Annotated in this window: 52 protein-coding genes and 8 tRNA genes (1 of these 60 only partly in view); 20 read left to right on the top strand and 40 right to left on the bottom strand. The window is 61.5% G+C overall.

Annotated features, from left to right (window positions below):
* Positions 1–329 precede the first annotated feature (329 nt).
* The 3 genes from HX803_RS25170 (at position 330) to HX803_RS25180 (ending at position 2540) form a co-directional block, all read left to right on the top strand.
* Entirely contained in the window at positions 330–1418 is a 1089-nt protein-coding gene (locus tag HX803_RS25170) for an asparaginase (RefSeq protein WP_178924400.1), read from the top strand.
* Between the two features lie 176 nt (positions 1419–1594).
* Entirely contained in the window at positions 1595–1846 is a 252-nt protein-coding gene (locus HX803_RS25175) for a DUF1654 domain-containing protein (RefSeq protein ID WP_178924402.1), read from the top strand.
* 4 nt (positions 1847–1850) lie between these two features.
* On the top strand, positions 1851–2540 hold the full coding sequence (locus HX803_RS25180; RefSeq protein ID WP_178924404.1) for an endonuclease: 690 nt from the start codon (positions 1851–1853) through the stop codon (positions 2538–2540).
* Positions 2541–2571: 31 nt separating this feature from the next.
* Here HX803_RS25180 and HX803_RS25185 read toward each other — a convergent pair whose 3' ends face one another.
* Complete coding sequence (locus tag HX803_RS25185) at positions 2572–2937, bottom strand: SPOR domain-containing protein (protein WP_178924497.1); 366 nt, start codon at positions 2935–2937, stop codon at positions 2572–2574.
* 262 nt (positions 2938–3199) lie between these two features.
* On the opposite strand from HX803_RS25185, the gene csrA reads away from it, so the two are divergent.
* On the top strand, positions 3200–3394 hold the full coding sequence (gene csrA / locus HX803_RS25190) for a carbon storage regulator CsrA (RefSeq protein WP_003192511.1): 195 nt from the start codon (positions 3200–3202) through the stop codon (positions 3392–3394).
* A 567-nt stretch (positions 3395–3961) separates the two neighbouring features.
* Positions 3962–4246, top strand: coding sequence for a hypothetical protein (locus HX803_RS25195; RefSeq protein WP_178924406.1), 285 nt, complete (start codon positions 3962–3964; stop codon positions 4244–4246).
* 11 nt (positions 4247–4257) lie between these two features.
* Here the strand turns inward: HX803_RS25195 and HX803_RS25200 are convergent, their stop codons facing one another.
* Positions 4258–4935: an HAD family hydrolase gene (locus HX803_RS25200; protein WP_178924408.1), complete on the bottom strand. Its 678-nt coding sequence runs from the start codon at positions 4933–4935 to the stop codon at positions 4258–4260.
* A gap of 217 nt (positions 4936–5152) precedes the next feature.
* Between HX803_RS25200 and HX803_RS25205 the strand changes: the two genes are divergently transcribed.
* The 4 genes from HX803_RS25205 (at position 5153) to HX803_RS25220 (ending at position 8406) form a co-directional block, all read left to right on the top strand.
* Positions 5153–5923: an alpha/beta fold hydrolase gene (locus HX803_RS25205; RefSeq protein WP_178924410.1), complete on the top strand. Its 771-nt coding sequence runs from the start codon at positions 5153–5155 to the stop codon at positions 5921–5923.
* Positions 5924–6034: 111 nt separating this feature from the next.
* Positions 6035–6295, top strand: a complete 261-nt coding sequence (locus HX803_RS25210) for a DUF2790 domain-containing protein (RefSeq protein WP_178924412.1) — start codon at positions 6035–6037, stop codon at positions 6293–6295.
* Positions 6296–6337: 42 nt separating this feature from the next.
* Positions 6338–7009 (top strand): heavy metal response regulator transcription factor, encoded by a 672-nt coding sequence (locus tag HX803_RS25215; RefSeq protein ID WP_016970977.1) that lies wholly within the window; start codon positions 6338–6340, stop codon positions 7007–7009.
* A complete protein-coding gene (locus tag HX803_RS25220; protein WP_178924414.1) occupies positions 7006–8406 on the top strand; it encodes a heavy metal sensor histidine kinase in 1401 nt (466 codons plus the stop codon). The genes HX803_RS25215 and HX803_RS25220 overlap by 4 nt, the downstream gene beginning before the upstream one ends.
* 14 nt (positions 8407–8420) lie before the next feature.
* Here the strand turns inward: HX803_RS25220 and pcp are convergent, their stop codons facing one another.
* Genes pcp through HX803_RS25235 form a run of 3 tightly spaced genes read right to left on the bottom strand, consistent with a single transcriptional unit; the run spans position 8421 to position 10734 of the window.
* Positions 8421–9062, bottom strand: a complete 642-nt coding sequence (gene pcp / locus HX803_RS25225) for a pyroglutamyl-peptidase I (RefSeq protein WP_178924416.1) — start codon at positions 9060–9062, stop codon at positions 8421–8423.
* Between the two features lie 8 nt (positions 9063–9070).
* On the bottom strand, positions 9071–10021 hold the full coding sequence (locus HX803_RS25230; protein WP_178924418.1) for a DUF979 domain-containing protein: 951 nt from the start codon (positions 10019–10021) through the stop codon (positions 9071–9073).
* A complete protein-coding gene (locus tag HX803_RS25235; RefSeq protein ID WP_178924420.1) occupies positions 10018–10734 on the bottom strand; it encodes a DUF969 domain-containing protein in 717 nt (238 codons plus the stop codon). Before HX803_RS25235 ends, HX803_RS25230 begins: the two co-directional genes overlap by 4 nt.
* Before the next feature lie 331 nt (positions 10735–11065).
* Here HX803_RS25235 and HX803_RS25240 point away from each other — a divergent pair, with 331 nt between their 5' ends.
* Entirely contained in the window at positions 11066–11611 is a 546-nt protein-coding gene (locus HX803_RS25240) for a DUF4410 domain-containing protein (RefSeq protein ID WP_178924422.1), read from the top strand.
* Positions 11612–11668: 57 nt separating this feature from the next.
* Here the strand turns inward: HX803_RS25240 and HX803_RS25245 are convergent, their stop codons facing one another.
* Complete coding sequence (locus tag HX803_RS25245) at positions 11669–12871, bottom strand: ROK family transcriptional regulator (protein WP_178924424.1); 1203 nt, start codon at positions 12869–12871, stop codon at positions 11669–11671.
* A gap of 209 nt (positions 12872–13080) precedes the next feature.
* Between HX803_RS25245 and HX803_RS25250 the strand changes: the two genes are divergently transcribed.
* Genes HX803_RS25250 through HX803_RS25260 form a run of 3 tightly spaced genes read left to right on the top strand, consistent with a single transcriptional unit; the run spans position 13081 to position 16537 of the window.
* Positions 13081–14484: an APC family permease gene (locus tag HX803_RS25250; protein WP_178924426.1), complete on the top strand. Its 1404-nt coding sequence runs from the start codon at positions 13081–13083 to the stop codon at positions 14482–14484.
* 8 nt (positions 14485–14492) lie between these two features.
* Positions 14493–15503, top strand: coding sequence for an ROK family protein (locus HX803_RS25255; protein ID WP_178924428.1), 1011 nt, complete (start codon positions 14493–14495; stop codon positions 15501–15503).
* 2 nt (positions 15504–15505) lie between these two features.
* Positions 15506–16537 (top strand): SIS domain-containing protein, encoded by a 1032-nt coding sequence (locus HX803_RS25260; RefSeq protein ID WP_178924430.1) that lies wholly within the window; start codon positions 15506–15508, stop codon positions 16535–16537.
* 9 nt (positions 16538–16546) lie between these two features.
* On the opposite strand, the gene HX803_RS25265 is transcribed toward HX803_RS25260, so the two are convergent.
* The 3 genes from HX803_RS25265 to HX803_RS25275 form a co-directional block, all read right to left on the bottom strand.
* Positions 16547–17170, bottom strand: coding sequence for a DUF3969 family protein (locus HX803_RS25265; RefSeq protein ID WP_178924432.1), 624 nt, complete (start codon positions 17168–17170; stop codon positions 16547–16549).
* An 82-nt stretch (positions 17171–17252) separates the two neighbouring features.
* Positions 17253–17882: a flagellar biosynthesis protein gene (locus HX803_RS25270; protein WP_178924434.1), complete on the bottom strand. Its 630-nt coding sequence runs from the start codon at positions 17880–17882 to the stop codon at positions 17253–17255.
* Between the two features lie 469 nt (positions 17883–18351).
* Positions 18352–18428, bottom strand: a tRNA-Val gene (locus HX803_RS25275).
* 184 nt (positions 18429–18612) lie between these two features.
* Between HX803_RS25275 and HX803_RS25280 the strand changes: the two genes are divergently transcribed.
* Positions 18613–19896 (top strand): FAD-binding oxidoreductase, encoded by a 1284-nt coding sequence (locus tag HX803_RS25280; RefSeq protein ID WP_176998731.1) that lies wholly within the window; start codon positions 18613–18615, stop codon positions 19894–19896.
* Between the two features lie 185 nt (positions 19897–20081).
* Here the strand turns inward: HX803_RS25280 and HX803_RS25285 are convergent.
* The 19 genes from HX803_RS25285 to leuC form a co-directional block, all read right to left on the bottom strand.
* Positions 20082–20158 (bottom strand) — tRNA-Asp (locus HX803_RS25285).
* A 105-nt stretch (positions 20159–20263) separates the two neighbouring features.
* Positions 20264–20340 (bottom strand) — tRNA-Asp (locus HX803_RS25290).
* A gap of 55 nt (positions 20341–20395) precedes the next feature.
* A tRNA-Val gene (locus HX803_RS25295) sits at positions 20396–20471 on the bottom strand.
* 107 nt (positions 20472–20578) lie between these two features.
* Positions 20579–21343, bottom strand: coding sequence for an SDR family oxidoreductase (locus HX803_RS25300; protein ID WP_178924499.1), 765 nt, complete (start codon positions 21341–21343; stop codon positions 20579–20581).
* An 11-nt stretch (positions 21344–21354) separates the two neighbouring features.
* A complete protein-coding gene (locus HX803_RS25305) occupies positions 21355–22566 on the bottom strand; it encodes an O-succinylhomoserine sulfhydrylase (RefSeq protein WP_178924436.1) in 1212 nt (403 codons plus the stop codon).
* A gap of 65 nt (positions 22567–22631) precedes the next feature.
* Positions 22632–24137: an amidophosphoribosyltransferase gene (gene purF, locus HX803_RS25310; RefSeq protein ID WP_058426877.1), complete on the bottom strand. Its 1506-nt coding sequence runs from the start codon at positions 24135–24137 to the stop codon at positions 22632–22634.
* Positions 24138–24178: 41 nt separating this feature from the next.
* On the bottom strand, positions 24179–24736 hold the full coding sequence (locus HX803_RS25315; protein WP_003212681.1) for a CvpA family protein: 558 nt from the start codon (positions 24734–24736) through the stop codon (positions 24179–24181).
* Positions 24737–24993: 257 nt separating this feature from the next.
* Entirely contained in the window at positions 24994–25656 is a 663-nt protein-coding gene (locus HX803_RS25320) for an SPOR domain-containing protein (RefSeq protein WP_178924438.1), read from the bottom strand.
* Positions 25640–26947 carry a bifunctional tetrahydrofolate synthase/dihydrofolate synthase gene (gene folC / locus HX803_RS25325; protein ID WP_178924440.1) on the bottom strand — a complete coding sequence of 436 codons (1308 nt, stop codon included), beginning with the start codon at positions 26945–26947 and terminating at the stop codon, positions 25640–25642. Before folC ends, HX803_RS25320 begins: the two co-directional genes overlap by 17 nt.
* Entirely contained in the window at positions 26944–27864 is a 921-nt protein-coding gene (gene accD / locus HX803_RS25330; protein WP_025856447.1) for an acetyl-CoA carboxylase, carboxyltransferase subunit beta, read from the bottom strand. Before accD ends, folC begins: the two co-directional genes overlap by 4 nt.
* Positions 27865–28108: 244 nt before the next feature.
* The gene (locus tag HX803_RS25335) at positions 28109–28741 is read right to left on the bottom strand and encodes a phosphoribosylanthranilate isomerase (protein ID WP_178924442.1); all 633 of its coding nucleotides are present in this window, start codon (positions 28739–28741) and stop codon (positions 28109–28111) included.
* Positions 28742–28805: 64 nt separating this feature from the next.
* Positions 28806–29630 (bottom strand): tRNA pseudouridine(38-40) synthase TruA, encoded by an 825-nt coding sequence (gene truA, locus HX803_RS25340; protein ID WP_178924501.1) that lies wholly within the window; start codon positions 29628–29630, stop codon positions 28806–28808.
* A gap of 232 nt (positions 29631–29862) precedes the next feature.
* Complete coding sequence (locus tag HX803_RS25345) at positions 29863–32454, bottom strand: FimV family protein (protein WP_178924444.1); 2592 nt, start codon at positions 32452–32454, stop codon at positions 29863–29865.
* 162 nt (positions 32455–32616) lie between these two features.
* Positions 32617–33627: an aspartate-semialdehyde dehydrogenase gene (locus HX803_RS25350; protein WP_178924445.1), complete on the bottom strand. Its 1011-nt coding sequence runs from the start codon at positions 33625–33627 to the stop codon at positions 32617–32619.
* Between the two features lie 254 nt (positions 33628–33881).
* Positions 33882–34994, bottom strand: coding sequence for an aspartate-semialdehyde dehydrogenase (asd, locus tag HX803_RS25355; protein ID WP_178924447.1), 1113 nt, complete (start codon positions 34992–34994; stop codon positions 33882–33884).
* 64 nt (positions 34995–35058) lie between these two features.
* Entirely contained in the window at positions 35059–36141 is a 1083-nt protein-coding gene (leuB, locus tag HX803_RS25360; protein ID WP_178924449.1) for a 3-isopropylmalate dehydrogenase, read from the bottom strand.
* A gap of 53 nt (positions 36142–36194) precedes the next feature.
* Positions 36195–36959: a class I SAM-dependent methyltransferase gene (locus HX803_RS25365; protein WP_178924451.1), complete on the bottom strand. Its 765-nt coding sequence runs from the start codon at positions 36957–36959 to the stop codon at positions 36195–36197.
* A gap of 131 nt (positions 36960–37090) precedes the next feature.
* Positions 37091–37735, bottom strand: a complete 645-nt coding sequence (gene leuD / locus HX803_RS25370; RefSeq protein ID WP_178924453.1) for a 3-isopropylmalate dehydratase small subunit — start codon at positions 37733–37735, stop codon at positions 37091–37093.
* 10 nt (positions 37736–37745) lie between these two features.
* Entirely contained in the window at positions 37746–39164 is a 1419-nt protein-coding gene (leuC, locus tag HX803_RS25375; RefSeq protein WP_178924455.1) for a 3-isopropylmalate dehydratase large subunit, read from the bottom strand.
* Positions 39165–39303: 139 nt separating this feature from the next.
* Between leuC and HX803_RS25380 the strand changes: the two genes are divergently transcribed.
* Both HX803_RS25380 and HX803_RS25385 read left to right on the top strand, forming a co-directional pair.
* Positions 39304–40194, top strand: a complete 891-nt coding sequence (locus HX803_RS25380; RefSeq protein WP_178924457.1) for a LysR family transcriptional regulator — start codon at positions 39304–39306, stop codon at positions 40192–40194.
* A 66-nt stretch (positions 40195–40260) separates the two neighbouring features.
* Complete coding sequence (locus HX803_RS25385) at positions 40261–43539, top strand: EAL domain-containing protein (protein ID WP_178924459.1); 3279 nt, start codon at positions 40261–40263, stop codon at positions 43537–43539.
* 3 nt (positions 43540–43542) lie between these two features.
* On the opposite strand, the gene HX803_RS25390 is transcribed toward HX803_RS25385, so the two are convergent.
* The 5 genes from HX803_RS25390 to HX803_RS25410 all read right to left on the bottom strand — a co-directional run bounded on the left by HX803_RS25390 (position 43543) and on the right by HX803_RS25410 (position 47823).
* Positions 43543–44814 carry a hypothetical protein gene (locus HX803_RS25390; RefSeq protein WP_178924461.1) on the bottom strand — a complete coding sequence of 424 codons (1272 nt, stop codon included), beginning with the start codon at positions 44812–44814 and terminating at the stop codon, positions 43543–43545.
* A 120-nt stretch (positions 44815–44934) separates the two neighbouring features.
* Positions 44935–45897 (bottom strand): tRNA-dihydrouridine synthase, encoded by a 963-nt coding sequence (locus HX803_RS25395; protein WP_178924463.1) that lies wholly within the window; start codon positions 45895–45897, stop codon positions 44935–44937.
* 66 nt (positions 45898–45963) lie between these two features.
* Positions 45964–46395, bottom strand: coding sequence for a thioesterase family protein (locus HX803_RS25400; protein ID WP_178924465.1), 432 nt, complete (start codon positions 46393–46395; stop codon positions 45964–45966).
* Between the two features lie 39 nt (positions 46396–46434).
* Entirely contained in the window at positions 46435–47268 is an 834-nt protein-coding gene (locus HX803_RS25405; RefSeq protein ID WP_178924467.1) for an alpha/beta hydrolase, read from the bottom strand.
* Positions 47269–47283: 15 nt separating this feature from the next.
* The gene (locus tag HX803_RS25410; RefSeq protein WP_178924469.1) at positions 47284–47823 is read right to left on the bottom strand and encodes a TetR/AcrR family transcriptional regulator; all 540 of its coding nucleotides are present in this window, start codon (positions 47821–47823) and stop codon (positions 47284–47286) included.
* A gap of 160 nt (positions 47824–47983) precedes the next feature.
* Between HX803_RS25410 and HX803_RS25415 the strand changes: the two genes are divergently transcribed.
* Positions 47984–48544, top strand: coding sequence for a hypothetical protein (locus tag HX803_RS25415; protein ID WP_178924471.1), 561 nt, complete (start codon positions 47984–47986; stop codon positions 48542–48544).
* Between the two features lie 90 nt (positions 48545–48634).
* Here the strand turns inward: HX803_RS25415 and HX803_RS25420 are convergent.
* From HX803_RS25420 to uvrB, 6 genes are all read right to left on the bottom strand, one after another.
* Positions 48635–48710 (bottom strand) — tRNA-Glu (locus tag HX803_RS25420).
* Positions 48711–48789: 79 nt separating this feature from the next.
* Positions 48790–48865: transfer RNA gene (locus HX803_RS25425), tRNA-Ala, on the bottom strand.
* 50 nt (positions 48866–48915) lie between these two features.
* A tRNA-Glu gene (locus HX803_RS25430) sits at positions 48916–48991 on the bottom strand.
* A gap of 78 nt (positions 48992–49069) precedes the next feature.
* Positions 49070–49145 (bottom strand) — tRNA-Ala (locus tag HX803_RS25435).
* A 147-nt stretch (positions 49146–49292) separates the two neighbouring features.
* On the bottom strand, positions 49293–50774 hold the full coding sequence (gltX, locus tag HX803_RS25440) for a glutamate--tRNA ligase (RefSeq protein ID WP_058427800.1): 1482 nt from the start codon (positions 50772–50774) through the stop codon (positions 49293–49295).
* Between the two features lie 199 nt (positions 50775–50973).
* On the bottom strand, positions 50974–52989 hold the full coding sequence (uvrB, locus tag HX803_RS25445; protein ID WP_176998708.1) for an excinuclease ABC subunit UvrB: 2016 nt from the start codon (positions 52987–52989) through the stop codon (positions 50974–50976).
* 343 nt (positions 52990–53332) lie between these two features.
* Here uvrB and HX803_RS25450 point away from each other — a divergent pair, with 343 nt between their 5' ends.
* Positions 53333–54529 (top strand): amino acid aminotransferase, encoded by a 1197-nt coding sequence (locus HX803_RS25450; protein ID WP_178924473.1) that lies wholly within the window; start codon positions 53333–53335, stop codon positions 54527–54529.
* Positions 54530–54628: 99 nt separating this feature from the next.
* On the top strand, positions 54629–54838 hold the full coding sequence (locus HX803_RS25455) for a hypothetical protein (RefSeq protein WP_178924475.1): 210 nt from the start codon (positions 54629–54631) through the stop codon (positions 54836–54838).
* Between the two features lie 106 nt (positions 54839–54944).
* Here the strand turns inward: HX803_RS25455 and HX803_RS25460 are convergent, their stop codons facing one another.
* Complete coding sequence (locus HX803_RS25460) at positions 54945–55817, bottom strand: LysR family transcriptional regulator (RefSeq protein ID WP_178924477.1); 873 nt, start codon at positions 55815–55817, stop codon at positions 54945–54947.
* 103 nt (positions 55818–55920) lie between these two features.
* Here HX803_RS25460 and HX803_RS25465 point away from each other — a divergent pair, with 103 nt between their 5' ends.
* On the top strand, positions 55921–56421 hold the beginning of the coding sequence (locus tag HX803_RS25465) for an aldehyde dehydrogenase family protein (RefSeq protein WP_178924479.1). 882 nt of this gene lie beyond the right edge of the window; 501 of the gene's 1383 nt are visible here — the first part of the coding sequence; the start codon lies at positions 55921–55923; its stop codon lies off the right edge, out of view.

Here is a 56421-nt window from a genome sequence, read left to right on the forward strand (position 1 = left end):
CCCCATGGTTGATCCTGTTAAACCTTCAACTGCTTGGGTCGTTCTCTAAAACGACAGGCGGCGCCGCCAGCCCCTGACGCTGACCGAGCACGTTTTCGGACAACCGAACGCCAGCACCGCCCAACGTTCGGAAAGCCGGACACCCACTCAAACTGAAAATCCGAAAATCAAAAATAAACTGATTAAAATCAATAAGTTAATTTATAACCACCGACACAATCGGCCTGGTACAAATCCTGCTCTTTCCCTGCACCTCGAGGCATTCAGAACTGCCCGGGTGTTCTAGATGAACCTGCACCAGCACTCATCAAAAACCAGAGAGAAAAATAATGAAATCTGCACTGAAGAACTTTGTTCCGGGCGCGTTAGCCCTCCTGCTGCTGTTCCCCCTTGCCGCCCAGGCAAAGGAAGCTGAAACCAAGGCCAAACTTTCCAACGTGGTCATCCTTGCCACCGGCGGCACCATTGCCGGCGCTGGCGCCAGCGCGGCCAACAGTGCCACCTACCAGGCGGCCAAGGTTGGTATCGAACAATTGATCGCCGGTGTTCCTGAGCTTAGCCAGATCGCCAACGTTCGCGGCGAGCAAGTGATGCAAATTGCATCTGAAAGCATCAACAACGAAAACCTGCTGCAACTGGGTCGCCGCGTGGCCGAACTGGCCGACAGCAAGGACGTGGATGGCATCGTGATCACCCACGGCACCGACACCCTGGAAGAAACCGCCTACTTCCTGAACCTGGTCGAAAGGACTGACAAGCCAATCGTCGTGGTCGGCTCGATGCGCCCAGGCACCGCCATGTCGGCCGACGGCATGCTCAACCTGTATAACGCCGTGGCCGTCGCCGGCAGCAAAGACGCGCGTGGCAAAGGCGTGCTGGTCACCATGAACGACGAGATCCAGTCGGGTCGTGACGTCAGCAAGATGATCAACATCAAGACCGAAGCCTTCAAGAGCCCATGGGGCCCACTGGGCATGGTGGTCGAAGGCAAATCCTACTGGTTCCGCCTGCCTGCCAAGCGCCACACCATGGATTCCGAGTTCGACATCAAGACCATCAAGAGCCTGCCCGATGTTGAAATCGCCTACGGCTACGGCAACGTGAGCGACACCGCCGTCAAGGCCCTGGCCCAGGCTGGCGCCAAAGCCATCATCCATGCCGGCACCGGCAATGGCTCGGTGTCGTCCAAGGTCGTACCGGCCCTGCAGGAACTGCGCAAGCAAGGCGTGCAGATCATCCGTTCTTCCCACGTGAATGCCGGCGGCTTCGTTCTGCGCAATGCCGAACAGCCTGACGACAAGTACGACTGGGTTGCCGCCCATGACCTGAACCCTCAGAAAGCACGGATCCTGGCCATGGTTGCCCTGACCAAGACTCAGGACAGCAAAGAGCTGCAACGGATGTTCTGGGAATATTGATTCCTGACAACCTCTCGGCACGGGCGGTTGATCCGCCCATGCCACCTCCCCCCCTACACCCCGCCTGCATGAATTCGCCCAAACAGCCGTCAGATCTAACTCCTGAAGTTTAAGCAGTTGCGAAATTGCCCACAGTTAAATACTGTATGCACGTACAGCTTATTAAGGAATTCTCCGTGGCAACGTCCTCTTCCGCACTGCCGACTCCACCTGATGCCTACGAGCGCCTGGCCATTCGGGTGCAAAAGATCATCAACTCGACCCACGCACAGAAAGCCAAGGCCGCCCTGATCTTTCGTCTACCGGATGAGCCGGAGGAGGAATGGGAACGGCTGCTGGAAGAAATCGCGGAGAACGACAACGTCACCCTCGCCTACCGGGATGACGGCGGCGTGCAGATTTTCTGGGTTGTGCCGAAGGAAGATTGATTCAATGAGTGTCCGTTTTACCGCTGTGGTTTGCTTGTTGTTTGCCGTCACCGCCCACGCCCAGGCGCCCCGAACCTTCAGCGAGGCCAAGAAGGTCGCCTGGAAACTCTACGCCCCACAATCCACTGAGTTTTACTGCGGCTGCAAATACAAGGGTAATCGGGTAGACCTGAAAGCCTGTGGTTACGTCCCGCGCAAAAACGCCAACCGCGCCGCTCGTATCGAGTGGGAACACATCGTCCCGGCCTGGCAGATCGGCCATCAACGCCAGTGCTGGCAAGCTGGAGGACGCAAGAACTGCACACGACACGATGATGTGTTCAAGCGCGCCGAGGCCGACCTGCACAATCTGGTTCCCAGTATCGGCGAGGTAAATGGCGACCGTAACAACTTCAGTTTTGGCTGGTTGCCGGTGCAAAGCGGGCAGTACGGCTCCTGCCTGACTCAGGTGGATTTCAAGGCCAAGAAGGTGATGCCGCGCCCTTCCATCCGAGGCATGATCGCCCGCACCTATTTCTATATGAGCAAACAGTACGGTTTGCGCCTGTCAAAACAGGACCGCCAACTCTATGAAGCCTGGAACAAGACCTACCCGGTGCAACCCTGGGAGCGCCAGCGCAACCAGACTGTCGCCTGCGTGATGGGGCGCGGCAACGAATTTGTCGGCCCGGTGAACCTCAAGGCCTGCGGCTGAAAGGGGGCGGGTAACCCGCCCAGCCTTCCGCTTACTGCGCGGTCTTGTGTTCGATGACCTGCGACTCGGTATCGTTTTTCTTGGCGCGGGCCAGCTTCTCGGTCAACAGCGCCTGCTTGGCTTCGGCTTCGGACTTGCTGGCGAACGGCCCCAGCAACACCTGGTCCTTGCCGTCTTCCTTCACGATATAAAAATTGAAACCATGTTCCAGCAGCCAGGCGGTCAGGTCGGTAAGCGCCTGCAGCTTGTGATCCGGCGGGCCCACCCATACATCCCATTCCTGGGCAGCAATCGCGCCGGTCTGTGGCTGGCTTTCAGTCACGGCAGGCTTGGCCTTGGGGGCGTCGACGCTTTTGCCTTCACCGCAACCGGCCAAGGCCAACACCGCAATTGCCATCGCTACTTTACGCACTGCCCTGCTCCTTTAAGGATAAAGAGGCAACTTTATCATTCACTGTCTATTCTGGCCGTCATAAACGTTGGCTTAAACAATGCGAATGATGTACCGCAGACCTGTATGATGCCGCCATGGGAATTAATGTCGCCTCTATGCGTCTTAAAAGAGGCAGTCACAGGGAAGCGCTTAGCAGTAAGCTACACACATCCGACACCTGCCCTGTCTGAAACATGTGTCCTTAAAAGTAATCAAGGAGAAGTCCATGCTTATACTCACCCGCAAAGTTGGTGAAAGCATAAACATCGGTGATGACATCACGATCACCATCCTGGGCGTCAGCGGCCAGCAAGTACGAATCGGCATCAACGCTCCCAAGGATGTTGCCGTGCATCGCGAGGAGATCTACCAGCGCATCCAGGCTGGCCTGACTGCTCCGGATAAAAACCAGACGCCTTGATGCCCCCTCAGTAGCCAGCCCTTTCGTTCACTGTAACGGCTGGCGAAAACCCCTTTTGGACTGTTTACGGCGCTATCGCGTGATCAGTGCCTCCTCCCCCTGACTTCTCCGCAAGATGAAACTGTTTTAACACCCGGAACTTGTTGCGCCATTTGTAGCCGAAACCTGACCCACTCCCTGCCATCCGAGTGCACCCGGGAGCATATCGATGAGGCGAAGCACTGCGCAGCCCTTTGCATCCAGGTCCTGGGCGATCACGCTGCTGATAGGACTGGCCTTCGTGGGGCTGGAATATGGCTTGAGGTGTAAAGTTCAGACGGCTGACGCACGCCAGGCCCACTCCTGGCTGGACCTGACGTTATTCCTTTGTGCCTACCTGTTCATGTTCTGCCTGAAGCCAATCCAGAGGGCCGTCCAGCGCAAACTGTGCCAGCGTGCGCTCCACGCCTCACGCCCTAAAACCGCACGCTGACAGGCCCTGCATCGCGATTGGATCGCGGGGTATTTACAGCCTCACGGCAAGTTCTATGCTTGGGTTTGCACGGTCCGTAAAAGGCGCAAAAACAGATGGATACCCTGAGTAAATCCGAAATCGAATCCGCACTGGCAGCGCGCCTGCCCAGTTACAAGATCGCCTGCACGCTGCACGCCGACGGCACGCTGTCGGCCATTCTCAGTGGTCCCGAAACAGATCATTTCGCAATCACCGGCATCGTCCGCGCGCACTATCGTGGTGCCGAAGCCATTGCCCGGCTCGCCAATGAAATCCTCAGGGAGATGGTGCTGTCGCGCCAGGGCATGAAGAGCAGCCGGCTACAAACATCGCCTCTCGACAGCAACGAGGGCCGCTAGCAGCCGGAGCCTCAGCCCACACGGTTCGATATCGACAATAACCCGCCATCGTCGCGCCGTACCTGCAACTGCCCATACCCATCGATCGAAAGGTGCGACGTGTGCATTGGTTTCAGGTGCGTCGACGTCACCACGACCACATCTGCCCCCGCAGCCTCCCCCGCCCGAATACCGACCGTTGCGTCTTCGAACACCAGGCAATCCTGCACCGGCACGCCCAAACGCTGCGCGCCCAGCACATAACACGCCGGATCCGGCTTGCCCACTGCCACATCCTCGGCGGTCACCAGCACCGACGGCGGGCTGATACCGGCCGCTAGCAGGCGTCGCAACGCGAGTTCCCTTGGCGCAGAGGTCACCAACGCCCATTGATCGCCAGGCAAGCCCTTCAGGAACTCGACAGCACCAGGAATCGCCACGACCCCCTCGACATCCTTGATTTCAGCCTCGGTAATCCACTGCGCCTCAACCTCTGGATCAACGCCCGGCAACGCCTGGCGAGTAATGGTATCGATGGCCCTTGCCCCATGAATGGTTGCCAGGAACGCCGCCACATCCAGGCCATGACGCGCCGCCCAAATGCTCCACACGCGCTCGGCTGCCGCGATGGAATTGAGCAAGGTGCCGTCCATGTCGAACAGAAAGGCGCGGTAACGTCGGGCAAAAATGGCAGGGGCGGAGATGGACACTGCTGGACTTCCTCTTGGGCAGGGACACGTAAAAGGCCCGATGCAATCTACGGATCACACCCGCGCTTGTAAACGACGACGGCGCAAACCGGGCCGATTGGATTACAGCTTTGTAATGAAGCTGTCAGTCTAGGCAGCACCCTCACTTCATACAGTGGAGTCGTCAGTCAGCCACACCGGTTGACGCCACTTCCCACTGATGAAAAAGGGTCCACCCATGAAGCCTGCAAGCAAACTTTGCCTGATCGCCGCCAGCCTGTTGATGCTGGGTACCGGCACCGCCATGGCCGGCACCGTCGCGCCGGTCAAAGCCAACAACGTGGTACTGGTGCATGGCTCCTGGGCCGATGGGTCGAGCTGGTCAGAAGTGATCACTCGCCTGCAAGCCGCCGGCCTGCACGTCACCGCGGTGCAAAACCCGCTGACCTCGGTCGCCGATGACGTTGCCGCGACCAATCGCGTACTCGATCAACAGGACGGCCCTACCGTACTGGTCGGCCATTCCTACGCCGGCACCGTGGTCAGCGACGCTGGCGCGAACCCGAAAGTCAGCTCGCTGGTGTACGTCGCCGCCCGCGCGCCGGACGCCAACGAAGACTTCGTCGCCCTCTCGGCCAAATACCCGACCATGCCAGTACGTGCCGGCGTGGAAGACCACGATGGCTACCTTACCCTGAACCAGGACGCGTTCCTCAAGTACTTCGCCGCCGACGTGCCACGGGCCAAGGCCCTTGAGCTGTACGCCGTGCAGCAACCCATCACCAAGACCTTGTTCAGCGGCCGCACGGTGAACGCCGCCTGGCACACCAAGCCGTCCTGGTACGCGGTGTCGGCCAATGACCAGACCATCAACCCGGACCTGGAGCGCTTCCTCGCCAAGCGCATGAACGCCACCACCATCGAGCTGCCGTCGAGCCACCTGTCGCTGGTCTCCCACGCCAAGGAAATCACCGACCTGATCCTCGAAGCGTCCGGCCGCCAGCCTTAAGCCCTTCATTACGAACTTGTCATCATCCTGTTGGCTGGCTGTTTGCGTCACCTGGTTACCGTGAACTCACTGCCAGGACCTGGCAGCCAGCCCTTAAAGAGAGATACCGCCATGAAACTGTTTATCCTCAGCTTTGCCGCTTTGCTCGCCACCGGTTCAGTGTTTGCTGCCGACACCGCCTCCGCCACCAACGTGATCCACGACAAGGTCGGCTTCTTTGTCCACCTGGATGTCGACAAAGTGCTGTCGAGCACCGACACCTACGGCCAATGCGGCATCGTCCCCGCCCGCCTCGACTACCTGGACCACCAGGGTCGCGAACACGTGCTGGACTACCAGGTGCAAGGCATCGGTTGCGCCAGTGACAATTGATCGGGCTACACTTGCGCAACGCGACGAACCAAGGCACTACCCATGAATATTCTCGTAGTCGAAGACGAACCCAAGGCCGGCAATTACCTGCTCAATGGCCTGCAGGAACTGGGCTACTCCGTGAGCCTCGCCCGTGATGGCGTGGACGGGTTGCACCAGGCGCTGGAAACGCCGTTCGACGTGATTGTACTGGACGTGATGATGCCAAAAATGGACGGCTGGGAAGTGTTGCGTCGCTTGCGCAAGGAAGCGGATACGCCCGTGTTGTTTCTGACCGCTCGCGATGATATCGCCGACCGCATCAAGGGCTTGGAACTGGGTGCCGACGATTACCTGATCAAACCGTTTTCCTTCGCCGAACTGGTCGCACGCCTGCGTACCCTGACCCGTCGTGGCCCCAGCCGCGAAGAGGAACAGCTGCAGATCGCCGACCTGCAAATCGACGTGCTCAAGCGCCGCGTTACCCGCGCCGGCACGCGCATCACCCTGACCAACAAAGAGTTCGCCCTGCTGCATCTGTTCGCCACGCACCAGGACCAGGTGCTGTCGCGCTCGATGATCGCCTCGCGGGTGTGGGACATGAATTTCGACAGCGACACCAATGTGGTGGACGTGGCCGTGCGGCGCCTGCGCCTGAAAATCGACGACCCGTTCCAGCTCAAGTTAATCCACAGCGTGCGGGGCATTGGCTACCGCTTCGATACCCAGCCATGAGCCGCACTCGCCATTACTCCCTGACCCTGCGCCTGGCGTTGATCTTCGCCTTGCTCGCCTTTGCGCTCCTGGCCACCCTGGGCGTGGCGTTGTATCGCGAGCTGGAACGCGAGTTGATCAAACGTGACGACGCCGCGCTGATCTATCGCGCAGACCAGTTGCGCAACCTGCTCAACGACAGCAACACGCTGGACCTGATCAAGACCAAGCCGGAGCTGTTCCAGAACATGCTGGGCAACAGCGAGTCAGTGCTGAGTATCGCGGCACCGGGCCAGACACCGTTGCTGCTGGTCAACCCGGGCAACATCGAAATGCCTACCGTGACCCCGGTGCCACGGGGCCATGAGCTGGGCTTTTCCGACGTGCACCATTTGCCCGGCGTGAATGGCGTGCCCTTCGCAACCGTGGCCGCCTCCATCGACTCCGGCGACCTGGGCAGCCTGCAGGTCACCACCGGGCGCTTGATGACCGAACGCACGGCCATGCTCGCCAGCTATCGCCTGAGCGTATTTGTGTTGGCGACCATCGCCGCGATCATCCTCGCCCTGGTGGGTTACCTGCTGGTCCACCGCGGTCTCGTGCCTCTGCGGCGCCTGGCCAAGCACGCCCAAGGCATCGGCGTGGGCAACCTGGCCGAACGCCTCGATAGCCACGGTGCGCCCAAAGAACTGCTGCCGATGATCGACTCCTTCAACACCATGCTGGAGCGACTGGCCAAGGGCTTTGTGCAACTGGGCCAAGTGTCCACCGACATGGCCCACGAGCTGCGCACCCCCATCAACAACCTGTTGGGGGAAACCCAGGTGGCGCTGCAACAGCACCGCAGCATCGAGAGCTACCAGCAACTGCTGGCCTCCAACGTCGAAGAACTCGAACGCCTGGCGCGGATGCTCGACAACATGCTGTTCCTGGCCCGCACCGACCCCGCCAGCGCCTTGCGCCAGCGCCAGGAGCTGAGCGCAGCCGACGAAGTGGAGCGCATGGCCGATTACTTCGAAGGGCCGGCGAGCGATGTGGACATCAGCATTCTCGCGCAAGGTGACGGCGTGATCTGGGCCGAGCCGATGTTGCTGCGCCGCGCCCTGGCCAACCTGTGTGCCAACGCCATCAAATACGGCGCACCGAGTTCCGAGCTGGTGATCGCGGCAGTGCCGAACGCCGAAGGCATCAACCTGAGCGTCAGCAACAGAGGTGAAACCATTGCAGCGGAACATTTGCCCAGGCTGTTTGAACGCTTCTACCGGGTGGATGAGTCGCGGGAACGTTCGGCTCAGTCCAACGGGCTGGGGTTGTCGATCGTGGCGACCATCATGCAGTTGCATAACGGGCGGTACAGTGTGAGCAGTGAGGCGGGAGTGACGCGGTTCGAATTGTTCTTTCCGCGTCGGGAGGCGTGAGCGTCACGGGCCGGTCAACTGACCTGCCCGCCCGCTTCACTGATATCCACTGTTGTTTGCCAGGCCGCCAAGACTGCCACCCGCAAGCCTTCAACCACCGTTTCCAGCGCCATCGAAGGCTGCCCCACTCCCTTCACCTGCCCCGGCAGGTTCGGCACATGAATAAAGCCACTGCGCACGCCGGACTCAACCAACGCGTGCTGCAATCGATAGAACACCAGGTTGCACACAAAGGTCCCTGCCGTTTGCGAGACTGATGCCGCAATGCCCGCCTCTCTTACAGCCCTGACCATGGCCTTGGTCGGCAACGTGGAGAAATAGGCAGCCGGCCCATCAGGCACCACGGTCGTATCAATCGGCTGCGCCCCCAGGTTATCCGGGATTCGCGCATCGTTAAGGTTGATTGCCACTCGCTCGATTGAAATATCGCTACGCCCAGGCCCCAGACCTGTCGCAATCACCATCGACGGTCGCAACTGGTCGATCAACTGAACCAGGCAATCTCCCGCCGTGGCAAAAGCGCATGGCAGTCGACGCGCAACAATTTGCACATCGCTACCGACTTGCATGCCATCCAGCTGGCGAACCGCCTCCCAGGAAGGGTTTACCACGTCTTGATCAAAGGGCTCGAAGCCCGTCAGCAAAACAGTGTGCATCGTTAGCCTCACATCAACAGGTAGAGCAGGACAATATTGACCACCAGCATCATCAAGGCAGTCGGCAGCTGCGCCTTGATCACGGCATTCTTGTCGGGCAACTCGAGCAACGCTGCCGGCACGATGTTGAAGTTGGCCGCCATCGGCGTCATCAGCGTACCGCAGTAGCCGGAGAACATGCCGATCGCCGCCATCACGGCCGGGTTACCGCCGTAAATTCCTACCAGCACGGGAACGCCCACACCACCGGTCATCACCGGGAACGCGGCAAAGCCGTTGCCCATAATCACGGTGAACAAGGCCATGCCCAGCACATAGACCATCACCGCCACTAGCTTGAAATCCAGGTTGATGTAAGTGGTGGTGACATGGGCGACCGCCGTGCCGACCCCGGCTTCGTTGAACAACAGCCCGAGCATGGCCAGCATCTGCGGCAGCACCATGGCCCAGCCCAAGGCTTCGGTCAGGCGTCGTGACTCGCGCAGGGCCTGCACCGGCGTGTCACGGGTCAGCCAGCACGCCAGGCCAAGGGCGATCAGGCAGCCAATGCCGAGGGAGACGAACGTGGTGTTCTTCGGGTCCAGCAACGCCACGCCGCCGATTTGGGTGTTCTTAAGCAGTACCGAACCAATCACCGTGGTCAACGGGATCGCCAGCGCCGGGATAAACAGTTTGTGGCCCAGGCGACCGGCACTGGCGCGGGCAGCCTTGTCGTGCAATTGGCCATGGGCCCCGCGCCCTACACCACCCAACCCTGCGATCAGCGCCATGACCACCACGCCCATCCCAATGACCACCGGCGGCAGGCGCTCGCCCACCAAAAACGGGATGGCGAAGAGTAACCAGAACAACGCAGTGGACCAGCGTTTGGGGTGGGTTCGATCCAGCAGGATCATGCCCGCCGTGATCAGCAGCAACACACCGGCCAGCCAGTACAGGTATTGAATGGAGATGATCATTGCGCAGCCTCCGCCGAGGTGGCTGCCGGCGTCATGTCGCGGGTGAGCCTTCGGTCAAATCGATGCAGGCGGATCGCGTGGATGATGAAGGCGCAGATCGCCGTCGGGATGCCCCACACCGCGATGTGCAGGGGCTCCACATCAATCCCCGAGCCCAGCAGGAAGGTGTGCATCAGTGCAATCGCACCAAAGGCGACGAAGATGTCCTCGCCAAAAAACAGGCCGACGTTGTCGGTCGCCGCGCACATGGCCAGCACTTTGTGGCGCAGTTTATCCGGCAGCTTGCCATAGCGTTTTTCCGCCGCGCCTTCCGCCATCGGCGCCAGCAACGGGCGCACCATTTGCGGATGCCCGCCCAGGCTGGTCAGGCCCATGGCCGCGGTGGATTCGCGCACAAACAGGTAGATGATCAGCAGACGCCCGACCGTCGCACGCTCGAACCGCGCGATCCAGTTCTGTGCGTGCAGGCGCAGGCCATGGCGCTCCAGCAGGCCAATGACCGCCAGGGGCAATAACAGGATCAGTTGCAGGGCGCGGGTCTGAAGGAAACCTTCACCCATGCTGGCGAGAATTTTCTCCAGCGGAAACTGCGCTGCCAGCCCGGTGGCGATAGCGGCTGCGGTGACCACCAGCAGCGGATTGAAGCGCAAGACAAAGCCAACCACGATGACGAGTACGCCGATCAACGGCCATAGGTTCACAACAGTTTGCATGACGGTGAGGTCCTTGAATGCGCGCTGCGGCGCCGTGATAGCAGGTTGTGAACCAAGGGTTCACAGCATGAAGGTGGCGTGCAGCCCGGCGCGGTTTTTTATTGTTGACCTTGAAGGTCGAGCGTCAGTGGCGGCAACTTTGCTGCTTGGGGACGGGGGTGTCCAACAAGAAAAATTGTTGCTGCAAACCAATAATTCTTGTGGGCGATTGCAGGGCCGGAAGTAACAAGATGTGGACAAACAACCGGGGGGTCGAGCATCGTAGCGCCGCCCGATTCTCGGGTGCGGCGCCGACACCGGCGCCCCAACCAGCTGTGGATATGGAAATTCAATGAAAGCCCCAAAGGTCTTGATCGCTCTCTCGTGTGCTGTAGCCCTGTCCATGCTGGGTGGTTGCGCCGCCAAGGTAAAAAGTGGCGGTAGCGGCGCGCTGGCCATCCCCGAATCGGCCAAGCAGAACCTCGTGGTCAGCATCAAAGGCGAAAACCAGGTGGAGCAGAACCCGGACTGGAACCTGCTCAAGCGTGATTGGAACAACGCGCTTGCGGTTGAAGCGCGCCAGGCCGGCTTCAACCTCACGGAAAGCCCGTCGGTGGCCACCGGTGCCGAAGATGGCGTAGGCATCAGCATCAATGTGAGCAAGTTCCGCTACATCGAACCGGGTTCGCGCTACGTCGCCGGCGCCCTGGTGGGCAATGCCTGGGTATTCTCGCGTGCCGACTTCTCTGACCTGAAATCCGGTGCGCCCATCGGCTCACGCACCTACGACACCTCGTCGTCCGCCTGGGAAGGGATTGCCTCGGCGATGACCCAGAAACAAGTGCAGGCCATTGCCAAGCAATTGATCAGCGACATCAAGAGCGCCAAAGCCAAGTAATTCGCCTGCAAGAAAGCCTCGCTGATGGCCTGAAGGTCATCAGCGAGCCCTCCTCATTCACTCCGGCTTGAGCAACGCCTCATAATCCGGGCTGATCTCGGCCAGGATCATCAAGGCCGCCGCCCCCAACGCCACCGCATCCTGCCCCGCCGCGCCCATCTGAATACGCGGGTACTGGCGGCCCGAACGGCTGCTGATCGAACGGCTCAAGGGCTCAAGTCGGGTGATCAAGCGCGCCAGAATGGCGTCGGGCAGAAAGCCGCTGATCAGGATGGTTTGCGGGTCGAGCACCGACTCAAGAATGTTGATCGCCTGGCGCAACGCCGGTACCGCCTCATCCAGCCAACCCTCTACGCGCGCGTTGAGCACCTGATCGTTGGCGTCCCAGGTACCGAGGTCATGATCGGCGGGATATCCCAGGTGCTCCAGCAACGCAGCGATGGAAATGTAGCGCTCCAGGCACCCCTGGTTGCCGCAGAAACACGCTTTGCCGCCCGGAATGACGGTCATGTGACCGATCTCACCGGCATTGTGCCAATGGCCGGAATACAAACGGTTACCCAAATACAGGCCGGCGCCCAGGCCGCTGCCGATAAACAAGTGCACAAAATTGTTCAGGTCGCTGGCGATACCGTACAGGCGCTCGCCCATGGTTGCGGCGGTGGCGTCGTTTTCGATCAGCACCGGCAGGGCGATCTCTTGCTGCAAGCGCAACGGGATAGCGGGATCGTCCCAGCCAGACATCGCCGTCGGCCCCACGGCCGTCATGCCCTCGACGCTGAAAGGCCCGGGCAACGCAATGCCCACACCGAGAAAGCGGCCCCCAGGCCTTTGCTGCCGAAAGCCTTTGACGTGCTCAAGGATCAGCGGCAACGCCTGCTCGAAAGTGGGATAGCTGACCGTCAGGGTGACTTGAGCCACCGTCTCACCGAGCAGGTTTAGCAATACCCCGATGATGCAGTGCTGCTCGATATGAAAGCCAATGGAATAGCCGCCCTCAGGGTTCAACGACAGCGGCACCGGCGGCTGGCCTCGCCCGCCCTTCTCGGCCGCGTGGGCCAGCAGCACGCCCTCTTCCTGCAACTCGGTGACGATGTTGGAAATCGTCTGCGCGGTGAGCGAGGTCAGCCGCGTGAGGTCGGCACGGGTCAGACGTCCGCTCTGGCGAATGGCTTCGAGAATCACCCGGCGATTATGCAAACGGGCGTGTTCGGCGTTGGTGCCGGTGGTGACGGTGCGTGTGTTCGGGAGGTTTTTCATGGGCCGATAATCCGTGCAGGCGATTAATTAAATCAAGTTGAATTAATACTCCTGCTGTGGTTTTCTAGGCGCCTCGGTCTCTCGCACCCACTGCGAATGCCGGTTACGCCCCATAAAAACAATGACGGGTCGACAGCACCCTCGATGGCAAGCAGGCCCTTTTGCAATCTGCCCTCACGCGTCTGTCACTCGAACAAGAGGTCGTCCCCATGAGCACGCTGACACCCGTCGATCCGGATTTGCCCAACGGCAAACGCAAAATCGGCCTATTCCCCGCCATCACCCTGAACATGAGCCAGATGTGCGGCGTGGGGCCCTTCATTACCATCCCGGCCATGATCGTGATCATGGGTGGCCCCCAGGCCTACCTCGGCTGGATCCTCGGCGCGCTGCTGGCGCTGTGTGACGGGCTGGTCTGGGCCGAACTCGGTGCGTCGCTGCCGGGTGCAGGCGGCACTTACGTCTACCTTCGCGAAGCCTTTGGCAAACGCACCGGCAAGCTGCTGCCATTCCTGTTCGTGTGGACGGCGATGCTGTTTATCCCGCTGATCATGTCCACCGGCATCATCGGCTTCGTGCAATACCTCACCTGGTTCTGGCCCGACATGAGCCCGACGGCCGGCAACCTGATCGGCCTGGCCGTCATCTGGCTGATCATCGTCATGCTTTGGCGCAAGATCGAATCCGTCGCCAAATTGAGCATTGTGCTGTGGGTGATCATGCTAATCAGCATCGGCGCGCTGATCGCCGCCGCGCTGTCCAACTTCCACGCCGACCTGGCGTTCACCTTCCCGGAAGGCGCGTTTAACCTGGCCGACAGCGGTTTCTGGTTCGGCATGGCGGGTGGCCTGACCATCGGCATCTATGACTACCTGGGCTATAACACCTCGGCTTACCTGGCTGGCGAAGTCGAGCAGCCGGGCCGTGTGATTCCCAAGTCGATCATCCTGTCGATCGTCGGCATCCTGACGATCTACCTGGTGATGCAAGTCGGCGTGCTGGGTGTGGTGGACTGGCACCGCATGCTCGATCCGGAATCGGCCGCGTACAAATCCGTCGCCTCCGTGGTGCTCAGCGAAACCTGGGGCAGCACCGCTGCGGGCATTGTTACCGTGCTGATCCTGATCACCGCCGTTGCCTCGGTGTTCGCCGGCTTGCTCGGCGGCTCCCGCGTGCCCTTCGAAGCGGCCAAGGACAACGTATTCTTCAGCGCTTTCAGCAAGACCCACCCCAAGCATGAGTTCCCCACCTGGGGCATCTTGAGCATGGGCCTGCTGACCTCCGTGGGTTTCATGATCGGCCGGCTGACTGATTTGAACACCCTGATCCAACTGCTGACGGCGGTGATGATTCTGGTGCAGTCGGTGGCGCAGATCGTCTCGTTGCTGGTGCTGCGCAAGACCAAGCCGCACCTGGCACGGCCTTACAAAATGTGGCTCTACCCAGTGCCAGCGCTGATTGCGTTGCTGGGCTGGGTCTATATCTATATGGCGTCCAACCACAATGCGCCCGGCGCCTACCCTATCCAGTGGTCGCTGGTGTGGGTGCTGGCCGGCAGCGTGGCCTATCTGTTCTGGGCACGGGTCCAGCGGTTGTGGCCTTTCAATAAGTGATCAATGCAATGCACCAGACAATGGAATCAACGGGCGCTACGGCGCCCCGGCAAGGCTTGCTGCTGGCGATCGACGTGGGGGGCACCAAGACGCAGGTGGCCTGCTACGACACCGCTCGCCAGCGCATGAATACGCGGATCCTCGCCACCCACGCCGACGGTTTGTCTGGCGTGCCGGCCCTGCAGCGCATCCTCGACGCAGCGCGCGACTGCGTGGCGGAATTCGACAGCGCCCAAGTGCTGAGCGTGGCTGCGGTGTTCCCCGGCGTGGTTCGCGGCCCGACCTTGCTGATGGCCCCCAACACACCAGGCTTCGAGGGGCTCGACTTACAGGCATTGATCGCCCGGGCCTTCGGCAACGTCTGCGTCACCTTGGACAACGATGTGAAAGCCGGCGCCCTAGCGGAAGTACGCTGGGGCTCGTTGGCCGGTGTCGACAACGCGATCTACCTGAACCTGGGCACTGGGCTTTCTGCCGCCGCCATCGCTAATGGCAAGCTGGTACGCGGGCACAACGGCGCGGCGATGGAAATCGGGTACCTGCTTTCGCCCTTTATCGACCCGGCGCACCCTGAGCAGTGGGCTACGTTCCAGAACGGCAACGCACCTCTGGAAGAACTGTTTTCCGGCAACGCGCTGAGCCGCTTGGCCGATGAAATGCTCGGGCACGGGCACCAGCCCCTGGATTTGTTTGCCAGCGCCAACCCCGAGGTGCGCAGAGCCCTTGAGCTGCGCATCGCCGCATGTGCCGTACAGGTCGCCAACCTGGCGGTAGCGCTGGACGTGGAGCGCATCGCGATTGGCGGCGGCCTGTATCGCCAGGCGTCCCTGTTGGCACCGATGATCGAACAACTGATCCACCGCGTGGTGCCCTTCCCACCCGCGCTCACCACCGCGTTTTTCACCCACGATGCGCCGCTCTGGGGCGCCTTCAGCATGGCCATGGACGCCGCCGGGTTGAACGCCCTCGCCCACCAGTTGATCGCCGCTGGCGAGTCCATTGACGCCCTTGGAGATTGATCATGTCGTTCATGTTGAGTGAAACCCTGTCCATCCCCGCGATCCTGCAGCGCATGCTCGACGAGGACAGCGCCGTGCGTGCACTGAGCCAGCAATGGGCGCAGGCGCTGCCCGAACTGATGATCACCGTTGCACGCGGCAGCTCGGACCATGCAGCCGCCTATTTCAGCTATGCCCTGATGAGCCAGGTGGGCGTGCCGAGCCTGTCGATTCCGTTGTCGCTGGTCAGCCTGCAACAGCCGCCACTGCGCCTGAAAAACGCGTGGGTCGCGGCCTTTTCCCAATCCGGCAAAAGCCCGGACCTGATCGACAGTGTGCACTACCTGCAGCAACGCGGTGCGCGCTCGGTGGCGCTGGTCAACACACCGGCCTCGCCGCTGGCGGCGGTGAGCGATCATGAAGTGCTGTTGCCGGCCGGCCTGGAACAGAGCGTGGCCGCCACCAAGAGCTATGTGGCGATGTTGATGGCGGGCGCTCAATCCGTGGCCTACCTGACCGACGCGCTGGCCATCGACAACGGATTGACCAGTGCCCTGCACCTGCTGCCGGAGCAAATGCGCCAGGCGACTAGCGAAGACTGGTCGGCGCTGCACAAGGTATTGGCGAGCGCCGACAAGATGATCGTGATAGGCCGAGGGGCAGCCTTGCCCATCGCACAAGAAGCCGCGCTCAAGTTGAAGGAAACCTCCGGCATTCAGGCCGAGGCGTTTTCCAGTGCCGAAGTGCGTCATGGCCCGATGGAGATCATCGAGGAAGGCTACCCCGTGCTGGTCTTCGCCCCCTCGGGTCCGGAGCAGCCGGGCAGCCTGGCGTTTGCCGAAGAAATGCGCGCCCGTGGCGCCCAGGTGTTGGTGGTGGCCCCGCGCGGTACCACCTGCGAAGGCTTGTTGCCCAGCGTACCGACGGCGCATCCATTGCTGGAGCCGTTCACGATGATTCAGGGGTTTTATCTGAGTGCTGCGCAGTTAGCGGTGGCGCGCGGGCGTAATCCCGATCAGCCGAGGTTTTTGAAGAAGGTGACCCAGACTCGCTGATGCCAGCCGTTAGCGGAACTCTGCGTGCCAGTCGTAGGGCCTGGGCGCCTCGGAGCGGCCCAGTAGCGCGACAAACTGATCGATGCTGCGAAGCACGTTCTCGTTGAACTTCGACGGGATCAGGCTGAGCACATCCTCCAACTCGCACGCTTCCATCACCAGGTTGCAGAGGTCCGGGGAAATCCCTCGGTCCATCAACAGCTCATAGGTCCTGGGGGTAAAAAGCAGTTGTTCGGCTTCCTCCAGGCTCATCACGCCCCGCTGCACGGAGGTCAGCAGGCCAATCGCCAAGGCGGACAAAAACCGCACCACTTCCTCGGCGCCAAAGACCTCCGAAACCAGTGAAAACGGGGCCAGCGCATTGGCGTTGTCACCTGCCAGGTAGTGGGTATCAAAGGTCATGGAGTCCACAATCCCCTGCAGTTTTTCAGGGTCAGCAGCACGGCCGAAATGGTACTCCAGGTATTTGGCGCCTTCAGGCGTCTCATGCCGTTCAACTCGGTAGCACAGGCACAGGTCTGCGCTGAGCACCTTGTCCAGCCACACGGACCTGCGCTCACCCAGAATGCGGAAAAACGCGCCGCTGGGGCCGCTGGTGATGATGACGCGTTCACCGGTGTTGTGATCAATCATGTCAGCAAGGGCCTCCAGCAGGTTTATGTGGCAGATACAAAAATGGGCCAACCTTTCGGTTGGCCCATTTTTTTATCCAGGATCAGAGCTGCTTGAGGGTTTCGCGCGACACTTCCTGCAAACCGGCCTCGGTGATCTTCTTCCAGTCGTTTTCAGTGACTGCCTGCATGCTTTCGTTTTTACGGGTGACCACATTCAGCTCAGTGGCGCCCGGTGTTTCGATGCGCAGGTGAGACTTGTTGCTGACGTCGACGTAGAAGAACCCCGGGGTGAACCACGACCAGAACTCAACGATGTGCACCTTCACGGCCGTTGCATCGGCGGTGCCCGGCTCGGTCACCACTTGGTAGCCAGCCTGCTTGTAGGCAGCGGCGACCGACTCATTCACCAACTGGGACACCGTGCGCCCCGACGGGAGCAGCACATCGCCCAGGCCTTTGCCATAGCTGTTGCGCTTGCGCGCAATGGCGCGCTCGGTGATCGACTTGTCCGTCACTTCATCGTTTTTCAGGGAGGGGACATCGGGGCTGCGAGGGGAGATCTGGAAGACACGATCATCGACGGTGCTGATCAGCACCTTCTTGCCATTGCTGGCGGCAGCCGCCTGCGTGGCACTCAGCGGTGCAACATTGACATCCACTTCCGAGCGGCTAGTGGCACAACCTGCCAACATCACCAGTGCTGCAACCCCAAACGCAATCCGAACGCTCATAACCACCACTCCCTATCGCCATCATTGGCTCGACCGGATATCGGTCGGGGGCAATTGTACATAGATGATGGCACTTAGGCATTACTGATCAGATGTGAAAATACAGGGTTTCCATCGCCTCGCAGGCACAGTGCCAGCTCAATAGTGACGAATTCTGTTACAGACCTATACTCAATTCAGGCCTTGCGCGTTCCCGCGCATCGCTGACGGCACTGTTGCCGACAAAGAGGGTAGCCGCTATGTACGCCGGACAAATGGGAATGGCGACAACGAATGGTGAAATACGCTGCCAGATGGTTGTACAAATCATCTGCCTGCTGTCGGTGGCTACGCTCTTCTGCTGACTCTCCTGTAGCAACCGATATTGGCGATTCGGGCCAAGGCAGGTGCTCGCCCAAATTTCAGGCAACAAAAAAGGGCCCACCTTTCGGTGAGCCCTTCTAGACCGCCCAGCAGAGCGGATTTTGTTTGGTAGGCGCGATTGGACTCGAACCAACGACCCCCACCATGTCAAGGTGGTGCTCTAACCAACTGAGCTACGTGCCTGCTGTGAGGCGGCATTCTACGGAATTCCGAAGGGGTGTCAACATCTTTTTTGCAGCTAACCCTATGAATATGCGAATTTTTTATTTGCGTGGGGTACACCTGTGGTTTTCGGGTGGCTGGCAGGCAATTTTCAACTCAGGTAGGATCTGGGCACTCGTAAAAAATATAAAACAGAGGTTCCAGGATGGCGAACACCCCCTACCCCCAGTCGTATTACGCCGCGTCCGCCAATGCGGTCCCACCTCGCCCAATGCTGCAAGGGGACGTCGAAACCGATGTGTGCGTGATCGGCGCCGGCTACACCGGCCTCTCCAGTGCGTTGTTCCTGCTGGAGAACGGTTTTCGCGTCACGGTACTGGAAGCCGCCAAGGTGGGGTTTGGCGCTTCGGGCCGCAATGGCGGGCAGATCGTCAACAGCTACAGCCGCGATATCGACGTGATCGAGCGCAGCGTGGGCCCGAAGCAGGCGCAACTGCTGGGGCAGATGGCGTTTGAAGGCGGCAAGATCATTCGCGAGCGCGTCGCCAAGTATCAGATCCAGTGCGACTTGAAGGACGGCGGCGTGTTCGCCGCCCTCAACAGCAAGCACATGGGCCACCTGGAGTCACAGAAGCGCCTGTGGGAACGCTACGGGCATACGCAGCTGGAACTGCTGGACGAACGCCGTATCCGCGAAGTGGTGGCGTGCGACAACTATGTCGGCGGCCTGCTGGACATGAGCGGCGGCCACATCCACCCGCTCAACCTGGCACTCGGCGAAGCGGCGGCCGTTGAATCCCTGGGCGGCACCATCTACGAGCAATCGGCAGCCGTGCGCATCGAGCGCGGCGCGAACCCTGTGGTGCACACCGCAGAAGGCAAGGTCAGGGCGAAGTTCATCATTGTCGCGGGTAACGCCTACCTCGGGAACCTGGTGCCGGAGCTGGCGGCCAAGTCCATGCCCTGCGGCACGCAAGTCATCACCACCGCCCCACTGGGTGACGAGCTGGCTAAAACGCTGCTGCCCCAGGATTACTGCGTCGAGGACTGCAACTACCTGCTCGACTACTACCGCCTCACCCGCGACAAGCGCCTGATCTTCGGCGGCGGCGTGGTGTATGGCGCGCGTGACCCGGCCAACATCGAAGCGATCATTCGTCCGAAGATGCTCAAAGCGTTCCCGCAGCTCAAGGACGTGAAGATCGACTATGCCTGGACCGGCAATTTCCTGCTGACCCTGTCGCGCCTGCCGCAAGTGGGTCGCCTGGGCGACAACATCTACTATTCGCAGGGCTGCAGCGGCCATGGCGTGACGTACACGCACTTGGCAGGCAAGGTGCTGGCCGAAGCGCTCAGAGGCCAGGCAGAGCGTTTTGATGCGTTTGCCGACCTGCCGCACTACCCGTTCCCGGGCGGCCAGCTGTTGCGCACACCGTTTGCCGCCATGGGTGCCTGGTATTACGGCCTACGCGACAAATTGGGATTCTGACTCAGCTTGCGGGCGATGGCGATTTCACGGATGCCATCGCCCGCGAGCGGGCTCCTACAGATCGTATTTATCAAATCGCAGAAACAAAAAACCCCGGTCTTTCGACCAGGGTCTTTGCTATCGGATCAAAGTAGCCAGTGGCTTTCTTTGTGCTTCAAGGCGTTCAGTGGGCCTCGAGGCAGATATGGCGCAGCGGACGGGACTCGAACCCGCGACCCCCGGCGTGACAGGCCGGTATTCTAACCGACTGAACTACCGCTGCGTATCGCTTGACTGATTGAGCGAAACCCCTCAACCGTCTTTAAACATCTGATCGACCAGCCTTGGCTGTTCAATCTCAAGCCCGACGTATCGAACCTGGAAAATATGGCGCAGCGGACGGGACTCGAACCCGCGACCCCCGGCGTGACAGGCCGGTATTCTAACCGACTGAACTACCGCTGCGCGTCGGTGCAACCTTTAACGTTGCGTCTTGCCCTAAAGCAAAACTCTCAAGAAGTGGTGGGTGATGACGGGATCGAACCGCCGACCCTCTGCTTGTAAGGCAGATGCTCTCCCAGCTGAGCTAATCACCCTTTGCTTCGTTGAGGCCGCGAAATTTACGCAGGTAACGGACCTAAGTCAATACCCTGCTTGAAGTTTTTCTGAAAAAGACAAAATTGCTTCAAGACGGCCATCCGCCCTACTCGCTGTAAATCATCTTCTTGCTCATGCCACCGTCCACGACAAACTCTTGTCCGGTGACAAAACCGGCCTGGCGCGACAGCAACCACGCCACCATCGCGGCCACATCCTCCACCGTGCCCACCCGGCCTGCCGGATGCTGGGCATGATCAGCATCGCTCAACGGCTCGGCACGCCGTGCAGCCGGGTCACGCGCGTCAATCCAGCCCGGGCTGACCGCATTGACCCGCACTTCCGGCCCCAGGCTCATGGCCAGTGCGTGAGTCAGGGCCAGCAAGCCGCCCTTGCTCGCCGCATAGGCTTCGGTGTCCGGCTCCGATTGACGGGCACGGGTCGAGGCCAGGTTGACGATCGCCCCGCCGTGAGCGCGCAGGTACGGCGCACAGTGCTTGGCCAGCAGCATCGGCCCGCTCAGGTTTACCGCCAGCACCCGGTTCCAGTAAGCCAGGTCGAGGCTTTCCAGGGTGATGTTGTGCGGGTCGGCTACGGCAGCGTTGCACACCAACGCGTCCAGGCGCCCGAACTGGCCGAGCACCTCGGCAACGCCCTGGGCCACCTGTTTCTCGTCAGCCACGTCCATAGTGATAAACCAGGCGTTGTCGCCCAGCACCTTGGACACCTTGGCACCGCGCTCGCGGTCCAGGTCGGTCAACACCACCTGCCAGCCTTCGCTGATCAGCCAGGCCGCGATACCGAGGCCGATGCCCCGCGCGGCGCCTGTCACCAACGCTACACGGCCGTTACTGGCCGTCGCCGCTTCCATGGACCACTCGATCACAAGGCCGCCAGCCCGCGAGCCAGGTCCGCTTGCAGGTCGGCCACATCTTCCAGGCCGACCGCGATGCGGATCAGGCTGTCGCGGATACCGGCCGCTTCACGCTCCGCCGGCGCCAGACGCCCGTGGGACGTGGTGCTCGGATGGGTGATGGTGGTCTTGCTGTCACCCAGGTTGGCGGTGATGGAGATCAGCCGCGTGGCGTCGATAAAGCGCCAGGCGCCCTCTTTGCCGCCTTTCACTTCAAAACTCACCACCGCGCCGAAACCACGCTGCTGGCGCTGGGCCAACTCGTGCTGCGGGTGACTCTTGAGGCCGGCGTAATGCACCTTCTCGATACCGTCCTGCTGCTCCAGCCACTCGGCCAGCGCCTGGGCGTTGGCGCAATGGGCCTTCATCCGCAGGTTGAGGGTTTCCAGGCCTTTGAGGAAGATCCAGGCGTTGAACGGGCTCAAGGTCGGGCCAGCGGTGCGCAGGAAGCCGACGACTTCCTTCATCTGCTCGCTGCGACCGGCCACCACACCGCCCATGCAACGACCCTGGCCGTCGATGAACTTGGTGGCCGAGTGCACGACGATGTCCGCGCCCAGCTTCAACGGTTGTTGCAGCGCCGGCGTGCAGAAGCAGTTGTCGACCACCAGCATCGCGCCCTTGGCGTGAGCCACTTCGGACAACGCGGCGATATCCACCAGCTCAGCCAGCGGGTTGGACGGCGACTCGACGAACAGCAGCTTGGTATTGGCCTTGATCGCCTTATCCCAGCCAGACAAGTCCGCCAGGGGCACGTAGTCCACTTCAATGCCGAAGCGCTTGAAATACTTTTCGAACAGGCTGATGGTCGAGCCGAACACGCTGCGCGACACCAACACATGGTCGCCCGCGCTGCAAAGGCTCATCACCACCGCCAGGATCGCTGCCATGCCGGTTGCCGTCGCCACCGCCTGCTCGGCCCCTTCCAGCGCCGCGATACGCTCTTCGAACGCACGCACGGTCGGGTTGGTGTAGCGCGAATACACGTTGCCCGGCACCTCACCGGCAAACCGCGCAGCCGCATCGGCCGCGGTGCGGAACACATAGCTGGAGGTGAAGAACATCGGATCACCGTGCTCACCTTCCGGGGTGCGGTGCTGGCCAGCGCGCACAGCCAGGGTATCGAAAGCTACGCCATCGAGGTCGCTGTCCAACCGACCGGCATCCCATTCCTGACTCATGCTGCCACTCCTTACTCAATTCTTTATTTAAGATACAAAACCGGCCCCTCAGGGCCGGTGTTTACTCAGTTGTTGTACAGATCGATGATCGCGCTGACCGCCTGGGTCTTGATCTTCGACGAGTCATTACGCGCCTGCTCGATCTTGTTCAGGTAGGCCTCGTCGACGTCACCGGTCACGTACTTGCCATCGAACACGGCGCAGTCGAACTGCTCGATCTTGATCTTGCCACCACCGACCGCTTCGATCAGGTCCGGCAGGTCCTGGTAGATCAGCCAGTCGGCGCCGATCAGGTCGGCCACGTCCTGGGTCGAACGGTTGTGAGCGATCAGCTCGTGGGCGCTCGGCATGTCGATGCCGTACACGTTCGGGTAACGCACAGCAGGCGCCGCGGAACAGAAGTACACGTTCTTCGCACCGGCTTCGCGGGCCATCTGGATGATCTGCTTGCACGTGGTGCCGCGCACGATGGAGTCGTCCACCAGCATCACGTTCTTGCCGCGGAATTCCAACTCGATGGCGTTGAGCTTCTGACGCACCGACTTCTTGCGCGCTGCCTGGCCGGGCATGATGAAGGTCCGGCCGATGTAGCGGTTCTTCACGAAGCCTTCGCGGAACTTGACGCCCAAGTGGTTGGCCAGCTCCAGCGCAGCGGTACGGCTGGTGTCCGGAATCGGGATCACCACGTCGATGTCGTGCTCAGGACGCTCGCGCAGGATCTTCTCGGCCAGCTTCTCGCCCATACGCAGGCGCGCTTTGTAGACCGAAACGCCGTCAATGATCGAATCCGGACGCGCCAGGTAGACGTGTTCGAAAATGCATGGGGTGAGTTTCGGCGCCACGGCGCACTGACGGGTGTGCAGCTTGCCGTCTTCGGTGATGTACACCGCTTCGCCCGGCGCGAGGTCGCGGATCAGGGTGAAGCCGAGCACGTCCAGGGACACGCTTTCGGAGGCGATCATGTACTCGACGCCTTCGTCGGTGTGACGCTGGCCGAACACGATCGGGCGGATGCCGTGGGGGTCACGGAAACCAACGATGCCATAACCGGTGACCATGGCCACGACGGCGTAGCCACCGACGCAACGGTTGTGCACGTCGGTCACGGCGGCAAACACGTCTTCTTCGGTCGGCTGCAGCTTGCCGCGCTGGGCCAGCTCGTGGGCGAACACGTTGAGCAGCACTTCCGAATCGGAACTGGTGTTGACGTGGCGCAGGTCAGATTCGTAGATCTCCTTGGCCAACTGTTCAACGTTGGTCAGGTTACCGTTGTGCGCCAGGGTGATGCCGTAAGGCGAGTTGACGTAAAACGGTTGAGCTTCGGCCGAAGTCGAGCTACCGGCAGTCGGATAACGCACATGGCCAATGCCCATGTGCCCGACCAGGCGCTGCATGTGACGCTGATGGAACACGTCACGAACCAGGCCATTGTCCTTGCGCAGGAATAACCGGCCGTCGTGGCTGGTCACAATACCGGCAGCGTCCTGGCCGCGGTGCTGGAGGACGGTTAGCGCGTCATACAGCGCCTGATTGACGTTCGACTTACCGACGATACCGACGATGCCACACATGCGACGCAACCCCTACTTAATGAATCTTGACTGAACACAACTTACTGAGGCGTTTTGGCCGGTAAGAGGTGCTCCTTGAACGGAAGGTCAGCGGGTACGCTGATTCCGCTGGCCAGCCACTGACTGCTCCACCCCAATATGAGGTTCTTGGACCAATCTGCAACCAATAGAAATTTTGGCACGAGTACCGACTCCTGCCACCACGAATCCTGCTGTACTGGCCCCAGGCTCAACAGCCCGACCGCCACAACCACCAGCAAGCCGCCACGTGCGGCGCCGAAGGCCATGCCGAGAAATCGATCGGTCCCGGAGAGGCCGGTGACACGTATCAACTCGCCAATAAGATAATTGACCATTGCCCCCACCAGCAGCGTGGCGATGAACATGATGGCGCAGCCCGCGATGACGCGAGCCGAAGGTGTCTCGATGTATCCGGCCAGGTAGACCGACAGTGAACCGCCGAACATCCAGGCTACGACTCCTGCGATGATCCAGGTCAGCAACGACAGTGCTTCTTTTACGAAGCCGCGGCTTAGACTGATCAAAGCGGAGATGGCGACGATGGCAACGATCGCCCAATCAACCCAGGTAAATGGCACAGTGCAGCCTACGGACAGATGAGGCGGCGCATTTTAGCAGAGCGCTGGGCTGTCGGTAAGCTGTGATTACGGCTGCTTTGCAAATCAATAGGTTGGGGTTAGAAAACCCGATTTCAACCACACCCCAAAACCCATGTGGGAGCTGACTTGCCTGCGATAGGGCCGGCACATTCAACATTACTGTTGATTGACCCACCCTCATCGCAGGCAAGCCAGCTCCCACATTTGGCTTGCATTCCAATCAGAGACTGGCGGTATTAACCGCGCTCAGGCTGGAAACGGGTCACGAAACCCTTGAGGTTCTGCTGGCGATCCAGCAGGTCCCGCAGCCGGTCCGCCTCGGCACGCTCGATCAGCGGTCCGATAAACACGCGGTTCTTGCCATCGGCGCTGCGGATATAGGCGTTATAACCCTGGCTGCGCAGTTTTTTCTGCAAGGCATCAGCACCTTCACGGTTGCCCAGGCTGGCCACTTGGATGGACCAGCTGATCGGCAAACCATTCGGGTCGATGCGGCTCTGACCCACATCCGGCTTACCCGGCGCAGCCGGTTGCGGCGCTACCGGTTTGGGCGCAGGTGCTGGGGCAGCGGGCTTCGCGGCTGCCACCGGCGCAGCAGGCGCTGGCTTGACCACTGGCACACTCGGCTGCACAGGCGCTGAAGGCGGCTGCTGGGCAGCCACTTCCGCATCGCTCGGCACCGGCTCTTCCTCCGGCAATGCCTGGGGCTCGGGCACCACCACCGGCTCAACCTGTACCTGGGGCACTGCAGGCGCCTGGGGCGCAGCCGGGGCCTCTACGACAACCTGGCGCTGCTCGTCCTGGCGGGAAAACAGCATCGGCAAAAAAATCACCGCCAACGCCACCAGAACCAGGGCTCCGACCATTCGCTGCTTGTATGCGCTATCCAGTAATGCCATGTGCAGCTTCCTCCGTGGAGCGCCGGGCCAACCACTCAAGCGCCTCGGCAACACAATAAAATGATCCGAACAACAGAATCTCATCGTCAGGTGTGGCAACGGCGCACTGCGCCTCAAGGGCATCAGTCACGCTTGCATACGACGCCACCGGCGCACCAAGGTTCTGCAAGGCCGCTTCAAGCTCGGCGGCCGGGCGGCTACGCGGCGTATCCAGCGGCGCTACAGCCCAGGCCTGGACATTGCCCAGCAAGGGCGCAACCACGCCCTCCAGGTCCTTGTCGGCCAGCAAGCCAAACACGGCAAGGCGGCGACCGGCCGGCGGCGTGCGGGACAAACGCTGCGCCAAGTACTCGGCCGCATGGGGATTGTGTCCCACGTCCAGCAACAGGTTCAGGCGCTTACCCTGCCATTCGAACTCACGACGATCCAGACGCCCCACCACGCGAGTCGCCAGCAAGGTAGCGGCGATCTGCTCGGCACTCCAAGGCAGGTCCAGCAGCAGATAGGCCTGCAGGGCCAGTGCGGCATTTTCCATCGGCAGGTTCAGCAACGGCAGGTCGCGCAACTCGACAACTTGGCCGCGTCCATCACGCCCACGCCATTGCCAGTGCTGCTCACCGATCTCCAGGCTGAATTCGCGGCCACGCAGGAAGAACGGGCAATCCAGCTCACGCACCTTGTCGAGCAAGGTGTGCGGCGGGTCAAGATCACCACACAGCGCCGGCTTGCCCTGGCGGAAGATCCCGGCCTTTTCAAAGGCGACGGACTCGCGGGTATTGCCCAGATAATCGGCGTGGTCCACACCAATGCTGGTGATCAACGCCAGGTCGGCGTCCACCACATTGACCGTGTCCAGGCGCCCGCCCAGGCCAACTTCCAGCACGACCACATCCAGCTGGGCACGCTCGAACAGCCAGAACGCCGCCAGGGTGCCCATTTCGAAGTAAGTCAGGGAAATCTCGCCACGCCCGGCATCGAGTGCGGCGAAGGCTTCGCAGAGTTGCTCATCAGTGGCTTCGACGCCATTGAGCTGCACCCGCTCGTTATAACGCAGCAGGTGCGGGGAATTGTACACGCCCACTTTCAGCCCTTGGGCTTGCAGCAGCGCGGCGACAAAGGCGCAGGTAGAGCCTTTGCCGTTGGTACCGGTCACCGTGATCACGCGCGGTGCCGGGCGGCCCAACCCGAGGCGGGCCGCTACCTGTTGCGAGCGCTCCAGGCCCATGTCGATGGCGGACGGATGCAACTGCTCAAGGTAGGCGAGCCATTCGCCCAGGGTACGTTGGGTCATAGGTTTGCTGGCACCGGTGGCACGACGATCGGTTCGACTTTAGGCGCAACGTACACAGGGGTAGGCAGGCCCATCATCTGTGCCAGCAGATTACCCAGGCGTGGGCGCAGCTCGCCACGCGGGATGATCAGGTCGATGGCGCCGTGCTCCAGCAGGAACTCGCTGCGCTGGAAGCCTTCCGGCAGTTTTTCACGCACGGTCTGCTCAATCACGCGAGGGCCGGCAAAGCCGATCAGGGCCTTTGGTTCGCCAACGATCACGTCACCCAGCATCGCCAGGCTGGCGGAAACGCCGCCGTAGACCGGGTCGGTGAGCACGGAGATGAACGGAATGCCTTCTTCACGCAGACGCGCCAGTACCGCAGAGGTCTTGGCCATTTGCATCAGGGAAATCAGGGCTTCCTGCATGCGCGCACCACCGGAGGCGGCGAAGCAGATCATCGGGCAACGGTTTTCCAGGGCGTAGTTGGCAGCGCGCACAAAGCGCTCACCGACGATGGCACCCATGGAGCCGCCCATGAACGAGAACTCGAACGCCGACACCACGACAGGCATGCCCAGCAGCTTGCCGCTGACGGAAATCAACGCGTCTTTCTCGCCGGTCTGCTTTTGCGCAGCGGTCAGGCGGTCCTTGTACTTCTTGCCGTCGCGGAACTTGAGACGGTCGACCGGCTCCAGGTCAGCACCCAGCTCGTTGCGACCTTCTGCATCAAGGAAGATGTCGATGCGGGCGCGGGCGCCGATACGCATGTGGTGGTTGCACTTGGGGCAAACGTCCAGGGTCTTTTCCAGCTCCGGGCGGTACAGCACCGCGTCGCAGGATGGGCACTTGTGCCACAGACCTTCAGGAACCGAGCTTTTCTTCACCTCGGAACGCATGATCGAAGGGATCAGTTTGTCTACTAACCAGTTGCTCATGCTTTCTTTCTCCAGTACCGGTGGCTTGAACACAGCCCCGCGTATGCCCTTGAGCTAAATTCATATGTGGCGATGACGCATGCAGGACGGGGTCAGGTGTTCGACCGGCCATTTCCTGCACACTTCCTCAGCCTTCCAGACAACCTGCCCGTGCAAGGTTGCCACTTCATTTCCGGGCCTCCCGCAGGCGGCGCCGGGCTGTTTTACACAGTGGTAGTTATGGACGGCGGCAGACTGCCAGCCGTCACATCCCGCCACTGCTGTTGCGCACGGCTTGCATGAATGCGCGAATCTTGGCGTGATCCTTGATGCCCTTGCCCTGCTCCACCCCACCGCTGACATCCACGGCATACGGGCGCACCTGCTCAATCGCAGCCCCGACATTCGCGGGGTTGAGCCCGCCCGCCAGGATGATCGGCTTGCTCAGGCCCTCGGGAATCAGCGACCAATCGAACGCCTCCCCCGTCCCCCCGGGTACGCCTTCGACATAGGTGTCCAACAAAATCCCGCGAGCGCCGGTGTAGGCCGCGCATGCCGCCGCGATATCGTCGCCGGCCTTGACGCGCAACGCCTTGATGTAAGGGCGCTGGTAGCTTTCGCACTCATCAGGGCTTTCGTCACCGTGAAACTGCAGCATGTCCAGCGGCACGGCATCCAGGGTTTCGTTGAGTTCACAGCGGCTGGCGTTGACGAACAAGCCCACGGTGGTCACGAACGGCGGCAGCGCGGCGATGATCGCCCGTGCCTGCAAGACATTCACCGCACGCGGGCTCTTGGCGTAAAACACGAAACCGATGGCATCCGCCCCCGCTTCGACTGCCGCCAGCGCGTCTTCTATGCGGGTAATCCCGCAAATCTTGCTGCGAACGGCGGACATGTCGTGAAAACCTCAGGCATCGGACCGATAAAGTCCCGGATGGTAACAAAAGCTTTTCCGGGCGTCAGCCGCCAAGTTCGCTGAAACCGGTGAGGAAGTGTGGCCCGATGAAACGTTCCGGCAATTCGAACTCGTCGCGATACTCCACATCCACCAGGTACAGGCCGAAAGGGTGAGCCGTCACGCCGCCGGTACGGCGGATCCGGCTTTCCAGCACCTCCTTGGCCCATTCCACCGGGCGCTCGCCCGTGCCGATGGTCATCAACACACCGGCAATGTTGCGCACCATGTGATGCAGGAACGCCCCGGCGCGGATATCCAGCACGATCATCTTGCCGTGACGGGTCACCCGCAGGTGGTGGACTTCCTTGATCGGCGACTTGGCCTGGCACTGGCCGGCGCGGAACGCACTGAAGTCATGCACGCCGACCAGATACTGCGCGGCCTCGGCCATGCGGTCTGCGTCCAGCGGGCGGTGGTTCCAGGTGATTTCTTCGTTGAGGTGCGCCGGGCGGATCTGATCGTTGTAGATCACGTAGCGGTAGCGCCGGGCGATGGCCTTGAAGCGCGCATGAAAGTGCGCAGGCATGACCTTGGCCCAACTGACGCTGACATCATGGGGCAAGTTGATATTGGCGCCCATGACCCACGCCTTCATCGAGCGCTCGGCTTGGGTATCGAAGTGCACCACCTGGCCACAGGCGTGCACACCCGCGTCCGTACGCCCGGCGCACATCAACGACACCGGCGAGTCGGCGACCTTCGACAAGGCGTTTTCCAGGGTTTCCTGCACCGTCGGTACACCCGAGGCCTGGCGCTGCCAGCCGCGATAGCGCGAGCCTTTGTATTCCACGCCCAGGGCGATGCGGTAAAAGCCTGCGGCCGCCATTTCGGCAGCCGGGTTATCTATATTTGCCAAGAACTGAGAGCCTGATGAGTTGCGCAAAGGTGGCCATTATAAAGGCCGAAATAGCGAGATGGGCGCTTTTGTTAAGGACTGGCGCCGAGCCAAATGTGGGAGCGGGCTTGCTCGCGAATGCGCAGTGTCAGTCACTGCAAATGGTGACTGAACCATCGTATTCGCGAGCAAGCCCGCTCCCACATTAGAGTTTCGTCGCCCGTCAGATACGGCCGAGCATTTCCTTGGCCTCGCCGCGCTGAACCTCGTCACCTTCGGTCAGCACTTCGCTGAGAATGTCCCGCGCACCGTCGGCATCCCCCATGTCGATATAGGCCTGGGCCAGGTCCAGCTTGGTCGCGACTTCATCGGTGCCGGAGAGGAAATCGAATTCCGGCTCATCGCCTCCCAGCGCCGCGTCTTCAGCAGTAAAGGACGGCTCGATGGGCGGATGCTCCAGACTCTGGGACAGACGATCCAACTCAGCGTTGACGTCATCCAGCTCCGACGCAAATGCATCGGGCTTGGCAGCGCCAGGCGCCTCTGGCTCATCGGCCAGGGACAGGTCGAAGTCTTCCGGCAGGTCGAAATCGTCCAGCGCAGCCGGCGTGAGGGTCGGCGGTTCAACGGCTGGCACGTCCTTCATCTGGTCTTCAAGGCCCGAGAGGAAGTCGTCATCGGACTGCGCAGAGCCCGGCGCGTCCAGTTGCAGGTCCAGGTCAAAGTCCGACAGATCGTCCGGGCTGGCCTTGGCATCGGTCTGCTGTTGCAGCACCGACTCAAAGCTCAACTCATCATCCGGGATGACCACAGCCGGGGAAGCCGCTTCCAGGTCGTCCAGGCTCAGGTCGAAATCGGTGTCGAACGCATCAGCCTCGGGAGCAGGCGTCGGCGCCGGTGCGGCCGGTTTGTCTTCCAGCAGGTCCTTGACGTACTGGGCGTCCAGCGCGGCGGCGGCAACCGCGGCGCTGACACCGGCCGCCAACACGGCCATGGCCGGGAAGCGCGACTTGAGCTGTTCAACCTGGGCATGGTTTTCACCATTGGCCACCAGTTGACGCTCCTGAGTCACGAAACCGTCCTTATCGTTTTGCAGGCCGTAGACTTCCATCAGCTTCAAACGCAGGTCGCTGCGCTTGGGCTCGTGCTTGATCGCCTGCTCCAGCACATCGGCGGCCTGGTTCAGGTGGCCGCGATCGATATGGGACTGGGCCTGCGCCAGGGCGTCGCTGGAATTCATCGGGGCCACTGCAACGGCCAATGGCGCGAGCACGGAGGCAACGGTTGGTGTGATTACCGGCTCCTCAACCACCGGGGCGGGGGTTGGGGCCGCTGCCAGCTTTACATTGGGAGCTGGCACCTCCAGGCCTTCGAAGCTGTCTGGTGGCAGGTCATGATCGAGGTTGGAGGTGAACTCCGGCTCTTCCGCCAGCGCCCGCGCCATGCGCAGGTGTTTTTCCTCTTCGCGGCGAGCGTTGCGATGGCGCGCCCACAGCAGCAGGAGCAGCAACACCACCAGGCCCGCCGCACCGCCGACCACGCCGAGCACGATCGGGTTGGTCAGCAGGTCGTTGAATTTGTCTTCGGCCGAGGCAGGCGCGGCTTGCGGCTTGATCGGCTCAGGGGCTGGCGCAGTGGCTTCCGGGGTCGCAGGCGCAGGCGTGGCAGGTGCCGCGGCGGCCGGAGCGTTGGCCAACTGCGCCGACATCGCTGCCGTCGCAGGGGCAGCAGCCGGGTCGCCTTTTTCGGCCTGCAAGCGCGCCAGCTGATCGTTTTTCAGCTGGATCAGCTTTTGCAGCTTGTCCAACTGGCTTTGCAGATCGGCCGCACGGCTTTTCAGTTCTTCATTGTCGCGACGGGTGGTGTCCAGTTGTTCCTGAGTCATCGCCAGCTTGTCGCTCAGGGCGCGGTTGTCACCCGCCTTGCCCTTCGCGCCTTTTTTGGCGGACTCGGCCGAGACCAGGCTCAGGTTGTCCTGGGTGTTGGTGCTTGAGGGTGCACTGCCCGCCTGGGTCCGCTTGGTGGCGTCCAGTTGTTGCTTGCCGGCCACCGGGTTCGTCGCCGCGCGACGGCCCTGGCGCCAGGCATTGTTCTGCGCAGTCACCTCGGCAATGGCCTTCGATTGCGGCAGGCTGGTGGCTTGCACACGATCCGGCAGGCGCAGGACCTGGCCGGTTTTCAAACGGTTGATATTGCCATCGATGAAGGCATCCGGGTTGAGCGCCTGGATCGCCAGCATCGTTTGCTGCACCGACGCGCCATTACGGTTCTTCTCGGCGATTTCCCACAGGGTGTCGCGCGAAGTCGTGGTGTGCTGGGCCGGTTTGCTGAAGGCAGGCGCGGTATTCGCCGGCGCGCTCAAACGCACTGTCGGCGCAGGAGCCGCTGCCGTCGGTGCAGGTGTTGCCTGATCGAACTTGGACGGGTCGAGCAGCACGCTGTAGTCGCGCATCAGGCGGCCATTGGGCCATTGCACCTGCAGCAGGAAGCGTATGTAGGAATCGGGCAACGGCTTGCTGGAGGTGACACGCACCACGCTGCGCCCGTTAGGGTTGATGACCGGGGTAAACGTCAGGTCATTGAGGAATGCCTGGCGATCGACGCCCGCATCTACAAACGCCTGGGACGACGCCAGGCTCGGGGTGATCTCGGACGCGGTGAGGCCACCGACATCGAGCAGTTCGATTTCCACCGACAACGGCTGGTTCAACTTCGACTTGAGGGTCATTTCCCCCAGCTGCAGCGCCTGCGCCATACCGGAGGACAGCGCCGAGGCGGCCGCTATTGCTAACACCAGTTTGCGAACTTGAACCATAGCCTCATCCTTTGTCTGAACACTCCCCGGCCCGCGAGAAGGTTGGTAACCGCTGCCATAAGGCATGGCGAGCCGATAGGTCACCGACGCGCATCTTTTGCTGCTTGGGGCCAAGCATAGCGCCTGGCTAGAATCAATCTACAAATTGCCGCCAAGTATCTTTTACGCAAGGCCTTTTATCAACAACTGCGCCAGCTGCACCGCATTCAGGGCGGCGCCTTTGCGTACGTTATCTGACGTCAGCCACAGATTTAGTTCCGCGGGGTCATCCACACCTGCGCGAACCCGGCCCACGTAGACCACGTCCTGGCCCACCGCATCGCCCACGGCCGTTGGGTAATCGCCCTCCTCGACCAGCTCGATACCCGGTGCAGCCTCAAGCACGCGGTTGACGACCGCCAGATCGACCGGCGCCCCCAGTTGCAATGACACAGTCAGGCTATCGCCAAAAAACACCGGGGCTTGAACGCAGGTTGCGGAAATCTTCAGCAACGGCATGTCCAGTACTGCGCGCAGCTCGTGTACGAGGCGTTTCTCCAGGGCTGTATGACCTTGGGCGTCTGGCTTGCCGACCTGGGCCAGCAGGTTGAAGGCCATTTGCCGATCAAAGAACTGCGGCTCCAGCGGTCGCACGTTCAACAGCTCGGCGGTCTGCCGGGCCAACTCACTGACGGCTTCGCGGCCCTGGGCCGACACCGCCAGGTTGGCGGTGACGCTGACGCGCTGGATATCGAGCAACCCGCGCAACGGCGCCAGCACCACTGCCAGATTGGTGGCCGATGGGCTTGGACTACCGAGCTGAAATGGTTTGCTCAGCCCGCTCAACACGTGCGCATTGGCCTCCGGTACAACCTGAGGCGCTTGTTCTGCAGGCAAGGCACCGGACAGATCGATCACCGAGCAACCCGCCGCCGTAGCACGCGGGGCGAAGCTCAAGGTTACAGCCGGGCCCGCGGCAAAGAACGCCAACTGCACCTTGCTGAAATCGAACTCGTCGACTTCCTTGACCCGCACGTTCTTGCCGCGAAACGGCACGGACGCACCGGCCGAGTTGCTGCCGGCCAGCAAATGCAGGGCACCCACCGGGAAGTCCAGTTCTTCGAGGATCTGCACCAGGGTTTCACCGACAGTGCCGGTGGCGCCGATCACGGCGATATCAAAGGTCTGGGTCATGGGGGCTGCCTCGGGCATTGCGGGGGGAGCGGCACTTTACCGGGTGGCTGGGGGTGAGGCAATTGAACCGGCTTATGCGGTGGAGCTGATGGCCCTATCGCAGGCAAGCCAGCTCCCACATTTGACCGTGTTCACAAATCAAAATGCGGGAGCTGCGGTGCGACGATTCGACTTGCCTGCAATGGCGACCTCAAGAACAACAAAAAACCCGCGCCTGTCACCAGAACGCGGGTTTTTCTTATTGCCTTACGCGATCAACGCTCCAGCAAGATCCGCAGCATGCGGCGCAGCGGTTCGGCCGCGCCCCACAGCAGTTGGTCGCCAACGGTGAACGCGCCCAGGTACTGGGTGCCCATGTTCAGCTTGCGCAGGCGGCCCACCGGTACGTTCAGGGTGCCGGTGACCTTGGTCGGGCTCAGCTCCTGCATGCTGATGTCGCGGTTGTTCGGCACCAGCTTGACCCATGGGTTGTGCTGGCTGATCAACGCTTCGATATCGGCGATCGGCACGTCTTTGTTCAGCTTGATGGTCAGTGCCTGGCTGTGGCAGCGCATCGCGCCGATACGCACGCAGATGCCGTCCACCGGGATCGGGCTCTTGAAGCGACCGAGGATCTTGTTGGTCTCGGCCTGGGCCTTCCACTCTTCGCGGCTCTGGCCGTTCGGCAGCTCTTTGTCGATCCACGGGATCAGGCTGCCGGCCAATGGCACGCCGAAGTTCTCGGTCGGGTAGGCATCGCTGCGCATGGCTTCGGCCACGCGGCGGTCGATGTCGAGGATCGCGCTGGCCGGGTCGGCCAGTTGATCGGCCACGGCCGCGTGGGTCGCGCCCATCTGCTTGATCAGCTCACGCATGTTCTGCGCGCCGGCACCGGAGGCCGCCTGATAGGTCATGGCACTCATCCACTCGACCAGGCCGGCTTCGAACAAGCCACCCAGGCCCATCAGCATCAGGCTGACGGTGCAGTTGCCGCCGACGTAGTTCTTGGTGCCCGCATCCAACTGCTGGTCGATGACCTTGCGGTTCACCGGGTCGAGGATGATCACCGCGTCGTCCTGCATGCGCAGGCTCGACGCGGCGTCGATCCAGTAACCCTGCCAGCCGGCTTCGCGCAGCTTGGGGAAGACTTCGCTGGTGTAGTCGCCACCCTGGCAGGTCAGAATCACGTCGAGGGTTTTCAGCTCTTCAATGCTGTAGGCGTCCTTGAGCGGGGCAATATCCTTGCCCACAGACGGCCCTTGGCCACCCACATTCGAAGTGGTGAAAAACACCGGCTCAATAAGATCGAAATCCTGCTCTTCCAGCATCCGCTGCATGAGCACGGAACCGACCATACCGCGCCAACCGATCAGACCTACACGTTTCATCGCAACTACACCTTGTTAAAAAGTGGGCCGCCTGCAGCAAACTTCTGCAAGGGGGCCCGAGAGATTACAGATTCCGCAGCGCGGCGACTACTGCGTCGCCCATTTCTTGCGTTCCAACTTTGGTGCAACCCTGCGACCAGATGTCGCCGGTGCGCAAACCCTGGTCCAGCACCAGGCTCACGGCCTTCTCGATGGCGTCGGCCGCTTCACTCAGGTTGAAGCTGTAACGCAGCATCATCGACACCGACAGAATGGTCGCCAGTGGGTTGGCAATGCCTTGGCCTGCGATGTCTGGCGCCGAACCGTGGCAAGGCTCGTACATGCCCTTGTTGTTGGTGTCCAGGGACGCCGACGGCAGCATGCCGATGGAGCCGGTGAGCATCGAGGCCTGGTCGGACAGGATGTCGCCGAACAGGTTGTCGGTGACGATCACGTCGAACTGCTTGGGTGCGCGCACCAGTTGCATGGCAGCGTTGTCGACGTACATGTGGCTCAGTTCGACATCCGGGTAGTCCTTGGCCACTTCTTCGACGATTTCACGCCACAGCTGGCTGGAGGCCAACACGTTGGCCTTGTCCACCGAGCAGACCTTCTTGCCACGCACACGGGCCATGTCGAAGCCGACACGGGCGATACGGCGGATTTCGCTTTCGCTGTACGGCAGGGTGTCGTAGGCCTGGCGTTCGCCATTCTCCAACTCACGCACGCCACGTGGCGAGCCAAAGTAGATACCGCCGGTCAGTTCACGCACGATCAGGATGTCCAGGCCCGCGACCACGTCCGGCTTGAGGCTCGACGCATCAGCCAATTGCGGGTAGAGGATCGCCGGGCGCAGGTTGCCGAACAGGCCCAGTTGCGCACGGATCTTCAACAGGCCGCGCTCAGGGCGGATGTCACGTTCGATCTTGTCCCATTTCGGGCCACCCACGGCGCCGAGCAGTACGGCGTCCGCCGCACGGGCGCGGTCCAGGGTTTCATCGGCCAGCGGTACGCCGTGCTTGTCGATGGCGGCGCCGCCGATCACGTCGTGGCTCAGCTCGAAGCCCAGGCTGTACTTGGTGTTGGCCAATTCCAGGACCTTGACCGCTTCGGCCATGATTTCCGGACCAATACCGTCGCCAGGGAGAATCAGAATCTGCTTGCTCATGGGTTCCTCATTTCATCAAGCGGCCTGCCCGCGGGCAGGTCGGGAAAAATCGATCAGCGCTCGGCAAACACCACCAGCACGTCGGTGCTGAAGGTGCCGTCGGCTTGAATGTCGTAGTAGTCACGCACTTCCTGACCCATCGCCTGTTGCAGCTCAAGGATGGCTGCGCGCAGCACCTCTGGCGTGCGCATGCGCTCGACCCACGAGGTGTATTCCAGGCGCAAGCGTTGGCGGCTGCTGTTGCGCACATGCAGGCCGGACTCACTGAGCTGCTGCATCCACTCGGCGGCGCTGTAGTCACGCACGTGGCTGGTGTCGCGCAGCACTTCGACGGTTTGCAGGTAAGTGTCCAACAGCGGGCTGCCCGGTGACAAGACGTCGACAAAGGCCGCCACGCCGCCCGGCTTCAGCACCCGGCGCACTTCGCGCAGGGCCAGGCCGAGGTCGCTCCAGTGGTGGGCCGAATAACGGCTGAACACGAAGTCGAACTCGCCATCGGCGAACGGCAAGCGTTCGGCGGCGCCGTGCACGGTGCGGATGTTGCCCAGGTTACGGTCTTTCGCAGCGGCGGCGACCACGTCGAGCATCTGCTGGGACAGGTCGTAGGCCACCACTTCGTTGACCAGCGGCGCAACGTGGAAGCTGACATGACCGGCACCGCAGCCCAAATCCAGCAGTCGCGCACTGCCCTGCCCGGCCAACTCGGCCTGCAGCAGCGCAAATTCGGTGCCTTGGGCGTGCACGGCACTGCTCAGGTAGGCGGAGGCTTGCTCGCCGAATTGTTTTTGCACGACTTGGGTGTGGGCGGTGGTGGTCATGGTGGTTTTTCCTTGGGTTTTGGGGTGGTTGTACGGGCGCTATCGCCGGCAAGCCAGCTCCTACAGTTGGAATGCATTCCAATGTGGGAGCCAGGCTTGCCCGCGATGGGGCCTGCACGGTCTACCGCCAATCAAGCATCGCGAAACAACCAAGGCTGGCTCGCCCGGTGCTTGGCTTCAAACGCGGCAATCGCGTCGCCGTCCTGCAAGGTCAGGCCGATGTCGTCCAGGCCATTGAGCAGGCAGTGCTTGCGGAAAGCGTCCACTTCAAAGTGATACACCTTGCCATCCGGACGGGTCACGGTCTGCGCGGCCAGGTCGACGGTGAGCTGGTAGCCCTCCTCGGCCTCCACTTGCTTGAACAGCTCATCCACTTCGGCATTGCTCAAGATGATCGGCAGCAAGCCGTTCTTGAAGCTGTTGTTGAAGAAGATGTCGGCATAGCTCGGCGCGATGATGCTGCGAAAGCCATATTCTTCCAGGGCCCATGGCGCGTGTTCACGGCTGGAACCACAACCGAAGTTCTCGCGGGCCAGCAGCACACTGGCGCCTTGGTAGCGTTCGGCGTTGAGCACGAAGTCCTTGTTCAGCGGGCGCTTGGAGTTGTCCTGGTAGGCGTAACCCACGTCCAGGTAGCGCCACTCGTCGAACAGGTTGGGGCCGAAACCGGTGCGCTTGATCGACTTCAAGAACTGCTTGGGGATGATCTGGTCGGTGTCGACGTTGGCACGATCCAAAGGGGCGACAAGGCCGGTGTGTTGGGTAAAAGCACGCATCGGGTATTCCTCAGATCAATTCGCGAACGTCGATGAAACGACCGTTGACGGCAGCGGCAGCCGCCATGGCCGGGCTGACCAGGTGAGTACGCCCACCGGCGCCCTGGCGCCCTTCGAAGTTACGGTTGGAGGTGGAGGCGCAATGCTCGCCCGACTCCAAGCGGTCCGGGTTCATCGCCAGGCACATCGAGCAGCCTGGCTCGCGCCATTCAAAACCGGCTTCGAGGAAGATCTTGTCCAGGCCTTCGGCTTCGGCTTGCGCTTTCACCAGGCCCGAACCCGGCACCACGATGGCTTGCTTGATGGTCGAGGCCACTTTACGGCCTTTGGCGATGACGGCTGCGGCGCGCAGGTCTTCGATCCGCGAGTTGGTGCAGGAACCGATGAACACGCGATCCAACTGGATATCGGTGATCGCCTGGTTGGCCTGCAAGCCCATGTACTTCAAGGCGCGCTCGATGGAACCGCGCTTGACCAGGTCGGTTTCCTTGGCCGGGTCCGGCACGTTCTGGTCGACGGCCAACACCATTTCCGGCGAGGTGCCCCAGCTGACTTGCGGCTTGATCTGGGCAGCGTCGAGCTCGACCACGGTGTCGAACACCGCATCGGCGTCGGAGACCAGGTCTTTCCAGGCTTCGACAGCGGCCTCCCAATCGGCACCTTGCGGAGCGAATGGACGGCCTTTTACGTATTCAACGGTCTTTTCGTCCGCCGCCACCATGCCCACGCGGGCACCGGCTTCGATGGACATGTTGCAGATGGTCATGCGGCCTTCGATGGACAGGTCGCGGATCGCGCTGCCGGCGAACTCGATGGCGTGGCCATTACCGCCGGCGGTGCCGATCTTGCCGATCACGGCGAGCACGATGTCCTTGGCGGTCACGCCGAACGGCAAGGTGCCCTCGACCTTGACCAACATGTTCTTCATCTTTTTGGCGACCAGGCACTGGGTGGCGAACACATGTTCCACCTCGGAAGTGCCGATGCCATGGGCCAAGGCGCCGAACGCACCGTGGGTGGAGGTGTGGGAGTCACCGCAGACCACGGTCATGCCCGGCAAGGTGGCACCCTGCTCCGGGCCGATCACGTGAACGATCCCTTGACGCACGTCATTCATCTTGAATTCGGTGATGCCATATTCGTCGCAGTAGTCGTCGAGGGTCTGCACCTGCAAGCGCGACACCTGGTCGGCGATGGCGTCGATGCCGCCTTTGCGCTCGGGAGTGGTCGGTACGTTGTGGTCCGGTGTGGCGATGATGGAGTCGACGCGCCAAGGCTTGCGCCCGGCCAGCCGCAGGCCTTCGAACGCTTGGGGCGAGGTCACTTCATGGATGATGTGACGGTCGATATAGATCAGCGACGAACCATCGTCGCGCCGTTTCACTTCATGGGAATCCCAAAGCTTGTCGTAAAGCGTTTTGCCGGCCATCAGTCGGTCCTCATCAGCGGTATTTCATACGCCGGGCTTTTCAATAACCCTTTGGCTTGTGAGGCTGATGGTATGGCGCTACATTAAATAACTCAAATTCATATTTTTTATGCTTTGGATTACCAACTGGAATACAGCAATGGACCTGGCCAACCTCAATGCCTTTATCGCCATCGCCGAGACCGGCAGCTTCTCCGGCGCCGGCGAACGCCTGCACCTGACCCAACCGGCCATCAGCAAGCGCATTGCCGGCCTTGAGCAACAATTGAAGGTGCGCCTGTTTGATCGCCTGGGCCGTGAAGTCGGCCTGACCGAGGCCGGGCGGGCCTTGCTGCCCCGCGCCTATCAGATCCTCAACGTGCTGGATGACACCCGCCGCGCCCTCACCAACCTCACCGGCGAAGTCAGCGGGCGGCTCACTCTGGCCACCAGCCATCACATTGGCTTGCACCGCCTGCCCCCGGTGCTGCGCACCTTTACCCGGGAATACCCCAACGTGGCGCTGGATATTCAGTTCCTCGATTCGGAAGTGGCCTACGAAGAAATCCTCCACGGCCGCGCCGAAGTGGCGGTGATCACCCTGGCGCCCGACCCGCACAACCTCGTCCGCGCCACGCCGGTCTGGGATGACCCGCTGGATTTCGTGGTCGCGCCGGAACACAGCCTCACCAGCAACGGCACCGTCAGCCTGGCGGATATCGCCAAGCACCCGGCAGTTTTCCCCGGTGGCAACACCTTTACCCACCATATTGTCAGCCGGCTGTTCGAAGCCCAGGGCCTCACGCCGAACATCGCGATGAGCACTAACTACCTGGAAACTATCAAGATGATGGTCTCCATCGGCCTGGCCTGGAGCGTGTTGCCGCGCACCATGCTCGATGATCAGGTGGCAAGTATCGCTTTGCCGGGCATACAGCTCAGTCGCCAGCTAGGCTATATCGTGCACACCGAAAGGACGCTGTCGAACGCTGCGCGGGCTTTCATGAGCCTATTGGATGCACAGGTCGATCTGCCAGGGATACCGGCATGAAGCTGTGCGGCCTCAAGGCCTGAACCAACCCGCGCCGAACGCCCATCGAGCCAAGGCCCTTTGATAATGCGCAACCCCGTCGATTCCGTGCCACCCCTGCCCCGCATCTACGCCCTTGACCCTCAAGAGGCGGAACAGAGCTGGGACAGCGCCCCACAGCTGCTGGCAGCGCTGAACGCTGCCCGGCTGGGTGCGTGGTGCTGGGAAATCGACAGCGGGCGCATCAGCTGGTCGCGGGGCACCCAGGCGCTGTTCGGCTTCGACCCCCGGCAGCCGCTGCCCAAGGACCTGGACTACCTCGACCTGCTCGCCCCCGAAGACAGTGCCCGTGTGGTGCGGGCCTTTCATGCCGTGCTGGCCGGCGAACCGTTCGAGCAGGCCATGCACCACCGCATCCAATGGCCCGACGGCAGCCTGCACTGGCTGGAAATCAACGGCAGCCTGGCGCCAGACAAGGCCGGCCGCCGTCGCATGATCGGGGTGATCCGCGAAATCACCCACCAGCGCGAACGGGAAAATGCCCTTGGCCACTCCGAAAAACGCTTCGCCACGCTGTTTCACCTGTGCCCGAACATGGTGTTGCTCACCCGCCAGTCCGACGGCCTGATCAGCGAGGCCAACCAGTATTTCGAGATGCTGTTCGGTTGGCCGGTCGCCGACGTCATCGGCCGTACCACCCTCGACCTTGGCCTGTGGCGCCACCCCGAACAGCGTGCGCTGCTGGTCAAGACGACCCAGCGCAAAGGCGAGCCGATCACCATGGAGGTGCAGTTTTGTGCCAGCAACGGCCAGATCCACGATGGCACCCTCAGCGCGCAGAAAGTCGAGCTGGAGGGCGAGGCCTACCTGATCAGTACGTTCCTGGACACCACCGAGCGCAAAAACGCCGAGCAGGCCCTCAAGGACAGCCAGGAGCGCCTCGACCTGGCCCTGGACTCGGCGCAGTTGGGCACCTGGGACTGGCACATCCCCACCGGCATGCTCTACGGCTCGGCCCGCGCCGCCCAATTGCACGGCCTGCCGCCCGAACCCTTCCATGAATCCTTCGATGCATTTTTCGAGGGCATGTCCGATGAAGACCGCGAAGGCATGCGCAACGCCTACCGCAGCCTGCGCGAAGGCCCTGAAGGTAACTATCAACTGACCTATCGCGTGCTGATGGAGGACGGCAGCCCGCGCTATCTGGAAAGCCGCGCACGCCTGTACCGCGATGACGCCGGCAAGCCGCTGCGCATGGCCGGCACCTTGTTGGACATCACCGACCAGGTGGAACGCGAGCAACGCCTGACTGCTTCCGAAGAAAAGTTCGCCAGCCTGTTCCAGGCCAGCCCCGACCCCATTTGCGTCACGTGCCTGGACAGCGGCGAATTCATCGAGATCAACCCCGCCTTTACCCAGACGTTCGGCTGGACAGCCGCCGAGGTCATCGACAAGAGCGCCGACCAGATCGGCCTGTGGGACGACTCCAGCAAACGCCTGCAGCGCATCGAGCGAGTGATTCGCGAGCAATCGTTGAGCAATGTGGCGATTGTGGTGCATCACAAGAACGGCCAGAGCCTGACCTGCGTGATTTCCAGCCGGCTGATCAAGGTCGGCGACCAGCCGTGCATCGTCACCACCTTGCGCGACATTACCCAGCAACAGCGTTCGGAAGCGGCGCTGAAGGCCAGTGAAGAGAAGTTCGCCAAGGCCTTCCATTCCAGCCCCGACGCCATTTCCATCACCGAGCGCGATACCGGCCGGTACGTGGAGGTCAATGACGGGTTCTGCCGACTGACCGGTTATCGCGCCGAAGAAGCCATCGGCCTCACCCTGTACCAGATCGGCATCTGGGCCGATGAAAACCAGCGCGCTGCGCTGCTGGCGGAGTTGCAGATCAAGGGGCGCATCCATCACCTGGAAATGCTCTGGCATAACAAGCGCGGCGAGTTGCTGGCGGTGGAAGTGTCGGTAGAACCGATTACCCTCAACGAGACGCCCTGCCTGCTGCTGACCGCCCGCGACGTGAGCCTGCTGAAAAATGCTCAGGCGCAGATCCGCCACCTGGCCTACCACGACCCGCTGACCAACCTGCCCAATCGCGCCCTGCTGATGGACCGCCTGAGCCAGCAGATCGCCCTGCTCAAGCGTCACAACCTGCGCGGCGCCCTGCTGTTCCTGGACCTGGACCACTTCAAGCACATCAACGATTCACTCGGGCACCCGGTGGGCGACACCGTGTTGAAAATCGTCACCGCGCGCCTGGAAGCCAGCGTGCGCATGGAAGACACCGTGGCGCGCCTGGGCGGTGACGAGTTTGTGGTGCTGCTCAGCGGCCTGGATGGCACGCGCACCGAAGTCAGCGCCCAGGTGCAGGAACTGGCCGACACCTTGCGCGAGCTGCTCTCGGAACCGATGTTCCTCGACGGCCACCGCCTGCAGGTCACGCCGAGCATTGGCGTGGCGCTGATCCCCGATCACGGCTCCACCCCGGCCGACCTGCTCAAGCGCGCCGACATTGCCCTGTACCGCGCCAAGGATTCGGGGCGCAACACCACGCAGATGTTCCACAACAGCATGCAGAAAACCGCCAGCGAACGCCTGCGCATGGAAACCGACCTGCGCCTGGCCTTGTCACGTGGCGAGTTCAGCGTGCATTACCAGCCTCAGGTGGATGCGCGTGGCAACAAGATCATCGGCGCCGAAGCCCTGGTGCGCTGGCAGCACCCGCAACTGGGCGCGCAATCGCCCACGGAATTCATCAAAGTGCTGGAAGACAGCGGCCTGATCCTGGAAGTGGGCACCTGGATCCTCGACGAAGCCTGCGCCGCCTTTCAGCAATTGATCGCCGACGGCCTGGTAGACCCGCTGAAGTTCAGCCTGTGCGTGAACATCAGCCCGCGCCAGTTTCGCCAGAACGACTTTGTGGAACGGGTGCAGCGCAGCCTCAGCCAGCACCAACTGCCGTGCAGCCTGCTGAAGCTGGAGATCACCGAAGGCATCGTGATCCAGAACCTGGACGACACCGTAGCCAAGATGCGCCGCCTGAAAAAGCTCGGCGTCAGCTTTGCGATGGATGATTTCGGCACCGGCTATTCGTCGCTGACCTACCTCAAGCGCCTGCCGGTGGATGCGCTGAAGATCGACCAATCGTTTGTGCGCGATGCAACCCACGACCCCAACGACGCCGAAATCATCCGCGCCATCGTAGCCATGGCCCGCAGCTTGAACCTGGAGGTGATCGCCGAGGGCGTGGAAACCCCGGAACAATTGGCGTTTTTGCAGAGGCTGGGTTGCCACGTGTTCCAGGGGTATTTGCATAGCCGGCCGTTGCCGATCGAGGGGTTCAGGCGGTTGTTGGGGTAGCCGTCATACCAACTTCTGCGCCCACAAACTATTGCTCATCCAACTCGATGAAAGAAGGCTTTCCTTCTTCCCAAACAGGTCGAGGGCGCCATCAATCACGGCCACTGAATGCCCATTACCGGCCAAGGTACCAATGGCGCCCTTGGCCAGTTCCTCCGCATTGCTTTCGCGTATGTAGGCAAACAAGCCCAATCGGCGCAGTGCATTACCAGGGAAATCACCGTCGTTGAGCGTCTGCATGGCCACTTCGAAACTCTGCCTTGTGCGAAAGTCGTTGTTCTCCGATTGCGCTCGCTTTGCGCTCACCGCATACAAGAAGTTGGCATCCTCCAGCAACACCGGATCAGCCCCCGTCAATTGCGACACCCGCCTGGCCTTGGCCAGTTCTTCATGAGTAAGCGTTAAGGGGAAGCCGTCGCGCATAGTGACTTCAAAACCCTCGGGGCGCTCAGTCACCGTACGAAAAATATCCTTCGGTTTCTGCCCAAATCTCATCATCGCAGCCTTGATCGCCGACACTGTCGCGCAATTGCCATTGGCGCCCTGATAAAAGCCGCTCCAGATATCCTTAGGCTTTTCACTGGTGGGCACTGCCCCAGCCGAACTCGACCGCGAAGTACTGGGGAACAATCTGTAGCCATAGCGATTACCGACTGGCATTGGAAAGCCATCGCGGCGACCGACCCCGTCCACGACCAATGTGCTGCCAAAGTTGTGGGTACCCATCACCGCCACCACGCCCTCGCCCACCATCTCACCCGGCGACACATATTGGGACAGGCCATACACCCCCATCCCCTGCAAGCATCTCAATGTGGTTTCACCCTGGAGCGTCTTGGCCAGCGCCGCCGCAAAACTCGCATACCCCCCGACGCTCTGCTTGCGTTTCACAAAGACCGCCAATGCAAAGTTGGCAGCCCTGACCACCTCAACGTCATCACCACCAAACCTCGATGCCTGGGCCACTTGGCTCAATTCATCCTGCGAGACATGCACTTTGAATTCATCTTTCATCGTCACGTCGTAGCCGCTACCAGAAGACGTGACTTGATCGAACATGTCGGCCGGCGTAGGACCCAGTGTCGCCATCATCATTTTGATCACGGCAGCATGGCTTGTGCCGTCAAAGTTCTCACCAAACCGTCGCTCGGCGACATTAAAAGCGTTAGCCCAGTTGGTGGTTTTTTCCGCCACCGGCACTGAAGGCTGCCCGGCGGAGAACGGGTACTGAGGCGGTGATGCAAAAGCGGGGGCGTTTAATACCGGAGCATTCATGAACCATGATTCCTGAGGGATGTACCCGAGGTTCGTGGGCTCCAGCGTTATTCGGTTCCGACCATCCCATTTCACAATAAGAAAAGGGCGCCAATGGCGCCCTTTCTTGAAGAGGTATCGCTACGCCGCGACGGCGGGATGTGGCATGCCCAGCAAGCGGCTGACCTGCTCCAGCTCGGTCTCCCGGCGCAAGGCCGTGAACAGCTCCACCGCCTCGGGGTAGTTGCGTGTCAACATTGCCAGCCATTGTTTCAAGCGGCCCGGCGCCTGGCGCTCGGTCAGTTGCTCGACCGATTGGGTCCAGAAATCCTGGAGCATGGGTTGCATCTGCGCCCAGGTCATTTCCACCACCTCTTCGCCGGCGCGCGCGGCGGCAATCTGGCGCGCCAGGTCGGGACGTGCCACCAGGCCACGGCCGAGCATGATGTCTTCGGCGCCACTGACTTCACGGCAGCGCTTCCAGTCTTCGACACTCCAGATGTCGCCATTGGCGAATACCGGCACCTTGACCACGTCCTGCACACGCGGGATCCACTCCCAATGGGCGGGCGGCTTGTAGCCATCGGTCTTGGTGCGCGCATGCACCACGATATGCGCCGCGCCGCCTTCGGCCAGGGCCGTGGCGCACACCAGCGCGCCGTCCGGGCTGTCGAAGCCCAGGCGCATCTTGGCAGTCACAGGGATGTGCGCAGGCACCGCACGACGTACGTGCTCAACGATCTGATTGAGCAACTCCGGCTCCTTGAGCAGCACCGCACCGCCACGAGACTTGTTCACCGTCTTGGCGGGGCAGCCGAAGTTCAGGTCGATCACTTGCGAACCCAGCTCACAGGCCAGGGCGGCGTTTTCCGCCAGGCACACCGGGTCGGAGCCGAGCAATTGCACGCGCAGTGGCACGCCCGCCGCGGTGTGGGCACCGTGCAGCAGCTCCGGGGCGAGCTTGTGAAAATAGGCCGGGGTGAGCAGGCGATCATTGACGCGGATGAACTCGGTCACACACCAGTCGATACCGCCGACACGGGTCAGCACGTCCCGCAGGATGTTGTCGACCAACCCCTCCATGGGCGCCAAAGCAATTTGCATGGAAAACACTCAACAAAAATCGTGGCGCAGTTTACTGGGTTTCCCACCGCAACCGTTAACCCCCTGTCAGTTGCGCAGCGCCGGGCCGTAACCGTCGAGGAACTCGGCCGGCATGCGCTTGGGCTTGCCAGTGGACAGTTCGATGCACACAAAGGTGGTTTGCGCACGCAGCAGGGTCGCGCCATCGCGAGGGCGCATCAGCTGGAAGCGACGGGTCATTTTCAGGCGCTGGTCCCAGTCGACGATCCAGGTGGCCAGTTGCAGCTCGTCGCCCTCATAGCCGGCGGCTAGGTAGTCGATCTCATGGCGCACCACGGCCATGGCACGGTCCAGGCGGCGATACTCGGTAAGGTCCAGCCCCAGGCGCTGGGAATGGCGCCACGCGCAGCGCTCCAGCCAGGACACGTACACCGCGTTATTGGCGTGCCCCAGGCCGTCGATGTCTTCAGCGGCGACCTGCAGGTCGATGATAAACGGTGTTGCCAGATCCCAGCCCATGCCTTGCTCCAGTCGATTGATGTCGGCGGGAGCAGTGTATCAGGCGGTTTGCCGCTCCTGCACACGACGACCGGCCAGCAGGGCCAATACGCCCTCGATCACGCGGGGATCGGCCAGCACGCGCTGGTGCCCGCCCTGCTCCAGGCGCAGCAGGCGGCTGTCGAACCAGGCCTCGTGGATGGCCTGGGACGCCTTGACCGGTACGAACGTGTCGTCTTCGGCGTGCACGATCAGGCCGGGCATATTCATCTGGTAGTGAGCCACATCCAGGTGCTTGAGCGGCATGCCGAAGGTTAGCTCGACCTCCTGGATAAACGCCGAGCGCGCACGCGGCGGCAAACCCACCATCCGGGTAAAGCCGCGCAGCACATCGAGAAAGCGCGACGGCGCAGCAATACTGACCAGCGCCTCGGTACGCAACCCCAGTTGCACCGCCAGCATCGCGCTGGCGCCGCCCATGGAGTGACCGACCACGGCGTGCAAGGGTGGCAACTCATTGGCCGCCTCCAGCATGGCTCGGGCGAACAGCAGCACGTGCGCCTCACGCCCCGGCGAACGACCATGAGCCGGGCCATCCAAAGCAATCACCGAATACCCGTTTTGCACCAGGGCGGTGATCAGGCTGGCAAACTGTGTAGGGCGCCCTTCCCAGCCGTGCATCAACAGCACCGCAGGACCTTGCCCCCAACGCAGGGCGGACAAACCGAAACGCAAGGTGATGCGCTCCGATTGCGCCAGCAGTGGCAACTCCCAGTCACGCGGCGGCAGGTCGCGCGGGGTCATGAAGGTACGCCGCATTCTGCCCGCCACCGTGTGCGGCGCCAGGCGGCCAACGGTGTTATTGAAACCACGAATCCAGGTCAGGGCGCCCATGATGCGAATCCTCTCTTAGCGCACGGCCGACTTGGCTGCGCGTAACACACGGTCGGACAACTCACCCGGGCCCAAGGCGCGAGCCAGGGCCAGGCCACCGATCATCAACGCCATGTCGGCCAGGGCCTTGTCGGTGTCTTCGGGGCTGGCGGCCAATTGGGCGGCCATCAGCTCCACGTGTTCGTTCAAGGCGTCGCGGAAGGTGTCCGGCAGGCGCGCCATCTCGCCGACAGTGGCGGGGATCGGGCAGGCCTGGGCCGTGGAGTCGCGGTGCTTGCGCGACAGGTAGAACGCGGCTACCAGGCTCCTGCGCTCTTCACCGGTCAGTTGCTCGTCCATGTCGTCGATCGACGCGCGGCGCTTGGCCAACAGTTGAGTGAAAGCCTCCAGCATCAGCGCGTCCTTGCTTTCAAAGTGCGCGTAGAACCCACCGACGGTGAGCCCTGCCGCTCCCATGACTTCCCCGACGCTCGGCTCGGCCGGGCCGCGCTGGATCAACGCCGCACTGGCAGCCTGCAGAATGCGTTCGCGGGTTTGCGCTTTTTTATCGCTCATCAAAGCCTCCGTTTCTCATGGGTTGAATATTATTACCATAATAATATTTGGCAAGCCACCAGCATGACCGCTCGTCTGAGCGCCCCCTCTGCAAATAATGGAATAAAACCGTCGCTTCAGCCGTTGTCGATGCAACACACCCTACAGCGGAGAGAACGTCATGGCCTGGACGCAGCAAAACGAGAACTGCGCATGGGTGGCGGGCGAGGCACCCTATGTTTTCGACAATGAATACACGGCCAACTTCATCAGCGGTTTTCGCACGGTGCTGATCGCGAAGATCGAAGCCGAAGGCGTGGGCAACCAACCGTTCGGCAAATTCTTCAACGACCAGGACGGGCACGCTGAAGCCAACTTCCTGGAGGCGCTGCGTGCCAATGAATGGGTATTCGATGCGGGCTATCAGGAGATCGTGGTGAGCATCAACAACTCGCCGTGCCGCCAGTGCTGCGTGCTGTTCAAGCAATACATGGAAGAGATTCAGCTGCGCTTCCCGAATACCACGCTGGTCATCGAGACCGCCAACATCTATCACCCGAACGACCCGCAAGACCAGGCCTGCCTGCGCGCCTTGTCACGCTTGCCCGGCATTCGCGTGGAGATGTGGAACGTCGCACTGATCAACGCCCAGAACCAGGGCCCGGAAGTCAGCCCTGCGCAGGAACTGGCGCGCATCAACAAATCCTTGCGCACCGCCCATGTGGTTCGACGAATGCCGTAACCAGGTGAGGTAAAAACCCAAACGCCAGACAAACAAAAGGGCCATTCAATAATTGAATGACCCTTAAAAATCCCGCAGAGCGGGTAATCGTGGCGTCCCCTAGGGGACTCGAACCCCTGTTACCGCCGTGAAAGGGCGGTGTCCTAGGCCACTAGACGAAGGGGACACAAACCTTCTATACAACTGATCAGTGCTGAGAACTGATCGATTCAAAGCCGGTGTGGCCAGACCTTGAACCTGTAAATTGGTGGAGCTAAACGGGATCGAACCGTTGACCTCTTGCATGCCATGCAAGCGCTCTCCCAGCTGAGCTATAGCCCCAGATTTTTCGTCTCGCGACGCAGCAGGCCTTTCGAACTGCTTGTTGAAACTGGCGTCCCCTAGGGGACTCGAACCCCTGTTACCGCCGTGAAAGGGCGGTGTCCTAGGCCACTAGACGAAGGGGACAAAACCTTCTGCACAACTGATCAGCGCTGAGAACTGATCGATTCAAGGACGGTGTGGCCAGACCTTGAACCTGTAAATTGGTGGAGCTAAACGGGATCGAACCGTTGACCTCTTGCATGCCATGCAAGCGCTCTCCCAGCTGAGCTATAGCCCCTCATCGGTGAGGACGGGGCGAATCTTAATGGCGCTTTGGAAACGTGTCAAATTTATTTTCAACAATTTTCAAAATTTTTTGCCGGGATAACAATCACTTACCGGCGAAACCCCGGAAAACCGGGGTTTCGTCGTTGTAGCAGGCTGATTAAGCGATAGCGCCCAACAGCTTTTCCCACTCTTTGTTTTCTTTCTTCGACACACCACCAAGCAAATCAAGGGCTTGGCGCAGACGGAAACGCGTGAGGTCCGGACCGAGGATTTCCATCGCATCGAGCACCGACACCGAACTCGCCTGCCCGGTGATCGCGGCAAACATCAGCGGCATGGCATCACGCAACTTCAGCTCCAGGGACTCCACCACCGCCTGGATCGTCGCGGTGATCGCGTCCTTCTCCCACTGGCGCAGGCTTTCGAGCTTCCACAGGATCAACTGCATCAACTGGCGCACCTGGTCGCCCGAGAGCTTCTTGGACTCGAACAGCTTGGCATCCGGGTTCACGCCCCCGGCAAAGAAGAAACTCGCCAACGGCGCGACCTGGCTGAAGGTCTCCACCCTGCCCTGCACCAGCGGCGCGATCTTCATCATGTACTCAGGGTTCAGCGCCCACTGCTGCACACGGCTGGCGAACTCTTCCACCGGCAGGTCACGCAGCCATTGGCCGTTGAGCCACGACAGCTTCTCGATATCGAAAATCGGCCCGCCGAGTGACACGCGGGACAAATCAAAGTTGTCGACCATTTCCTGCAACGAGAACTTCTCGCGCTCGTCCGGCATCGACCAGCCCATGCGGCCCAGGTAGTTGAGCATCGCCTCAGGCATGAAGCCCATGCGCTCGTAGAAGGTCACCGAGGTCGGGTTCTTGCGCTTGGACAGCTTGCTCTTGTCCGGGTTACGCAGCAGCGGCATGTAGCACAGCTGCGGCTGTTCCCAGCCGAAGTACTCGTAGAGCAGGATCAGCTTCGGCGCCGACGGCAGCCATTCTTCGCCACGCAGCACGTGGGTGATGCCCATCAGGTGGTCGTCGACCACGTTGGCCAGGAAGTACGTCGGCAAGCCGTCGGTCTTCATCAGCACCTGCATGTCCATGCGGTCCCACGGGATCTCGACGTCGCCACGCAGCATGTCCGGCACCACGCACACGCCTTCGCTCGGCACCTTCATGCGGATCACATGGGGTTCACCGGCCGCCAGGCGGCGCGCCACTTCTTCTTTGGACAGCAGCAACGCACGGCCGTCGTAGCGCGGGGTCTCGCCACGGGCCTGTTGCTCGGCGCGCATCTGGTCCAGCTCTTCAGCCGTGCAGAAGCACGGGAACGCATGGCCCATGTCGACCAGTTGCTGGGTGTACTGCTTGTAGATGTCGCTGCGCTCGCTCTGGCGATACGGGCCGTGCGGGCCGCCGACGTCCGGGCCTTCGGCCCAGGTAATGCCCAACCAGCGCAGGGCATCGAAGATCTGCTGTTCCGACTCGCGGGTGGAACGCAGTTGATCGGTGTCTTCGATCCGCAGGATGAATTCACCGCCGTGCTGCTTGGCGAAGCAGTAGTTGAACAAGGCGATGTAAGCAGTGCCGACGTGGGGATCCCCAGTAGGCGATGGCGCGATGCGCGTGCGGACGGTGGTCATGGCAGGTCTCGAATGGGCGATAAAACTGAAAATTGAAACAAGGGGCGAATGGTAACACCAGCTTGGGTGATTCTGGCAGACCGAGGTGCCTGCCTTCGCGAGCAAGCCCGCTCCCACATTCAACCGATTTCCAACATGAGAATGCGGTCAAGTGTGGGAGCGGGCTTGCTCGCGAAGGCGTCAGCCTCGTCACCGCAAATCACACTGCCAGCAAACGCTCGCGCAACTTGCCAATCTCATCCCGCGTCTGCGCCGCCGCCTCGAACTCCAAGTCCCGCGCCAGCTGGTACATCTTCTCTTCCAGTTGGCGAATACGCTTGGTGATCTCACTCGGCGAACGCAATTCGTTCTCGTACTTGGCGCTTTCCTCGGCCGCCTTGGCCATGCCCTTGCGCTTCTTGCTGCGCGAGCCCGGCACGGTGGCGCCTTCCATGATGTCGGCGACGTCCTTGAACACGCCCTTGGGCGTGATGCCGTTGGCCAGATTGAACGCGATCTGCTTGTCGCGCCGACGCTCGGTCTCGCCGATCGCCCGCTCCATGGAGCCGGTGATACGGTCCGCATACAGGATCGCGCGACCATTGAGGTTACGCGCCGCACGGCCGATGGTCTGGATCAACGAACGCTCGGAACGCAGGAAGCCCTCCTTGTCCGCATCGAGGATCGCCACCAGCGACACCTCCGGCATGTCCAGGCCCTCTCGCAGCAGGTTGATGCCCACCAGCACGTCAAAGGTGCCCAGGCGCAGGTCGCGGATGATCTCCACGCGCTCCACGGTGTCGATGTCCGAGTGCAGGTAACGCACGCGCACGCCGTGGTCGGCCAGGTAATCGGTCAAGTCTTCGGACATGCGCTTGGTCAGCGTGGTGACCAGTACCCGCTCCTCCAAGGCCACGCGCTTGGTGATTTCCGAGAGCAAGTCGTCCACCTGGGTCAATGCCGGACGGATTTCGATTTCCGGGTCCACCAGGCCAGTCGGGCGCACCAACTGTTCGATCACACGGCCCGCATGCTCGGCCTCATAGTTGCCCGGCGTCGCCGACACAAAGATGGTCTGCGGGCTGATGCTTTCCCATTCGTCAAAGCGCATCGGCCGGTTATCCAGGGCCGACGGCAGGCGGAACCCGTATTCCACCAGGGTTTCCTTACGCGAACGGTCGCCCTTATACATGGCGCCCACTTGCGGCACGCTGACGTGGGACTCGTCGATCACCAGCAGTGCGTCAGGCGGCAGGTAGTCATACAGCGTCGGCGGCGGCGCGCCGGATTCACGACCCGACAGGTAGCGCGAGTAGTTTTCGATGCCGTTGCAGTAGCCCAGCTCCAGGATCATCTCCAGGTCAAAGCGCGTGCGCTGCTCCAGGCGCTGGGCTTCCACCAGCTTGTTGTTGGAACGCAGGTACTCCAGGCGCTCGGCCAGTTCCACCTTGATGCCCTCGACGGCCCCCATCAGGGTTTCGCGTGGCGTCACATAGTGGCTTTTCGGATAGAAGGTAAAACGCGGCAACTTGCGGATGACCTCGCCGGTCAGCGGGTCGAAGGCCGACAGGCTCTCCACTTCATCATCGAACAGCTCGATGCGGATCGCTTCCAGGTCGGATTCGGCCGGGTAGATGTCGATCACATCGCCGCGCACGCGGAAGGTGGCACGGGCAAAGTCCATGTCGTTGCGGGTGTACTGCAGGCTCGCCAGGCGGCGCAGCAGTTCGCGCTGGTCGAGTTTGTCGCCACGGTCGACGTGCAGCACCATCTTCAAATAGGTTTCCGGGCTGCCCAGGCCGTAGATGCACGACACCGTGGTGACGATGATCGCGTCCTTGCGCTCCAGCAACGCCTTGGTCGCCGACAGCCGCATCTGCTCGATGTGGTCGTTGATCGAGGCGTCCTTCTCAATGAAGGTGTCGGAGGACGGCACGTAGGCTTCGGGCTGGTAGTAGTCGTAGTAGGAAACGAAGTACTCCACCGCATTGTTCGGGAAGAAGGACTTGAACTCCCCGTACAACTGCGCGGCCAGGGTCTTGTTCGGCGCCAGCACCAGGGTGGGCCGGTTGATCTGCGCGATCACGTTGGCGATGCTGAAGGTCTTGCCCGAACCGGTCACCCCGAGCAGCGTCTGGTGCGCCAGGCCGGCTTCAATGCCTTCGACCATCTGGCGAATGGCTTCCGGTTGATCGCCGGCGGGTTCGAAGCGGGTGACGAGCTGGAAATCCGACATAACGTACCTCGTGAAGTCACCCCAGACTCAAAACCGCCAGGGACGAAATAGCTCAGCAACCCGCGAATAGTCATCGCAGGTTGCAGGAAAAAACCATGATAGCTGTAGAAGTGGTGCCGAATGTGACGGGTTTCAAGGCAATCGTCTTACCTGACGCTCAGGATCAATGTTGCAATAAGACTAACGGTCAGCAAATAAACCGAAAAACTTGGCCGAAAAGCCGTTTCGGTTGTCGCCTCAGGCGGTGATGGCCTCTATACTAGCTCCCCGTTTGTGCACCGCTCTAGTGCATTCGGCTGGAGCGCGACACGTCCCTCCCTTCCCCCATAGAGCTGCCGCAAAAATGAGCCTGTTCTCCGCTGTCGAAATGGCACCACGCGATCCTATCCTGGGCCTCAACGAAGCATTCAACGCCGATACACGAACCACCAAGGTCAACCTTGGCGTAGGCGTTTACTGCAACGAAGAGGGGAAGATTCCACTCTTGCGTGCCGTTGCCGAAGCGGAAGCCATTCGCGTGGCGCAACACGCCGCGCGTGGCTACTTGCCAATCGACGGCATCGCGGCTTACGACAAGGCCGTGCAAACCCTGCTGTTCGGCGCTGAGTCGCCCCTGCTGGCCGCTGGCCGCGTCACCACCGTGCAAGCGGTCGGCGGCACCGGCGCACTGAAGATCGGCGCAGACTTCCTCAAGCAACTGCTGCCAGACGCCGTCGTGGCCATCAGCGACCCAAGCTGGGAAAACCACCGCGCCCTGTTCGAAACCGCCGGTTTCCCGGTGCAGAACTACCGTTACTACGACGCCGCCACCCACGACGTGAACCGTGCCGGCCTGCTCGAAGACCTCAACGCCCTGCCGCCGCAGTCCATCGTGGTGCTGCACGCCTGCTGCCACAACCCGACCGGCGTCGATTTGAGCCCGGCCGACTGGCAGAACGTGCTGGACGTGGTCAAGGCCAAGAAACTGGTACCGTTCCTCGACATGGCCTACCAGGGCTTCGGCGACGGCATCCACGAAGACGCCGCAGCGGTGCGCTTGTTCGCTGAGTCGGGCCTGACCTTCTTTGTGTCCAGCTCGTTCTCCAAGTCGTTCTCCCTGTACGGCGAGCGCGTGGGCGCACTGTCCATCGTCGGCGAGTCCAAGGAAGAAAGCGCGCGCATCCTGTCCCAGGTCAAGCGCGTGATCCGCACCAACTACTCCAACCCGCCGACTCACGGCGCGGCGATCGTGGCAGCGGTGCTGAACAACCCTGAGCTGCGCGCCCAGTGGGAAGCCGAGCTGGGCGAAATGCGCCTGCGCATCCGCGGCATGCGCGAGCAGATGGTGGCCGACCTGGCCAAGGCTGCTCCGGGCCACGACTTCAGCTTCGTCGGTCGCCAGCGCGGGATGTTCTCCTACTCCGGCCTGACCGTTGAGCAAGTCACCCGCCTGCGCAGCGAGTTCGGCATCTACGCCCTCGACACTGGCCGTATCTGTGTGGCGGCGTTGAACCAGTCGAACATTGATGCGGTCACAAAGGCAATTGTTCAGGTGCTTTAAGCCGGTAACCGTTGCACAGAAGGGGAAGCCAATGGCTTCCCCTTTTTCGTCGCCAGCCCCTAGACTGAACCTTGCCCGCCCCTTTGCTGTGAGAGCCTTATGAGAAACGACGACCTGGACCTGCGCGCTGACCGCGACGAGCTGCATGACTACGCCCCGCGCGCGCCACAGGCCAAGCGGCAGAAGAGTCTGGTGTTGCAGGTGGCGCTGGGTGTATTCCTCGGTGGTCTGGCCCTGTGGCTGGTGCAACTGGGCGCCGCAGCGATCATGGCAAAACTGGCCATGGGCACCCTGCAATTCGGCGGCTGATGAAGATCAAAACTGTGGGAGCTGGCTTGCCTGCGATGCAGACGACTCGATCTTCCTGCATGACCGAGTAGATGCCATCGCAGGCAAGCCAGCTCCCACAGTTGATCTATGCTGGCTCTAGAGCGCGCTCTTCCAGCAGTTTTACAAAACTGTTCAGGCTCTGCGACACCGTCCCCCGCCGCCAGATCAACCACGTGTGCAGAATCCGGAAGCTATCGCTCAGCGGCCACACACTCACCGCCGTAAACCCCGGCATGCTTTCCAGCATGCTGCGTGGCATCAGCGCCAGGCCCGCACCGGCGCTGACGCAGGCGAGCATGCCGTGGTAGGACTCCATCTCGAAGATCCTGCCCGGCACCGCGCCATCCTGTGAGAACCAGCGCTCGAAGTGATGGCGGTACGAACAGTTCGAGCGGAACGTATAGATGCTCTCCCCCGCCACATCCTGCCCCCGGGTAATCGGCGCATGGTGCAACGGTGCGATCACCACCATTTCCTCCTCGAACACCGCCACCCCTTCCAGGGTCGCGTGCAACACCGGCCCATCCACAAACGCCGCCGCCAGTCGCCCCGACAACACCCCTTCGATCATCGTGCCCGACGGCCCGGTGCTCAGGTCCAGTTCGACCTTGGTGTGCTTCTGGTTATACGCCGCCAGCAATGCCGGGATGCGCACCGCCGCCGTGCTCTCCAGCGAACCCAGGGCAAACGCGCCCTGGGGCTCCTCCCCCGCCACCGTGGCACGGGCTTCTTGCACCAGGTCGAGAATGCGCCGCGCATAGCCGAGGAAGTTCCAGCCGGCCGGCGACAGGCGCAGGCGACTCTTCTCGCGGATGAACAATTCAACGCCCAGGTCCTGCTCCAGTTGCTTGATGCGCGTGGTCAGGTTCGACGGCACACGATGAATCAACTGCGCGGCGGCGCTGATGCTGCCTTGCTCGGCAACGGCCTTGAAGATTTCCAGCTGCACCAGATCCACATCATTCTCCAATCGTGAATGTATTGCTTAATATTATTCAGTTTCCAGAAAAGAGATAGCCCCGTAGCCTGAACCCAATCCATTCATTCAGCAGGACGGTGCCATGAACGCAACCACCCACGCTCTCTCGATCAACCCGGCCACCGGCGAAACCGTCGGCAGCTACCCCTACGAAAGCGCCGCGCAACTGGACGCCGCCCTGAACCGCGCCACCGCCGCCTTCCGCACCTGGCGCCGCCAGCCGGTCGGCCAGCGCGCCGAACTGCTGCTGGCCCTGGCCGCCGCCCTGCGTGAACAAGCCGAAGACATGGCGCAGATGATCACCCTGGAAATGGGCAAGCCCATCGCCCAGGCCCGTGCCGAAATCGAAAAATGCGCCCTGCTCAGCGAATGGTACGCCGCTCACGGCCCGGCCATGCTGGCGCCGGAACCGACCCTGGTGGACAACGGCAGCGCCCAGATCGAATACCGCCCGCTGGGCCCGATCCTTGCCGTGATGCCGTGGAACTTCCCGGTGTGGCAAGTGCTGCGCGGCGCCGTGCCGACCATGCTCGCCGGCAACACCTACGTGCTCAAGCACGCCCCTAACGTGATGGGCAGCGCC

Source organism: Pseudomonas sp. P7548 (assembly GCF_013386585.1).
Lineage (GTDB): Bacteria > Pseudomonadota > Gammaproteobacteria > Pseudomonadales > Pseudomonadaceae > Aquipseudomonas.

Excerpts from the sequence above, each read along its gene's own strand:
- HX803_RS25170 (WP_178924400.1), top strand. The coding sequence starts at position 330 with ATGAAATCTGCACTGAAGAACTTTGTTCCGGGCGCGTTAGCCCTCCTG.
- HX803_RS25180 (WP_178924404.1), top strand. The coding sequence starts at position 1,851 with ATGAGTGTCCGTTTTACCGCTGTGGTTTGCTTGTTGTTTGCCGTCACC.
- HX803_RS25185 (WP_178924497.1), bottom strand. The coding sequence starts at position 2,937 with ATGGCAATTGCGGTGTTGGCCTTGGCCGGTTGCGGTGAAGGCAAAAGC.
- csrA (WP_003192511.1), top strand. The coding sequence starts at position 3,200 with ATGCTTATACTCACCCGCAAAGTTGGTGAAAGCATAAACATCGGTGAT.
- HX803_RS25195 (WP_178924406.1), top strand. The coding sequence starts at position 3,962 with ATGGATACCCTGAGTAAATCCGAAATCGAATCCGCACTGGCAGCGCGC.
- HX803_RS25205 (WP_178924410.1), top strand. The coding sequence starts at position 5,153 with ATGAAGCCTGCAAGCAAACTTTGCCTGATCGCCGCCAGCCTGTTGATG.
- HX803_RS25210 (WP_178924412.1), top strand. The coding sequence starts at position 6,035 with ATGAAACTGTTTATCCTCAGCTTTGCCGCTTTGCTCGCCACCGGTTCA.
- HX803_RS25215 (WP_016970977.1), top strand. The coding sequence starts at position 6,338 with ATGAATATTCTCGTAGTCGAAGACGAACCCAAGGCCGGCAATTACCTG.
- HX803_RS25220 (WP_178924414.1), top strand. The coding sequence starts at position 7,006 with ATGAGCCGCACTCGCCATTACTCCCTGACCCTGCGCCTGGCGTTGATC.
- pcp (WP_178924416.1), bottom strand. The coding sequence starts at position 9,062 with ATGCACACTGTTTTGCTGACGGGCTTCGAGCCCTTTGATCAAGACGTG.
- HX803_RS25230 (WP_178924418.1), bottom strand. The coding sequence starts at position 10,021 with ATGATCATCTCCATTCAATACCTGTACTGGCTGGCCGGTGTGTTGCTG.
- HX803_RS25235 (WP_178924420.1), bottom strand. The coding sequence starts at position 10,734 with ATGCAAACTGTTGTGAACCTATGGCCGTTGATCGGCGTACTCGTCATC.
- HX803_RS25240 (WP_178924422.1), top strand. The coding sequence starts at position 11,066 with ATGAAAGCCCCAAAGGTCTTGATCGCTCTCTCGTGTGCTGTAGCCCTG.
- HX803_RS25245 (WP_178924424.1), bottom strand. The coding sequence starts at position 12,871 with ATGAAAAACCTCCCGAACACACGCACCGTCACCACCGGCACCAACGCC.
- HX803_RS25250 (WP_178924426.1), top strand. The coding sequence starts at position 13,081 with ATGAGCACGCTGACACCCGTCGATCCGGATTTGCCCAACGGCAAACGC.
- HX803_RS25255 (WP_178924428.1), top strand. The coding sequence starts at position 14,493 with ATGCACCAGACAATGGAATCAACGGGCGCTACGGCGCCCCGGCAAGGC.
- HX803_RS25260 (WP_178924430.1), top strand. The coding sequence starts at position 15,506 with ATGTCGTTCATGTTGAGTGAAACCCTGTCCATCCCCGCGATCCTGCAG.
- HX803_RS25265 (WP_178924432.1), bottom strand. The coding sequence starts at position 17,170 with ATGATTGATCACAACACCGGTGAACGCGTCATCATCACCAGCGGCCCC.
- HX803_RS25270 (WP_178924434.1), bottom strand. The coding sequence starts at position 17,882 with ATGAGCGTTCGGATTGCGTTTGGGGTTGCAGCACTGGTGATGTTGGCA.
- HX803_RS25280 (WP_176998731.1), top strand. The coding sequence starts at position 18,613 with ATGGCGAACACCCCCTACCCCCAGTCGTATTACGCCGCGTCCGCCAAT.
- HX803_RS25300 (WP_178924499.1), bottom strand. The coding sequence starts at position 21,343 with ATGGAAGCGGCGACGGCCAGTAACGGCCGTGTAGCGTTGGTGACAGGC.
- HX803_RS25305 (WP_178924436.1), bottom strand. The coding sequence starts at position 22,566 with ATGAGTCAGGAATGGGATGCCGGTCGGTTGGACAGCGACCTCGATGGC.
- purF (WP_058426877.1), bottom strand. The coding sequence starts at position 24,137 with ATGTGTGGCATCGTCGGTATCGTCGGTAAGTCGAACGTCAATCAGGCG.
- HX803_RS25320 (WP_178924438.1), bottom strand. The coding sequence starts at position 25,656 with ATGGCATTACTGGATAGCGCATACAAGCAGCGAATGGTCGGAGCCCTG.
- folC (WP_178924440.1), bottom strand. The coding sequence starts at position 26,947 with ATGACCCAACGTACCCTGGGCGAATGGCTCGCCTACCTTGAGCAGTTG.
- accD (WP_025856447.1), bottom strand. The coding sequence starts at position 27,864 with ATGAGCAACTGGTTAGTAGACAAACTGATCCCTTCGATCATGCGTTCC.
- HX803_RS25335 (WP_178924442.1), bottom strand. The coding sequence starts at position 28,741 with ATGTCCGCCGTTCGCAGCAAGATTTGCGGGATTACCCGCATAGAAGAC.
- truA (WP_178924501.1), bottom strand. The coding sequence starts at position 29,630 with ATGGCGGCCGCAGGCTTTTACCGCATCGCCCTGGGCGTGGAATACAAA.
- HX803_RS25345 (WP_178924444.1), bottom strand. The coding sequence starts at position 32,454 with ATGGTTCAAGTTCGCAAACTGGTGTTAGCAATAGCGGCCGCCTCGGCG.
- HX803_RS25350 (WP_178924445.1), bottom strand. The coding sequence starts at position 33,627 with ATGACCCAGACCTTTGATATCGCCGTGATCGGCGCCACCGGCACTGTC.
- asd (WP_178924447.1), bottom strand. The coding sequence starts at position 34,994 with ATGAAACGTGTAGGTCTGATCGGTTGGCGCGGTATGGTCGGTTCCGTG.
- leuB (WP_178924449.1), bottom strand. The coding sequence starts at position 36,141 with ATGAGCAAGCAGATTCTGATTCTCCCTGGCGACGGTATTGGTCCGGAA.
- HX803_RS25365 (WP_178924451.1), bottom strand. The coding sequence starts at position 36,959 with ATGACCACCACCGCCCACACCCAAGTCGTGCAAAAACAATTCGGCGAG.
- leuD (WP_178924453.1), bottom strand. The coding sequence starts at position 37,735 with ATGCGTGCTTTTACCCAACACACCGGCCTTGTCGCCCCTTTGGATCGT.
- leuC (WP_178924455.1), bottom strand. The coding sequence starts at position 39,164 with ATGGCCGGCAAAACGCTTTACGACAAGCTTTGGGATTCCCATGAAGTG.
- HX803_RS25380 (WP_178924457.1), top strand. The coding sequence starts at position 39,304 with ATGGACCTGGCCAACCTCAATGCCTTTATCGCCATCGCCGAGACCGGC.
- HX803_RS25385 (WP_178924459.1), top strand. The coding sequence starts at position 40,261 with ATGCGCAACCCCGTCGATTCCGTGCCACCCCTGCCCCGCATCTACGCC.
- HX803_RS25390 (WP_178924461.1), bottom strand. The coding sequence starts at position 44,814 with ATGAATGCTCCGGTATTAAACGCCCCCGCTTTTGCATCACCGCCTCAG.
- HX803_RS25395 (WP_178924463.1), bottom strand. The coding sequence starts at position 45,897 with ATGCAAATTGCTTTGGCGCCCATGGAGGGGTTGGTCGACAACATCCTG.
- HX803_RS25400 (WP_178924465.1), bottom strand. The coding sequence starts at position 46,395 with ATGGGCTGGGATCTGGCAACACCGTTTATCATCGACCTGCAGGTCGCC.
- HX803_RS25405 (WP_178924467.1), bottom strand. The coding sequence starts at position 47,268 with ATGGGCGCCCTGACCTGGATTCGTGGTTTCAATAACACCGTTGGCCGC.
- HX803_RS25410 (WP_178924469.1), bottom strand. The coding sequence starts at position 47,823 with ATGAGCGATAAAAAAGCGCAAACCCGCGAACGCATTCTGCAGGCTGCC.
- HX803_RS25415 (WP_178924471.1), top strand. The coding sequence starts at position 47,984 with ATGGCCTGGACGCAGCAAAACGAGAACTGCGCATGGGTGGCGGGCGAG.
- gltX (WP_058427800.1), bottom strand. The coding sequence starts at position 50,774 with ATGACCACCGTCCGCACGCGCATCGCGCCATCGCCTACTGGGGATCCC.
- uvrB (WP_176998708.1), bottom strand. The coding sequence starts at position 52,989 with ATGTCGGATTTCCAGCTCGTCACCCGCTTCGAACCCGCCGGCGATCAA.
- HX803_RS25450 (WP_178924473.1), top strand. The coding sequence starts at position 53,333 with ATGAGCCTGTTCTCCGCTGTCGAAATGGCACCACGCGATCCTATCCTG.
- HX803_RS25455 (WP_178924475.1), top strand. The coding sequence starts at position 54,629 with ATGAGAAACGACGACCTGGACCTGCGCGCTGACCGCGACGAGCTGCAT.